Annotated in this window: 47 protein-coding genes, 1 tRNA gene and 1 pseudogene (1 of these 49 only partly in view); 28 read left to right on the forward strand and 21 right to left on the reverse strand. The window is 71.2% G+C overall.

Going from position 1 to position 56,904, the window contains the following annotated elements; translation table 11 throughout:
* Positions 1–199: pseudogene (locus ABGA98_RS20700) on the forward strand (transposase); the annotation flags it as partial.
* Between the two features lie 90 nt (positions 200–289).
* On the opposite strand, the gene ABGA98_RS20705 reads toward ABGA98_RS20700, so the two are convergent.
* Positions 290–466: a hypothetical protein gene (locus ABGA98_RS20705; protein ID WP_347619994.1), complete on the reverse strand. Its 177-nt coding sequence runs from the start codon at positions 464–466 to the stop codon at positions 290–292.
* A 14-nt stretch (positions 467–480) separates the two neighbouring features.
* On the opposite strand from ABGA98_RS20705, the gene ABGA98_RS20710 reads away from it, so the two are divergent.
* A complete protein-coding gene (locus ABGA98_RS20710; protein ID WP_347619995.1) occupies positions 481–1,500 on the forward strand; it encodes a hypothetical protein in 1,020 nt (339 codons plus the stop codon).
* Between the two features lie 384 nt (positions 1,501–1,884).
* Here the strand turns inward: ABGA98_RS20710 and ABGA98_RS20715 are convergent, their stop codons facing one another.
* Positions 1,885–2,628 carry a hypothetical protein gene (locus ABGA98_RS20715; protein WP_347619996.1) on the reverse strand — a complete coding sequence of 248 codons (744 nt, stop codon included), beginning with the start codon at positions 2,626–2,628 and terminating at the stop codon, positions 1,885–1,887.
* Between the two features lie 385 nt (positions 2,629–3,013).
* Here ABGA98_RS20715 and ABGA98_RS20720 point away from each other — a divergent pair, with 385 nt between their 5' ends.
* Both ABGA98_RS20720 and ABGA98_RS20725 read left to right on the forward strand, forming a co-directional pair.
* The gene (locus ABGA98_RS20720; RefSeq protein ID WP_347619997.1) at positions 3,014–4,156 is read left to right on the forward strand and encodes an NADAR family protein; all 1,143 of its coding nucleotides are present in this window, start codon (positions 3,014–3,016) and stop codon (positions 4,154–4,156) included.
* A gap of 77 nt (positions 4,157–4,233) precedes the next feature.
* Complete coding sequence (locus ABGA98_RS20725; RefSeq protein WP_347619998.1) at positions 4,234–4,980, forward strand: phosphotransferase; 747 nt, start codon at positions 4,234–4,236, stop codon at positions 4,978–4,980.
* A 119-nt stretch (positions 4,981–5,099) separates the two neighbouring features.
* Here ABGA98_RS20725 and asnB read toward each other — a convergent pair whose 3' ends face one another.
* On the reverse strand, positions 5,100–6,632 hold the full coding sequence (gene asnB, locus ABGA98_RS20730; RefSeq protein WP_347619999.1) for an asparagine synthase (glutamine-hydrolyzing): 1,533 nt from the start codon (positions 6,630–6,632) through the stop codon (positions 5,100–5,102).
* Between the two features lie 86 nt (positions 6,633–6,718).
* Here asnB and ABGA98_RS20735 point away from each other — a divergent pair, with 86 nt between their 5' ends.
* Positions 6,719–9,883 (forward strand): BTAD domain-containing putative transcriptional regulator, encoded by a 3,165-nt coding sequence (locus ABGA98_RS20735; protein WP_347620000.1) that lies wholly within the window; start codon positions 6,719–6,721, stop codon positions 9,881–9,883.
* Here the strand turns inward: ABGA98_RS20735 and ABGA98_RS20740 are convergent.
* The 3 genes from ABGA98_RS20740 to ABGA98_RS20750 all read right to left on the reverse strand — a co-directional run bounded on the left by ABGA98_RS20740 (position 9,865) and on the right by ABGA98_RS20750 (position 12,450).
* On the reverse strand, positions 9,865–10,701 hold the full coding sequence (locus tag ABGA98_RS20740; protein WP_347620001.1) for an ABC transporter permease: 837 nt from the start codon (positions 10,699–10,701) through the stop codon (positions 9,865–9,867). The genes ABGA98_RS20735 and ABGA98_RS20740 overlap by 19 nt on opposite strands.
* A complete protein-coding gene (locus tag ABGA98_RS20745; RefSeq protein WP_347620002.1) occupies positions 10,698–11,699 on the reverse strand; it encodes an ATP-binding cassette domain-containing protein in 1,002 nt (333 codons plus the stop codon). Before ABGA98_RS20745 ends, ABGA98_RS20740 begins: the two co-directional genes overlap by 4 nt.
* An 82-nt stretch (positions 11,700–11,781) precedes the next feature.
* On the reverse strand, positions 11,782–12,450 hold the full coding sequence (locus ABGA98_RS20750; RefSeq protein ID WP_347620003.1) for a nucleoside monophosphate kinase: 669 nt from the start codon (positions 12,448–12,450) through the stop codon (positions 11,782–11,784).
* A gap of 185 nt (positions 12,451–12,635) precedes the next feature.
* On the opposite strand from ABGA98_RS20750, the gene ABGA98_RS20755 reads away from it, so the two are divergent.
* From ABGA98_RS20755 to ABGA98_RS20785, 7 genes are all read left to right on the forward strand, one after another.
* Positions 12,636–13,895, forward strand: coding sequence for a C39 family peptidase (locus tag ABGA98_RS20755; protein WP_347620004.1), 1,260 nt, complete (start codon positions 12,636–12,638; stop codon positions 13,893–13,895).
* Between the two features lie 178 nt (positions 13,896–14,073).
* A complete protein-coding gene (locus ABGA98_RS20760) occupies positions 14,074–18,585 on the forward strand; it encodes a hypothetical protein (RefSeq protein ID WP_347620005.1) in 4,512 nt (1,503 codons plus the stop codon).
* Between the two features lie 83 nt (positions 18,586–18,668).
* Positions 18,669–19,544 (forward strand): helix-turn-helix transcriptional regulator, encoded by an 876-nt coding sequence (locus tag ABGA98_RS20765; RefSeq protein WP_347620006.1) that lies wholly within the window; start codon positions 18,669–18,671, stop codon positions 19,542–19,544.
* A gap of 229 nt (positions 19,545–19,773) precedes the next feature.
* Entirely contained in the window at positions 19,774–20,619 is an 846-nt protein-coding gene (locus ABGA98_RS20770; RefSeq protein ID WP_347620007.1) for an oxidoreductase, read from the forward strand.
* A gap of 51 nt (positions 20,620–20,670) precedes the next feature.
* Entirely contained in the window at positions 20,671–21,402 is a 732-nt protein-coding gene (locus tag ABGA98_RS20775; protein ID WP_347620008.1) for an SDR family oxidoreductase, read from the forward strand.
* 21 nt (positions 21,403–21,423) lie between these two features.
* A complete protein-coding gene (locus ABGA98_RS20780) occupies positions 21,424–21,579 on the forward strand; it encodes a hypothetical protein (RefSeq protein WP_347620009.1) in 156 nt (51 codons plus the stop codon).
* Positions 21,580–21,754: 175 nt separating this feature from the next.
* Positions 21,755–22,507: an intradiol ring-cleavage dioxygenase gene (locus ABGA98_RS20785; RefSeq protein WP_347620010.1), complete on the forward strand. Its 753-nt coding sequence runs from the start codon at positions 21,755–21,757 to the stop codon at positions 22,505–22,507.
* On the opposite strand, the gene ABGA98_RS20790 is transcribed toward ABGA98_RS20785, so the two are convergent.
* From ABGA98_RS20790 to ABGA98_RS20805, 4 genes are all read right to left on the reverse strand, one after another.
* Positions 22,504–24,492 carry a translation factor GTPase family protein gene (locus ABGA98_RS20790; protein WP_347620011.1) on the reverse strand — a complete coding sequence of 663 codons (1,989 nt, stop codon included), beginning with the start codon at positions 24,490–24,492 and terminating at the stop codon, positions 22,504–22,506. The genes ABGA98_RS20785 and ABGA98_RS20790 overlap by 4 nt on opposite strands.
* A gap of 181 nt (positions 24,493–24,673) precedes the next feature.
* Positions 24,674–27,205: a PEP/pyruvate-binding domain-containing protein gene (locus ABGA98_RS20795; protein WP_347620012.1), complete on the reverse strand. Its 2,532-nt coding sequence runs from the start codon at positions 27,203–27,205 to the stop codon at positions 24,674–24,676.
* Positions 27,202–27,930: a TetR/AcrR family transcriptional regulator gene (locus ABGA98_RS20800; RefSeq protein ID WP_347620013.1), complete on the reverse strand. Its 729-nt coding sequence runs from the start codon at positions 27,928–27,930 to the stop codon at positions 27,202–27,204. The genes ABGA98_RS20795 and ABGA98_RS20800 overlap by 4 nt, the downstream gene beginning before the upstream one ends.
* Positions 27,931–28,001: 71 nt before the next feature.
* Positions 28,002–32,939, reverse strand: coding sequence for a tetratricopeptide repeat protein (locus ABGA98_RS20805; protein WP_347620014.1), 4,938 nt, complete (start codon positions 32,937–32,939; stop codon positions 28,002–28,004).
* A gap of 119 nt (positions 32,940–33,058) precedes the next feature.
* Between ABGA98_RS20805 and ABGA98_RS20810 the strand changes: the two genes are divergently transcribed.
* From ABGA98_RS20810 to ABGA98_RS20820, 3 genes are all read left to right on the forward strand, one after another.
* Positions 33,059–33,604, forward strand: coding sequence for a hypothetical protein (locus tag ABGA98_RS20810; RefSeq protein ID WP_347620015.1), 546 nt, complete (start codon positions 33,059–33,061; stop codon positions 33,602–33,604).
* 54 nt (positions 33,605–33,658) lie between these two features.
* The gene (locus ABGA98_RS20815) at positions 33,659–34,042 is read left to right on the forward strand and encodes a hypothetical protein (protein ID WP_347620016.1); all 384 of its coding nucleotides are present in this window, start codon (positions 33,659–33,661) and stop codon (positions 34,040–34,042) included.
* Between the two features lie 79 nt (positions 34,043–34,121).
* A complete protein-coding gene (locus ABGA98_RS20820; RefSeq protein ID WP_347620017.1) occupies positions 34,122–34,793 on the forward strand; it encodes a DUF6766 family protein in 672 nt (223 codons plus the stop codon).
* On the opposite strand, the gene ABGA98_RS20825 is transcribed toward ABGA98_RS20820, so the two are convergent.
* The gene (locus ABGA98_RS20825) at positions 34,718–35,566 is read right to left on the reverse strand and encodes a pyridoxal-phosphate dependent enzyme (RefSeq protein WP_347620018.1); all 849 of its coding nucleotides are present in this window, start codon (positions 35,564–35,566) and stop codon (positions 34,718–34,720) included. The two genes, ABGA98_RS20820 and ABGA98_RS20825, sit on opposite strands and share 76 nt — an antisense overlap.
* A gap of 43 nt (positions 35,567–35,609) precedes the next feature.
* On the opposite strand from ABGA98_RS20825, the gene galK reads away from it, so the two are divergent.
* Positions 35,610–36,719: a galactokinase gene (gene galK, locus ABGA98_RS20830; RefSeq protein ID WP_347620019.1), complete on the forward strand. Its 1,110-nt coding sequence runs from the start codon at positions 35,610–35,612 to the stop codon at positions 36,717–36,719.
* Positions 36,720–36,807: 88 nt separating this feature from the next.
* Here the strand turns inward: galK and ABGA98_RS20835 are convergent, their stop codons facing one another.
* The 3 genes from ABGA98_RS20835 to ABGA98_RS20845 all read right to left on the reverse strand — a co-directional run bounded on the left by ABGA98_RS20835 (position 36,808) and on the right by ABGA98_RS20845 (position 40,307).
* On the reverse strand, positions 36,808–37,581 hold the full coding sequence (locus tag ABGA98_RS20835; protein WP_347620020.1) for an enoyl-CoA hydratase-related protein: 774 nt from the start codon (positions 37,579–37,581) through the stop codon (positions 36,808–36,810).
* 39 nt (positions 37,582–37,620) lie between these two features.
* Positions 37,621–38,760: a nitric oxide synthase oxygenase gene (locus ABGA98_RS20840; protein ID WP_347620021.1), complete on the reverse strand. Its 1,140-nt coding sequence runs from the start codon at positions 38,758–38,760 to the stop codon at positions 37,621–37,623.
* Positions 38,761–38,969: 209 nt separating this feature from the next.
* Complete coding sequence (locus ABGA98_RS20845) at positions 38,970–40,307, reverse strand: serine hydrolase domain-containing protein (protein WP_347620022.1); 1,338 nt, start codon at positions 40,305–40,307, stop codon at positions 38,970–38,972.
* Between the two features lie 112 nt (positions 40,308–40,419).
* On the opposite strand from ABGA98_RS20845, the gene ABGA98_RS20850 reads away from it, so the two are divergent.
* The 3 genes from ABGA98_RS20850 to ABGA98_RS20860 all read left to right on the forward strand — a co-directional run bounded on the left by ABGA98_RS20850 (position 40,420) and on the right by ABGA98_RS20860 (position 42,933).
* Positions 40,420–41,574 (forward strand): sensor histidine kinase, encoded by a 1,155-nt coding sequence (locus ABGA98_RS20850; protein WP_347620023.1) that lies wholly within the window; start codon positions 40,420–40,422, stop codon positions 41,572–41,574.
* Positions 41,562–42,206 (forward strand): response regulator transcription factor, encoded by a 645-nt coding sequence (locus ABGA98_RS20855; RefSeq protein WP_347620024.1) that lies wholly within the window; start codon positions 41,562–41,564, stop codon positions 42,204–42,206. Before ABGA98_RS20850 ends, ABGA98_RS20855 begins: the two co-directional genes overlap by 13 nt.
* Positions 42,207–42,717: 511 nt before the next feature.
* A complete protein-coding gene (locus ABGA98_RS20860) occupies positions 42,718–42,933 on the forward strand; it encodes a hypothetical protein (protein ID WP_347620025.1) in 216 nt (71 codons plus the stop codon).
* A gap of 130 nt (positions 42,934–43,063) precedes the next feature.
* On the opposite strand, the gene ABGA98_RS20865 is transcribed toward ABGA98_RS20860, so the two are convergent.
* Positions 43,064–43,678, reverse strand: a complete 615-nt coding sequence (locus ABGA98_RS20865) for a TetR/AcrR family transcriptional regulator (protein ID WP_347620026.1) — start codon at positions 43,676–43,678, stop codon at positions 43,064–43,066.
* Positions 43,679–43,735: 57 nt separating this feature from the next.
* On the opposite strand from ABGA98_RS20865, the gene ABGA98_RS20870 reads away from it, so the two are divergent.
* Positions 43,736–44,749 carry a hypothetical protein gene (locus ABGA98_RS20870; RefSeq protein ID WP_347620027.1) on the forward strand — a complete coding sequence of 338 codons (1,014 nt, stop codon included), beginning with the start codon at positions 43,736–43,738 and terminating at the stop codon, positions 44,747–44,749.
* Positions 44,750–45,471: 722 nt separating this feature from the next.
* On the opposite strand, the gene ABGA98_RS20875 is transcribed toward ABGA98_RS20870, so the two are convergent.
* Positions 45,472–45,543, reverse strand: a tRNA-Asn gene (locus tag ABGA98_RS20875).
* 126 nt (positions 45,544–45,669) lie between these two features.
* Between ABGA98_RS20875 and ABGA98_RS20880 the strand changes: the two genes are divergently transcribed.
* Positions 45,670–45,984, forward strand: coding sequence for a YtxH domain-containing protein (locus tag ABGA98_RS20880; protein ID WP_347620028.1), 315 nt, complete (start codon positions 45,670–45,672; stop codon positions 45,982–45,984).
* A gap of 28 nt (positions 45,985–46,012) precedes the next feature.
* On the opposite strand, the gene ABGA98_RS20885 is transcribed toward ABGA98_RS20880, so the two are convergent.
* The 3 genes from ABGA98_RS20885 to ABGA98_RS20895 are packed head-to-tail and all read right to left on the reverse strand — an operon-like array spanning position 46,013 to position 47,973.
* Positions 46,013–46,486: a hypothetical protein gene (locus ABGA98_RS20885; RefSeq protein ID WP_347620029.1), complete on the reverse strand. Its 474-nt coding sequence runs from the start codon at positions 46,484–46,486 to the stop codon at positions 46,013–46,015.
* A complete protein-coding gene (locus tag ABGA98_RS20890; RefSeq protein WP_347620030.1) occupies positions 46,483–47,757 on the reverse strand; it encodes a hypothetical protein in 1,275 nt (424 codons plus the stop codon). The genes ABGA98_RS20885 and ABGA98_RS20890 overlap by 4 nt, the downstream gene beginning before the upstream one ends.
* Positions 47,758–47,814: 57 nt before the next feature.
* Positions 47,815–47,973 (reverse strand): hypothetical protein, encoded by a 159-nt coding sequence (locus ABGA98_RS20895; RefSeq protein ID WP_347620031.1) that lies wholly within the window; start codon positions 47,971–47,973, stop codon positions 47,815–47,817.
* 180 nt (positions 47,974–48,153) lie between these two features.
* Here ABGA98_RS20895 and ABGA98_RS20900 point away from each other — a divergent pair, with 180 nt between their 5' ends.
* Positions 48,154–49,317 carry a hypothetical protein gene (locus ABGA98_RS20900; RefSeq protein WP_347620032.1) on the forward strand — a complete coding sequence of 388 codons (1,164 nt, stop codon included), beginning with the start codon at positions 48,154–48,156 and terminating at the stop codon, positions 49,315–49,317.
* Positions 49,318–49,363: 46 nt separating this feature from the next.
* On the opposite strand, the gene ABGA98_RS20905 is transcribed toward ABGA98_RS20900, so the two are convergent.
* Positions 49,364–49,558, reverse strand: a complete 195-nt coding sequence (locus ABGA98_RS20905) for a hypothetical protein (RefSeq protein ID WP_347620033.1) — start codon at positions 49,556–49,558, stop codon at positions 49,364–49,366.
* On the opposite strand from ABGA98_RS20905, the gene ABGA98_RS20910 reads away from it, so the two are divergent.
* The 6 genes from ABGA98_RS20910 to ABGA98_RS20935 are packed head-to-tail and all read left to right on the forward strand — an operon-like array spanning position 49,548 to position 56,429.
* Positions 49,548–51,488: a tetratricopeptide repeat protein gene (locus ABGA98_RS20910; protein WP_347620034.1), complete on the forward strand. Its 1,941-nt coding sequence runs from the start codon at positions 49,548–49,550 to the stop codon at positions 51,486–51,488. The genes ABGA98_RS20905 and ABGA98_RS20910 overlap by 11 nt on opposite strands.
* Entirely contained in the window at positions 51,485–52,342 is an 858-nt protein-coding gene (locus ABGA98_RS20915; RefSeq protein ID WP_347620035.1) for a protein phosphatase 2C domain-containing protein, read from the forward strand. Before ABGA98_RS20910 ends, ABGA98_RS20915 begins: the two co-directional genes overlap by 4 nt.
* The gene (locus tag ABGA98_RS20920; RefSeq protein WP_347620036.1) at positions 52,335–53,624 is read left to right on the forward strand and encodes a VWA domain-containing protein; all 1,290 of its coding nucleotides are present in this window, start codon (positions 52,335–52,337) and stop codon (positions 53,622–53,624) included. The genes ABGA98_RS20915 and ABGA98_RS20920 overlap by 8 nt, the downstream gene beginning before the upstream one ends.
* Entirely contained in the window at positions 53,624–54,268 is a 645-nt protein-coding gene (locus ABGA98_RS20925) for an FHA domain-containing protein (RefSeq protein ID WP_347620037.1), read from the forward strand. The genes ABGA98_RS20920 and ABGA98_RS20925 overlap by 1 nt, the downstream gene beginning before the upstream one ends.
* Entirely contained in the window at positions 54,265–55,626 is a 1,362-nt protein-coding gene (locus tag ABGA98_RS20930) for a hypothetical protein (RefSeq protein WP_347620038.1), read from the forward strand. Before ABGA98_RS20925 ends, ABGA98_RS20930 begins: the two co-directional genes overlap by 4 nt.
* On the forward strand, positions 55,623–56,429 hold the full coding sequence (locus tag ABGA98_RS20935) for a glutamate ABC transporter substrate-binding protein (protein ID WP_347620039.1): 807 nt from the start codon (positions 55,623–55,625) through the stop codon (positions 56,427–56,429). The genes ABGA98_RS20930 and ABGA98_RS20935 overlap by 4 nt, the downstream gene beginning before the upstream one ends.
* A 65-nt stretch (positions 56,430–56,494) precedes the next feature.
* Here ABGA98_RS20935 and rpoD read toward each other — a convergent pair whose 3' ends face one another.
* Positions 56,495–56,904 carry the final stretch of an RNA polymerase sigma factor RpoD gene (rpoD, locus tag ABGA98_RS20940; protein ID WP_347620040.1) on the reverse strand. It continues 727 nt past the right edge of the window, so only the last 410 of its 1,137 coding nucleotides appear in the window; its start codon lies off the right edge, out of view; it ends in the stop codon at positions 56,495–56,497.

Below are 56,904 nucleotides of genomic sequence, written 5' to 3' on the forward strand. Positions count from 1 at the left end.
CATCGAAACCAGCACAGCCCGGACCTGGCGGCACATCCGTGAGGAATGCGAGCAACTGACCATCGCCACCTTCACCGGACCAACCGGCACCTTCCGCCAGATAGCCGAACTCACCAAGCCGCAGCGGAACATCCTCACCAAACTCGACCTCCCCGCCCCAAAGAAGGTCATAGAGGCGATACCAACCACCCCCTCCTGACCAGCAGCGACACCCCGCCCTAGTAACACGCCGCGCACGCGCTCCAGCATGCGTTACCGCAGCTCAACACCTAGATTCGTGTGCTTTTCCTCAGACACATCTGCGGAACCCAAGGTCCAGGGCGGTGATGCGCACCTGCGCGCCGACCAGCTGATCCAGGTCACACCGCTCGGCCAGCCGCAGCGCCGGACCGAGCCCACCGTACGCGATCATGTGCTCGTCATCGAAGATCGCCTCGGACTTGGACGCGGCGTGGGAGAATCGCATTTCAGAGGTGCCCTTTGACTACGGAAGCTGGAAGCGTAGAGAACTCCCATCATCCCAGCTCGGAGGGCGCCTCACCCCTTTTCGCGGCCATCACACCGAATTCAAACCTGTGGATCCAGGCTGAGCAAGTTGATCTCGAATTTGATGGAGAGCTGCTCATACCCAAAGCGAACATGGCGGCATACAAACAAATTTATGCACTTGAAGGCTGGCTTCGTCGTATCTGTCTCACCTTATGGATGGGGGAGTTCGGAAATGCATGGATTGATAAGCTCAACCCAAATCTTCGACGGACACTCGAATCTCGCGTGAGGCGCAACCAGCAGAGACTCTATCTTGGTGCAGAATCGCACGATGATTTAATTTGGCAAGCCACTCATAGTGAATTGCTTTCCTTGCTGACAGCGGACGATGTTGCACCATCGATGCAGCCTTTGATAGGCATTGATAGTGATTTTTTAAAGAGGAAGCTTGATGAAGTAAGGGAGATTCGAAATCTTCTGGCCCATAACCGTGCCCTATCCAGTCGCACCCACGTGATCCTAAGTGGCCTGCTGGCTTCACTGGTGGAGGCTGTTGACGCATTCAAGCTCCATATCTTGTACGGATCCACTGATATCTTGGATCATAATCACTGGATAGGGGCGCGATTGGACCTGCTGATGGAGAGGAATGACTGGAGCAAATTCCAAGCCCTCGTCGCTCGAAAGGGAAAATTTATCGAGTACGTTTCTCTGCCTGTCGCTCCGTATGACAAATGGCCTGACGCCAGGCTCTTGCTGGAAGCTTTTCGGGAACATCTCGATGGAATCGTTGCTTTTTGTCTCAACAAATCCGGCAACGAATTTATCGTGCTGACTCCCGAGCGTCTTGCCGCAAAGTCCCAAGAGTCACTGTGTGATGCATTTGCTAGAAATCCTAGGGTATGGAGCAAGGTTCCCTTTGCAGCCCAGGAGCCTCGATTTATATGTAGTCCCAAGATCTGGTTCTACGAAAATCGGTCACCTCTCGATGTTTTGCCTCTAGGTATCTGAATGGTTCAAGTCGCACATATTACGAAGCCAGTCGCCAGATTCAAAGCGGGTTACGTGTGGCGGGCGCCGTGACGATCGCTCACTTCGCCTCTCACTGTCCGTGGCTGGGGCGATCGACGCCGAGGCCCTCCTTCGTCGGGCCCCGGCACCGGGTGACCTGGGCTGGGGTGACAGCAGCACTGACAGCAACGTCCCCACACGCCGACGCATCCGCGCCACCGTCCACACGCACCTGACCACGCTCTCGATCACTGGAGCAGCGTGATCGGTCCGCCTGAAAAGCGGAAGGTCAGGCTGAGGCGCTGCTCTCGGTGCTGAGACTGGTCGTATCCCAGGTCGAGCTTCGTGCCCTCAAGCGCGCAGGTAGCCGTCATCGGCGCGTCGCTATGTGGTCTGCTGGATGTTCTGAGAGGGGGTCGCGAGTTGCAGATCAGCGAGGCGACGGAGCATCCAGTTCGTCTGTTGCTCCATCAGCTTCGCCCGCTCCATGGTGAGGTCGTCGAAGTGGCCGTGCGCGGCTTCATTTCGGAGGCCGGCGAGCTGCTGTAGATCCTTGACATCCTGCTTGGTTAGCAGTTGCGCAGCATACAGAGCTTGGGTGTACCCGCTTAGCGTTGGCCGTGCATTACCCATCTGGACTGATCTGCCCTGTATGAGCGCGCGTAGCGCCATCTCGAGGGCCGCACCGCAAAGCACAATGGGAGCCGCAGGAGCTGCGTCTCTGTCGTCTATAAGCCGTCGCACTTGACTCATGACATCAGTGCTGGCGACTCCGAGCTCAGACCAGGCTCTAGAGCCGACGATCTCGACGATCTTCGTCTCGACCTGCTCGCACCAGGCCCGTAGAAGATCGCCAATTGCGTGAACTCCCGACTCGACGGACTGGTTCGTGCCGTGGTTGTCGTACAGCGAAGTGGCTTGACGGCACCAGAAGCTGTCGGGGCCTGCGTACTGCCGAAAGAATTCTTGGGCGGCCGCCGCACGTGCGATGAGCTGTGCCCTCATCTGGGGGACCTCCACCTTCCAGTAACCGCCGCTACTGGAATCCGCCCGCTGCCATTCCATGCCCGCCTGAAGATCATCAGCTTGCCTGCGGGCGTACTGGAGAATCGCCTTCTCTGAGGGCATATGGTCTCCCTGTCCCGTGCGGTGTTCCGTCGACCACCGAGTTCCGCGACCAGAGTATGGAACCTAGGCTGGGATCGCGATCAAGTTTACGGTGACGCTGGCCGCGAGTGATCATCTGAGCAGGGTGTTCCGTTGCTGTTCCGTGGGAGCACCAGAATCAGCGAGAAGTGATGCGAGACGCCCGCAAGCGTAGGTGCTGCTCAACGGCATGATCGAGCTGTCTCCCCAGGTGGCTCGATCGTAGGTCGGAGATCATGCAAATCTTCGAGGGCAGGAACCAGATCCAGCGCATGGTGATCAGCAGGCACTTGGTCAAGTAGCCATGACCGTGTGACGGGAACCGGGCGGTCAGCCCTGTTCGGGCGCAGGGCCTACGCTGGCTCGGATGGTGGGAAAACGGACCTATCGCATCGTCGACGGGGAGCGGATCGAGGGAGTCCTCCGGCCGATCTTCATTCGGAACGGCGGCAACTACTACTTGACCGATCTGCAGGTCTTCGCGGACGGCGCGATCTTCTACTGGGAGTGGGGCGACCTCGACGGGCTCCGCGCGAAGCTCGAGGCCGGTTGGGTGGCGACGGCTCTTGAGGAGGGTGCCTGGGCGAGCGCGCATGATCTGGCACGCTGGCGGTTCGGCGAGGTCGTCTGCTGGACCACGGCCGAGGAACTGCTCGGGGAGGTCGTCGACGCGATCGACCGCCTGAACGGGCGTCCGGATTCCACGGACCGGTGCGTCGCGGCGGCGCTGCGCTACGTCGACTCGCGCTCGGAGACCGACCGGATCGTGCTGCGCGATGCCTACCTGGCGATCCCTGCGCATCACCGGATCTACGCGCTCGGCGACATGGACGCCCGCGACATCCCGCTGCGCCTGCTCATCTCGGAGGCGGGCGAGACCTGGGACGAGTACGTGTTCTTCGAGTTCGAGGACGGCAGTGAGGCGTTGGGCGAGGACGGCGTCGTCACCGAGGACGGCCGGCGCGGGGCCTTCCGGTACTTCGCGGACTGGCGGGCGCCGCATCCTGCCACAGAGGCGCTGCGGGAGGCCGACGGGCCCGCCGAGGCCCGATCGCCGACCGTGCACCTCAACTACGGCCGTCCCATGCATCCGCGTGCGCATGGGCTGCGGAACGAGTTCCCGGCCCCGATCAAGGTCGCCGATGCTCTCTATCCGACGGTCGAGCACGCCTACTGGGCCCTGTCCACCGGCGACGAATCCCTGCGCGAGCGCATCCGTACGGCACCGAGTTCCCAGGCGGCGCGTGACATCGCGGTCGGGGCCGAGCGGCGGCCGCGTTGGGCGGACGTGCGTCTCACGGTCATGGCCGATCTGCTGCGCGCGAAGTTCGTCCAGCATCCGGACCTGGGCGAGGTGCTCCTGGCCACAGGCGACGGGCGCATCCATTACGGCTCCGCCAATTCGCAATTCTGGGACATCCGGGACTCCGCCGGGCGTAACTGGATGGGCCGGCTTCTGGAACTGGTTCGTGCCGAGCTCGTGGCCGGGCGGATCGGCTTCCGGCTCTGACACCTCCCCTCAGCAGTACAGGTGGCCGCGGTAGCGCGGGATAAAGGTGTGGCGACGCCGGTGATCACCCCGTGATAATGACCGGCGTGGAAGAGGTCGAGGTCGTCGTCGCCCACAACGAGTGCGCGACCCTGCGCGTCGGCGACGTGTTCTTGAAGATCGACGGCGATCAGACGCGCAGCGACGTCGAGGTCGAGGCGATGGCCAGGGCGCCGATCCCGACTCCGGAGGTCCTGTGGCGCAGGCCGCCCGTGCTCGCGCTCGCCGCCCTCCGGGGGACGGCGCTCGGCCGGCTCGGCGAGCCGTCGACCGCGTCGCCGGCGGCGTGGCGTGCGGCGGGCGCCGCCGCACGGATGTTGCACGACGCGCCGCTGCCGCCGTGGCCCGGCCGGAGCCTCGACGAGATCGCCGCGCGCCTCGACGGCGAGTGCGAGTGGCTCGTCGCGAACGGTGTCCTTCCCACCGACCTGGTCACGCGCAACCGCCAGGTCGCCGGGTCCGCGCTCCGGCCGTGGACACCGGTGTTCACGCACGGCGACCTGCAGATCACCCACGTGTTCGTGGACGGTGACGAGGTCACCGGCGTGATCGACTGGACCGAGGCGGCCCGGGGAGACGCACTGTACGACCTCGCCGTCCTGACGCTCGGGCACGAGGAGCGCCTTGGCGACGTCATCGCCGGCTACGGCGCCCCCGTCGACGTCGACGTGATCCGTGCGTGGTGGTCGTTGCGAAGCCTGCTGGCGATCCGCTGGCTGTTCGAGCACGGCTTCGACCCGGCCGCACCCGGCTGCGAGGTCGACGTGCTGAGAGCCCGGATGTGAGGCCGCGCGCCCGGCGGCGGGAGCCGATCAGGGCAGATGGATCGGTGCGCCCTACGGCAGCCAGGTGGAGATCGACGCGGTGGCGAAGGCGCCCTGACCGCGCTCACGCCATGGCCGGTTCAGGCGGTGGCGAAGCGGGTGAGCACCGCCTCGGGACGGACGAGGGGCAGCGCCCGCCGGAACACCTGGTAGTAGGCCAGTTCCTCCTTGGTACGCAGCTCGATGCCGGACTCCTGGACCGCCGCGGCCAGCTCGCCATCGCCCACGCGCGCCTCGAAGTGCGGCGTCAGCAGGTCCTGGGCGCCGCTGCCGGTGCCGAACTGCACCTTGCGCCGCCACAGCAGCCGTTCGGGCAGCCAGCCGGTGAACGCGCGGCGCAGGTGTCCCTTCTCCATGCCGCCGGGCTCCAGCGACTTGAGCTCGGGCGGCAGGGACATGGCGTGCGCGATGACGTCCGCGTCGAGGAAGGGGACGCGGGCCTCCAGGCCGTGCGCCATCGTGACGCGGTCGCAGCGCTGGAGGTTGAGCCCGTGTAGCTGGCCGAGGGTGCGCTGCAGCTCGACCTCCAGCCGGCCGGGCGCCGCGTGGCCGCGGTGGTAGTAGTCGTAGCCGGCGAACAGCTCGTCGGCCCCTTCCCCGGTCAGCACCGCCTTGACGTGCCGGGAGGCCAGCTCGGACAGGAACCAGTTGGGTACGGCGCTGCGGATCAGGCTGGCGTCGAACGACTCCACCGAGGTCACCACCTGGTCCACGACGGAGATGGCCCGGTCGGCGTCGAGAAGGGTCTCGTGGTGTTCTGTGCCGAGGAACTCCGCCACCTCGCGGGCCGCCAGCAGGTCGGGCGAGTCAGCGGTGCCGACGGCGAACGTCTTCAGCCGCTCGCCCTTCGAGCCGTACTCGGCGGCGGCGACGGCCGCGACGATGCTGGAGTCGAGGCCGCCTGAGAGGAACACGCCGACGTCCACGTCCGCCATCAGGTGCCGGACGACCGAGTCGGCCAGCACCTCGCGGGTGGCCGACTCGGCGTCGGCGGCGGGGACGCCGGCCCACCGGCGCGTGCGGCCCCGTGGCACGGCCCCGGCGAAGCGCACGAGGCCGGTCTCCGGCGTCCAGTAACACCCGGGCGGGAACGCCTCGGTGGCGGCCTGCGCCTCGGGCGGGAAGGCCCGCAGCTCGGAGGCGAAGCGCACGCCGTCCGCGGTGCGTGCCCAGTAGAGAGGCTTGATGCCGAGCGGGTCACGGGCGGCGACGAACCGGCCGTCGGGCGCGGCGGCGCACAGCGCCCACATCCCCTGGAGCCGGTCCAGCGCGTCCGGCCCGCACGTCCGCAGCAGCACGAGCGCCGGCTCGCTGTCGGAGGCGGTGGCGAACCACTCCTGCCCGAGGCTCTTGCGGAGGTCGACGTGATTGTAGATCTCCCCGTTGCAGACCAGCGACCAGCCGTCGGGCGCGGCCATCGGCTGCCTTCCCCCTTCGAGGTCGACGATGGACAGCCGGGTGTGCCCGAGCCACGCGCGCTCGCCGACGAGCCGGTGGTCGCTGTCGTCCGGGCCGCGGTGCGTGATGTGGGAGAGCATCCACTCGCCCGCGGCGCGGGTATGGAGGGGGTCGGTTCCGTTCTGTTCGTCGTAGAGAGCCGCGATGCCGCACATGACATTCGAACGTAGTCCCGGCCGGCCGTCATCGACAAACCCTCGCGCGCGAAGCTCCCCCGGCCCGGCTTCCGTAAGCTGAGGGTGTGTCCCCCGCACTGATTCTGCTCGACGGCGTCCGCTGGCGGGGTGCCCGCGTGGTCGGTGATCGCGCGCGCACCCTGCTGGCCGTGCTCGCCCTGCACGGGCGGGCAGGGGCCGGTGACGAGCGCCTGATCGAAGAGTTGTGGCCCGACGAGGCGCCGGCCAACCCGACGAAGGCGCTGCAGGTGGTCGTCTCGCGGACCAGGGCGGCGACCCGCGCCGACGTCGTGGTGCGGGTCCAGCGCGGTTACCGGCTCGGGCTGGCCGCCGACCAGGTGGACGCGCTGCTGCTCGGCACGCTCGTGGAGCAGGCACGGGCCGCGCTGGCCCAGGACGACATGGCGCTCGCGGTCCGCCGCGCGGAGGAGGCCATGAGCCTGGCGGCCGGCGGCATGAACGGCGCCACGGGCGCGCTCGCCGAGCTGAAGGACGCCGCGGCGGCGCAGGCGGCCGAGGCGCGGCGGGTGGCGGCGATCGCGCGGGGCAGGAGCGGCGCTCACGGGAGCGCGCTGCCGCTGCTGGAAGAGGCCGCGGCCGACCGTCCGCACGACGAGGAACTGCTCGCCTGCCTCCTGCGCAGCGAGACCTCCGTACGCGGCGCCGGCGCCGCTCTGGAGCGCTACGAGCGCTATCGCGCGCGCCTGGCCGCCCGGCTCGGCACCGGGCCGGGGCCCGAGCTCACCCGCGTGCACGCCGAGCTCCTCGCCGCGGACCGGCCGGTGCGCACGGGCATCCAGTTCGACGGTTCCTCGCTGCTCGGCCGTGACGGCGACATCAGCGCGGTGCACGCCCTGGTGCAGGCCCATCGGGTGGTTTCCATCGTCGGCCCCGGCGGGCTGGGCAAGACGCGGCTCGCCCACGTCGTGGGCAGGAACGCCGCGCAGCCCGTCGCTCACTTCGTCGAGCTCGTCGGCGTCTCCTCGCCGGAGGGCGTGGTGGGCGAGGTGGGCTCGGCGCTCGGGGTCCGCGACTCGGTCAGCGGCCGGCGTGCCCTGACCGCCGAACAACGCTCCGACGTACGCGCCCGGATCGCCCAGCAGCTCGACCAGGCTCCCGCGCTGCTCATCCTGGACAACTGCGAACACGTGATCGGGGCCGTCGCCGACCTGGTGGCATTCCTGGCCGTGACGACCCGAGACCTGCGGGTGCTCGTCACCTCGCGGGCCCCCTTGTCGATCCCCGCCGAACACGTCTACCTCCTCGGCGAGCTGGCCACGGGCGACGCGGTCGCGATGTTCCGCCAGCGCGCCACGGCCGCACGCCCGGGCGTGCGGATCGAGCAGAGCGTGGTCGAGAAGGTCGTCGCCCGCCTCGACGGGCTGCCGCTCGCGATCGAGCTGGCCGCGGCCAAGGTGCGGGTGATGTCGGTGGAGGAGATCGAGCGCCGCCTGGCGGACCGGTTCGCCCTGCTGCGCGACGGGAACCGTACGGCCCCCGACCGGCACCGGACGCTGCTCGCGGTCATCGACTGGTCTTGGAATTTGCTGGACGAACCGGAACGGCGGGCGCTGCGGTGGTTGTCGCTGTTCGGCGACGGCTTCACGCTGGCCGCGGCCGAGCACGTCCTCGGCCCGGACGCCCTGGGCGCCGTGGACGCGCTGACCCAGCAGTCGATGCTGAGCGTCCGCGAGACGGCGTACGGCCTGCGCTACCGGATGCTGGAGACCGTCAGGGAGTTCGGGCGGGTGCGGCTGGCGGAGGCCGGTGAGGAGGCGCCCGCCCGGGCCGCGCAGCGGGCCTGGGCGACGGCGTACGCCGGGGAACACGCCTCCGCCCTGTTCGGCCCGGCGCAGTTCGCGGCGGCGGACGCGTTGCGGGCCGAGGAGAGCAACCTCGCCGATCTGCTCAGGCAGGCTCTCGGCGAGCCCGATCCCGCCACGGCGGTTCAGTTGCTGGTCGGCGTCGGCGCGCTGTGGTCGATCCGCGGCGATCACGTCAGGATCCTCGTGCACCTGGACGCGATCATCGACGTGGTCGGCGGCTGGGCGCCGCCGCCCTCCCTCGTCGAGGCGACCAGGGTCGCCACTCTGATCACGCTCATGAACACCATGATCGTCACCGGCCGCCGCAGCGACCCGCTGCGCGACCTCCTGCGTACGCTGCCCACCAGTGACGCCACCGATCCCCGCGTGGCGGCGATGGCCGCGGTGGTGCTGGCGAGCGTCGACGGCGACGGCGCACGCCCCCGGCTGGAGGAGCTGCGCGTTAGCGGCGACCGTGACGTGGCCCTGGCGGCGGCGCAGGCGAGCGTTCACGTCCTGGAGAACGCGGGGGACCTGACCGGGGCGGCCGAGGCCGCGGAGCAGACCCTGGCGATACTCCACGACGACGAAGGACCATGGATCGCCGCGACCATGCATGCCGTGCTCGCTCACCTGGCCACGCACCTCGGCGACCATCGGCGGGCGGTCGGGCACGCGCGCACCGCCATCCCGGCGCTGAGCCGGCTGGGCGCCGTCGACGACGAGACCCAGCTCCGCGCGGTGCTGCTGACCTCCGCGCTGGCCGACGGCGAGGTCGGCGCCGCTGAAGCGGAGCTCGCCAGGATCGTCCGGCTCAACGACAACGAGGCGGTGCTGGGCGGGGCGGCACTCGTCTCCTTGTGCACGGCCGAGCTCGCCCTCGCCCGCGGCGAGACGGCCGCTGCGCTAACGGAATATCGCCGGGCCGTCCAGCTGGCGCGCGACCTGCGGCTGCCCGGAGTGCCGCGCACGGACACCATGCCGTGGACGATCATCGCGGAATCGGTCGCCCTGACGGCCTACGCGCACCACGCCCGGCCGGAGGACGTCCACTACGGCGAGGAACTGTTCTCCGCCGTGCGGGGCCACGACCTGCTGACCCGGTCCGTCCCCGTGCTCGACGTCCCGCTGTGCGGCTCGATGCTCTTCGCGCTCGGCGCCTGGGGGCTGTTGCGGGAGGCGACGGCCCCCCGTGACGCGATCAGGTTTCTCGTGCTGGCCGAGCGGTTCTCGTTCAACAGCAGCATGCCGACCATGGCCTTCGAGCGGATAGAGCCGCACGCGGAGCGGGCCGCGCCCGGCGTGATCGCCGCCGTGCGGGCACAATACGGCGGCCGACGTGGCTCCGACCTGCTCGATGAGGCCCGCAAGCATGTCGAGCAGGTCTCCGGCCGCGACGGCGGCGTTCACATGTGCCGCTTGTAGCTCCGCACCGACAACGGCGCGAAGATCGCGATGACGATCAGGCAGGCCAGGAGCGTCCAGGCCACCTCTCCGCTGGCCAGGGCATTGTTGGCGAGGTCGCGGGCGGCCGTGACCAGGTGGGAAACCGGGTTGACCCGGACGAACGCGGCCAGCCAGCCGGGCAGGGTCTCGACGGGGACGAAAGCGTTCGACAGGAACGTCAGCGGGAACAAGATCATCATGGAGATGCCCTGCACGGCCTGGGCGCTCCTCGCGATCGTGCCGATCCACGTGAACACCCAAGCCAGCGACCAGCCCGTGACGATCGCGAGCAGGATCGCGGCGAGCACGCCGCCCGCCCCGCCGCCCGGGCGGTAGCCCATCACCAGGCCCATGCCGAAGGTCAGCGTGGCCGCGATCGTGTAGCGCAGGAGGTCGGCCACCATCGGCCCGGCGAGCGGCGCGATCCGGGCGATGGGCAGCGACTTGAACCGGTCGAAGACGCCCTTCTCCATGTCCTCGCGCAGTTGCGTGCCGGTGGCCATGCACGTCGTCAGCACGGTCTGGGCGAGGATGCCGGGGATCATGAACGGGAGGTAGCTCTCCACGTCGCCGGAGATGGCGCCGCCGAAGATGTAGGCGAACATCGCGGTGAACAGGATGGGATGCAGCGCCACGTCGAAGAACTGCTCCGGGTTGCGCAACATCTTCTTGAGCGCCCGCCACGCCATCGTCATGGTCTGGCCGATCGTCTCCCCCATGGTGACGCGCTGCCGGGCGGCGGCCACGCGGTCGGCGGCGCGGACCGTGTCGTGGGCGGGAGCCAGCGTGGTGGTCATCGGGTCTCCTCCGTTCCGTGGCCGGTGAGGGCGAGGAACACCTCGTCCAGGCTGGGCTTGGCCACGCTCACCGAGGAGATCGACACTCCCGCGGTACGCAGCGCGATCAGCACGTCGCCGGCCAGGTCGGCCTGGCCGAGGGCGACGTTGAGGCGGCCCCGCTCCGGGCTGAGCACCGGCTCGGAGCCGAGGACGCGCCGCACCACCTCCACGGCGGCGGGCACCCCGTCCGGCTCGGCGAGCAGCAGCTGGACTACGGAATCGCCCACCGCGCTCTTCAACTCGTCGGGAATGCCCTCGGCGACCTTGCGGCCGTGGTCGATGACGGCGACGCGATCGGCCAGCTGGTCGGCCTCGTCCAGATACTGCGTGGTCAGCAGCACCGTGCACCCTTGGGCGACCAGGCCGCGGATGGTGTCCCACATCTGGCCGCGCGTACGCGGATCCAGACCCGTGGTCGGCTCGTCGAGGAAGATCAGCGGTGGCCTGGTGATCAGACTGGCCGCCAGGTCGAGGCGCCGGCGCATGCCGCCGGAGAACTGCGCGATCGCCTTGTCGGCGGCCTCCTCCAAGTCGAAGCGTTCCAGCAGTTCGGCGGCGACGCGCCGGGCGCGCGGCGCCGCGACGCCCTGCAGGCGGCTGAACAGCCAGAGATTCTCGCGGGCCGTCAGGTTCTCGTCGACCGACGCGTACTGTCCGGTGACGCCGATCAGCTGGCGGATCACGTGCGGGTTGCCGGCCAGGTCGACGCCGAAGATCTCGGCGCGGCCCGCGTCGATCGTCAGCAGGGTGGCCAGCATCCGGAGCATGGTGGTCTTGCCGGCGCCGTTCGGGCCGAGGACGCCGAAGATCTCACCGGCGCGTACGTGCAGGTCGATGCCGTCGACGGCGCGGTGCTCGCCAAACGTCTTGACCAGCCCTTCCGTGCGTACGGCCGGTTCCGTGCCCCCGCCGGGGGCCGGGCCGCCGCCGGTGCGGCCGAGTTCTGTGATGCTCATGGCCTCACTTTGGGCGGCGGCGGTTTCACGGTGCCCTCGATCGGGTTTCACCGGTTGCGGGAGGACCCGCCGGGAGGTGCGGTCAGGCGGTCCCGCCGGGGCGGGGCGGGGTGTGGGGCGGGAGGCCGAGGCTGGTGCGGATGGCCTGCTGGACCGTGGTCTTGTCGGCCCGGGCGTCGACCGTCATGACGTACTCCTTGCGCCGGAACAGCTCCAGCACCGGATCGATCTTGGTGTGGTAGTCGCGCAGCCGTCTGGCCAGGGCGCCGGGGGTGTCGTCCGTCCGGGTGACGAGTTCGCCGCCGCACACGTCGCAGCGCCCCTCGGTCGTGGGCCGGTGCGCGATCAGGTTGTAGTCCATGCCGCAGCGCGAGCACAGCCGCCGGGCGAGGACGCGCCGGCGTACCTCCTCGTCCGGCAGGTCGAGATGGATCACGCCGTCGATGTCGTAGCTCTCCAGGAAGAACTCCGCCTGGCGGCGGTTGCGCGGGAAGCCGTCGATGATGAACCCGTAGTTCCAGTCGTGCAGCTGGAGCCGGTCGCTGACGACGTCCTCCACCAGGTCGTCCCCCACCAGCTCCCCCGCCGCGACGAGGCGGCGCACCTGGGCGCCGAGCTTGGTGTGGTTCTTGACGTGCCAGCGGAAGATGTCGCCCACGCTGATGTGCACCAGATCGAGGTCGCCGGCGAGCAGGGCGCTCTGGGTGCCCTTGCCGCTCCCCTGCACGCCCATGATCACATATTTCCGCATGTCACACTTCCTGGGGGTCATTTCTTATCTCTTGCGCATCGTCACCATCTCATCAGCGTTCATGCGCGCCAGACCGGCAAATGCCGTCATGAAACCGGAAGTGCGATACGTAGATTTCCCGATGCTTTACAGGCCGGTTGCGCCTATTGTCAGCAAGATCGAGCGCCTTCGGAGAAGGTGGGTCCATGCGTACGCTGCCCGTGTTCCTGTCGTTGTTGTCAGGCCTGCTCATGACCACGACGTCCGCCGCTCCGGCGGGCGCGGCGGCGAGGCCCGCGAAGGTCGTCCCCGACGTCGTCTTCCAGCGGGCCGACTTCGCCACCGGCACGCCCGAGGGCACCGCGGCGGGCGACGGGCTGACGTTCGGCTCGGCCGCGGGCACCGTCTCCTACACCGACGCGCTCGGCACCAGGACCTGGGAGTACGCGCGCTGGACGGGCCCCGAGCGGGCCGTCGGGTTCCCCGCCACCGAACTGATCGCCTCCTGGACGGCGGACGTCCCGGCGGGCTCGTGGATGCAGGTCGAGACCCGCGCCAGGAACGCCGAAGGCCTCACGAAGTGGTATTCGCTGGGCAGGTGGGCGTACACGGAAGGCGACATCCGCCGCACGTCGGTGCCCGGGCAGGGCGACGGCGACGCGTCGGTGGCCGTGGACACCCTGGTCGCGGCCGCGGGCAAACCCATGACCGCCTACCAGCTCCGGTTGACCCTCTACCGCGCGCCCGGCTCCTCGGCGACGCCGCGGGTGCGCACGTCCGGCGTCATGGCCTCCAACGTGCCCGACCGCGCGACGGTGCCGGTCAGCCCCGGCGGCGGCGCGTGGGGCACCGAGCTGGACGTGCCGCGCCGCTCCCAGAACGTGCACCAGGGCCACTACCCGGAGTGGGACGGCGGCGGCAAGGCATGGTGCAGCCCGACCTCGACCACCATGGTCCTCGGCTACTGGGACAGATGGCCGAGCGCCCAGGACACGTCCTGGGTCGACCCCTCCGACCCCGACCCTGAGGTCGACTACGCCGCCCGCCACACCTACGACCACGCGTACGAGGGCGCCGGCAACTGGCCGTTCAACACCGCCTACGCGGGACGGTACGGGATGGACGGGTTCGTCACCCGGCTGCGCTCGCTGACCGAGCTGGAACTCCTGATCAAGGCGGGCATCCCGGTCGTCACCTCGCAGTCGTTCAAGGCGAGCGAGCTGCCCGGAGCCGGCTACGGCACCAACGGTCACCTCATGGCGATCGTCGGTTTCACCTCCGGCGGCGACGTGATCGCCAACGATCCGGCCTCCTCCTCCAACTCCGCCGTACGCCGCGTCTATCCGCGCGCGAACTTCGAGAACGTGTGGCTCCGCAGTTCGAGCAGCGGCGGAGTGGCGTACGTCATCCACCCGCCCGGCCACACCCTGCCCGCCACGACTCCCGGGCTGCCCGCCAACTGGTGACGACCGACTCGACGACGGGCGGAGACCTGCGTACCCTGTCACCCGAGGAAGGCGGGCCAGCCCGCCTGATTCCCTGCGTACAACGCCGATCGGGGGGTCGTCCGGTGAGCTGATGTCGCTGCGCACGGCGCCCTCGACGCCCGTGCCCGACCCATCTCCCCATGCCGTGGAGCGCCGGATGACCGAGGACGATGCTGCGACGCTCGAGAAGACCCGGCTGGTGTGGCCTCCACGGCGAAGCGGTCCTTCCCTCCTGCTGTCGGACGGAGGCGCCCGCGTGCTGGTCGCGGGCACGGGCGCGCACCGCGCGCCGTCGCGGCTGCCGCAGGTGCCCGCCGTGCCGCCGACCGTCAGCGACGTCTCCCAGTGCCTGGTGGAGCGGGCGGGACTGGCCGCGTCCGGCCTGAACGTGCTGCTCGACCCGGCGACCCCGGCCGTCCTGGGCGAGGCGCTCGAGCGGGCGGCGCGCGAGGCCACGTCCGTGCTGATGTTCCACTACATCGGCCACGCCGTGTTCGGGCCTGACGACGAGCCGCACCTGGCGACGCAGGCCACCGTCGACCTCGGCGACGGGGTGCCCGGCTACCAGGCGCTCCCCTGGTCCGCGGTGCGCGACATCCTGGCGTCCTCACGGGCCGAGCTCACCGTCGTGGTCCTCGACTGCTGCTTCACCGGCCCCGGCCGGCCCGTACCGGCCAAGGCGATGGAGAAGGTGACCGAAGCGCCCTGGCCGGGCGCTTACGTGCTCGCGTCGTCCGCGAAGGACGAGAACTCGTGGGCGCTGCCCGGCGTCCGCCACACGGCGCTCAGCGGGGCGCTGCTGCGGCTGCTGAACGAAGGCGACCCCGCGGGGCCCCACGACTTAACCCTCGACCACGTCCATCACCACCTGACCCGCGCGCTCCCCGAAGGCGGGTTCCCCCGCCCGCGCCGCCAGGCCGCCGGCCGTCCGGGCTCCCTGGCCGAACACCCGCCGCTCGCGCCCAACCCCGCCCAGACGGCCCGCCGCCCCCATGCGGGCCCGCCGATCGCCTCGCCCGGCGACCTGTCCAGCCCCTACCGCGGCCTGGTCCCCTACACGGCCGAGCAGGCCGAGCTGTTCTTCGGCCGGGAGAGCGCGACGAGGTCCCTGGCCACCAGGGTGCGGCAGGCCCTGCGGGAGGACCCTCCGCCCGTCGTCGTCGGCTCGCAGGCGTTCGAGGCCGGCGGGCCGCTCATCGTCACCGGCGCCTCCGGCTGCGGGAAGTCGTCGCTGCTGCGGGCCGGGCTGGTTCCCGCCATGCGGCGCGACCTCGGTGACGAGCTGTCGTGCCTCGTGCTGACCCCCGGCGCGCAGCCGACGGCGGCGCTGGCGCGCGAGCTGGCGGCGCTGGGCGGCAGCGCGCCCGACCGGCTGCGCGCGGCCATCGACTCCGATCCCGGCGCGGCGCGGCGGGCGCTCACGGGCGTCAAGGGACGCACTCTGCTGGTGGTCGACCAGTTCGAGGAGCTGTTCATCGCCTGCACCGACGAGCGGGCCCGGCGCCGCTTCGTCGAGGCGCTCTGCGGATTGTCCAGGAACGTGGCCGTCGTGCTCGCCGTGCGGGCCGACTTCTTCGGGCGCTGCGCGGCCTACCCCGGCCTGCTGGAGGCCATGAAGCGGCCCGAGATCGTCTCGCCCATGACCGGGGCCGAGCTGCGCACGGTGATCGAGCAGCCCGCCCTGCGCTCCGGCCTCTCGCTCGAGCCCGGGCTCACCGACCTGCTGCTGGAGGATCTCCAGGCGAACGCCGACGCGCTCGAACGGTCGGGCGGCCCGCTGCCGCTGCTCTCCCACGCCCTGCTGGCCACCTGGCAGCGGCGTTCCGGCGGCATGCTCACCATGGCCGGCTACCGGTCGGCCGGCGGCGTCACCGGGGCGCTGGCGTCGAGCGCCGAGGACACCCTGCGAGGGCTCGGCGCGGAGTTCGAGCCGATGGCGCGCGACCTGCTGATCCGGCTGGTCCAGGTGGACGACCAGATCGGCGGTACGAAACGCCGGGTCGCGCTCGCCGAACTGCTGCCGGGCAACCCGTCGGTGGCCGGGCAGGTGCTGGCCGAGTTCGTCCGCACCCGGCTCGTCACCGTGCGGAACGACGAGGCGGAGATCACCCACGAGGCGCTCATCCGAGCCTGGCCCAGGCTCGGCGGCTGGATCGACGCCGGCCGCGCCGGGCTGCTCGTCCAGCGCCGCCTGACCGAGGACGCCCGGCTCTGGCAGCAGCAGGAGCAGGATCCCGCCTACCTGTACGACGCGGGCCGCCTCGCGGCCGCGCTCGCGGTGGTGGGCGGCCGACCCGCCTCCCACGGCGACATGCCAGGTCCCGCGGGCACGGACGGCGCCGCGCGCCCCGGCCCGGCGCCGGTCGAGGACGTGATCTCCCGGACGGAGCGGGAGTTCCTCGACGCGTCGGAGCAGCGGCAGAACCGCCGCGTGCAGATCGCCCGCGGAGTGATCGCCGCCCTCTCGGTGCTCCTGCTCGTGGCCGTGAGCGGCGCCGTGGTGGCGCTGGTGCAGCGAGGCCGGGCGAGCAGCCAGGCCACGACGGCGGCCACGCAGCGCGACCAGGCCCTGTCGCGCCAGGTCGCCGCCACCGCCGGCCACATGCCCGACACGTCGCTCGCGGCGCAGCTCGCGCTCAGCGCCTTCCAGGTCTCGCCCACGGCGGAGGCCCGCGGGGCGCTGCTCGGCACGCTCTCGCGCCCGATCGGCGCGCGGCTCGTCGGGCACACCGCGCCCGTCGAGCGGGTGGTCTACCGCCCCGACGGCCGGGTGGCCGCGACCGCGTCCAGCGACCTCACCGCCCGGCTGTGGAACGTCGCCGACCCCCTCCGCCCGAAGGCTCTGGGCGTCATGAAGGGCCACACGGGCGGCGTGGAAGCGGTGGCGTTCAGCACGAACGGGCGGATCCTCGCCACCGGGTCCGCCGACAGGACCGCCCGGCTGTGGGACGTCTCCGACACCGCCGAGCCCGCGGCCATGGCCACGCTCGAGGGGCACAAAGAGCGCGTGCTCTCCGTGGCGTTCAGCCCCAAGGGCAGCATCATGGCCACCACGTCCGCCGACCGGACCGTCCTGCTGTGGGATCTCGCCGACCCGCGCAAGCCCAAGCGGGTCGCCGTGCTGCAGCAGAGCTCCGACATCTCCGAGGTGGCCTTCAGCCCTGACGGCAGCCTGATCGCCGTGACGTCGTCCACCGGCGGCGTCGCGCTGCTCGACGTGCGCACCCCCGCCAAGCCGACCAGCCTGGCGACGCTGCCCGCGCAGGACGGCGCGGTCAGGAGCGTGGCGTTCTCCTCCGACGGCGTCTACCTCGCCACCGGCTCCGGCACCGGCAAGGTGCACGTGTGGAACGTCACCGCCACCAAGCTCGTCGGCACGGCGAGCGGGCACGGCTCGACGGTCGGTGACGTGGCGTTCAGCCCCGACGGCAAGATCCTGGCCAGCTCCTCCACCGACGGCACCGCCCGCGTGTGGGATCTGTCCAGCCCGAGCTCGCCGCAGGGCGTCGCCACGCTGGCGGGCGCCGGCGGCACGGTCACCGGCGTGGCGTTCAGCCCGAACGGCCAGAACCTCGCCACCTCCGGCGTGGACGGCACGACCCGCCTGTGGAACGTCGCCAACGCCGCCCGCGTCTCGCCGCGCGCCAGGCTCGCCGGCCACACCTCCACGGTCGGCGGGCTGGCCATGTCGAAGGACGGCGACACCCTCGCCACCGTCTCGGACGACGAGAGCGTGAAGTTGTGGGACGTCTCCGACCCCGCGGTGTCCACGCCGCTGTCGACGCTGTCGGGGCACACCGCCGCCGTCGTCGCGGCGTCGTTCGCCCCTGACGGCACGCACCTGGTCACGGCCTCGCTCGACAGGACCGCCCGGCTGTGGGACGTCTCCGAGCCCGCCACGCCCAAGCTCGTGGCCACGCTCAAGGGGCACACGGACGGCGTGCGGTCGGCGGCGTACAGCCCTGACGGCAAGAAGGTCGTGACGGCGGGCAAGGACGGCAGGCTCTACCTGTGGGACGTGTCCACGCCCGCCGCCCCCAAGCGGGTGGCGGCGCCGGGCGTGGCCGACGAGATGCTCGACACGGTGGCGTTCCGGCCGGACAGCCGCGTCATCGCGACCGGCTCGCGCTCCTCCCACCTGCGGCTGTGGGACGTGTCCACGCCCGCCGAGCCGCGCCGGCTGGCCGACGTCCCCGCCCACACCGGCGGCGTGCTCGACGTGCGGTTCAGCCCGGACGGCAGGACGCTCGCCACGACGGCCACCGACGGCACGACCCGCCTCTGGGACGTCGCCCGGCCTGAGCGGCCGCGACGGTTGTCGATCCTGCCCGGGCACTCCGCCGACGTGACCGCCGCCGCGTTCAACGCGAACGGCAGGACGCTCGCCACGGCGTCACGGGACGACACCATCCGGGTGTGGAACATCGCCGACCGCGCCCGGCCGGTGTTGTGGGCGGTGCTCACGGGGTCGGGCTCGGTCAACGACGTCGAGTTCGGCCCCGAGGGCACGGTTCTGGCGGGCACCTCCGGCGTCGCGGCCCAGCTGTGGGGGCTGGACGTGGAGCAGGCGCGGGCGAACGTCTGCGAGACCTCGGGGATGACGATCACCAAGGCCGAGTGGGCCCACTACCTTCCCGGCATCCCGTACAAAGCGCCCTGCGCGGCCTGACCCCGTTGCCGCCCGGAGCGTGGGAGTAGCCCACCCACCCTCCGCGCTCCTGCTCGGGCGGCTCCTGTCCTAGCCTCGAAGGTATGAACAGGGACAACCCGCTCGGCCAGTTCCTGCGAGCCCGCCGCGAGCTGCTCCGGCCGGAGGATCTGGGCCTGCCCCCGGGCGCGCGCCGCCGGGTGGCGGGGCTGCGCCGCGAAGAGGTGGCCCAGCTGGCGGGCGTGAGCACCGACTATTACGTACGGCTGGAGCAGGGCCGCGAGCGCCACCCGTCCGCGCAGGTGGTCGACGCGCTGGCCCGCGCCCTCGCCCTGGGGGAGGACGCGGCCGCCCACCTGCACCGGCTGGCCGGTGTGTCCGCCGGGCGGCGGCGGCCGGCTCCCGGACGCGAGCAGGTCAGCCCGCACCTGCTGCGCATGATGCGGGCCTGGCCGCACACGCCGGCGGTGGTGCTGGGCCGCTGCCTGACCGTGCTGGCGGGCAACGCCCTGGGCAAGGCCCTGTTCGCCGGACACGCCCACAGCGACGACCTGGTGCGGCTGGTGTTCCTCGACGTGGACGCGCGGGAGTTCTATCCCGACTGGGACCGGGTGGCGGTCAACACCGTCGCCGGGCTGCGCGCGGCGGCCGGCGCCGACCCCGATGACCCGCGGCTGATCGAGGTGGTGGGCGAGCTGTCGGTCAAGAGCGAAACCTTCCGCACGTTGTGGGCCCGCCACGACATCCGCCAGAAGACCCGCGAGACCAAGCGGTTCCGCCACCCGCTGGTGGGCGAGCTGACGCTCCACTACGAGTCGCTGACCGTGAACGGCGCCCCCGGCCAGCAGCTGGTCGTCTACCAGGCCGACCCGGACAGCCCTTCGGAGGAGGCGCTGTCCCTGCTGGGCAGCCTGACGGCCGAGCAGGAGGTACGGCGCCCGGCGCACGCCACCGAACGACCGCCTGTCACCGAAGACTGATCCCCCACACCAGCCACGCGCCCGCCCCGATGGCCGGCGCGCCGATCAGTCATGCCAGAAAACGCCCGGCAACACCCACACCGACCACGCCCGCACACGACCGGCAACCACCGGCTACCGGCCAACGGCCACGACCACGCCCACTGACACGCCCGCTCACACGCACGACGACCACGCATGACGACCACCACGTGATCACGTGGAACACCACTCTGGAGTGACACCTCGTATGACCACCAATGACACGCCCGTCTGGTTCATCACCGGCTGCTCCACCGGTCTCGGCCGGGCTTTGGCCGACGCCGTCCTGGCGGGCGGCGGGCGCGCGGCAGTCACCGCCCGCGACCCGGCGCAGGTCGCGGACCTGGCCGCGCGCCACGGAGACCGGGCCCTGGCCCTGCCGCTCGACGTCACCGACCAGGACCAGATCAAGGAGGCTGTCACCCGGGCGGAGTCCGTCTTCGGCCGCATCGACGTCCTGGTCAACAACGCCGGGTACGGCTATCTGGCCGCCGTCGAGGAGGGCGAGGACCGCGAGGTCCGCGCGCTGTTCGACACGAACGTCTTCGGCCTGCTCGACGTCACCAAGGCCGTGCTCCCCGGCATGCGCGCCCGCCGCGCCGGCCATGTCGTGAACGTCTCCTCGCTCGGCGGTCTGGCGGCCTTCGGCGCGACCGGCTACTACCACGCCACCAAGTTCGCCGTGGAGGGAGTGTCGGAGTCGCTGGCAGCGGAGGTGGCTCCGCTGGGCATCAAGGTCACGATCGTGGAGCCCGGCGCCTTCCGTACCAACTGGTCCGGCCCTTCCATGCGCCAGTCCCCCGTGCGGATCGACGACTACGCGCAGACGGCGGGCGCGCGCCGCGCCGCCACGCTGGCGACCTACGGCAACCAGCCCGGCGACCCTGAGCGGGCGGCCCAGGCGATCATCGCCGCGGTCGGAGCCGATGCGCCGCCGCTCCGCCTGTTGCTGGGCAGGGCGGCGTACGACGTCGCCTCGGCCCGGCTGGACACCCTCAGAACCGGCTTCGACGCCTGGCGTGACCTCACGCTCAGCGCCGACTTCCCGGCATAGGGCGGCAGCCCGAAGCCAGCCGACGTACCGAAAAGACAAGGATCGACCGACATGACCACCACTGAGAAGATCGTCCTGATCACCGGTGCCAGCAGCGGCATCGGCCAGGCCACCGCGCTGCGGCTGGCAGGCGACGGCAACCACGTCGTCATCGGCGCCCGCCGCACGGACCGTCTCGACGACCTCGCCACCCGGATCAAGGAGGCCGGCGGCACGGTCGACGTGCGGCGCCTCGACGTGACCGACCGCGAGGACGTCGCCGCGTTCGCCGACGCCGCCGCCGAACGGCACGGCCGGATCGACGTGATCGTGAACAACGCGGGCGTGATGCCACTGTCCCGGCTCGACTCCCTGCTGGTGGAGGAGTGGAACCGGATGATCGACGTGAACGTGCGCGGCCTGCTGCACGGCATCGCCGCCGCGCTCCCGCACTTCCAGCGCCAGGGCGGCGGCCATTTCGTCACCGTCGCCTCCATCGGCGCCCACCAGGTGGTGCCGACGGGCGCGGTCTACTGCGCCACGAAGTACGCCGCCTGGGCGATCACCGAGGGCCTGCGCCTGGAGCTCGACCCGAGCATCCGCGTCACCACCGTCTCGCCGGGCGTGGTGGAGTCCGAGCTCGCGGACACCATCACCGAGGCCGGCGCCCGGGAGGCGATGCGCACCTACCGGGCGGACTCCATCCCGCCCTCCGCGATCGCCGACGCCATCGCGTACGCGGTCGGCCAGCCGCCGGAGGTGGACGTGACCGAGCTGATCATCCGTCCGGCACGGCAGCGCTGACCGCCGGAGTGGCGCGACCGGGTGGACCTGGTCGACACCGGCGACACGACCATCGCCGCCGATCAGGACGGCTACCGTTACCTCGCGGTCGACAACACGGCGATGACGCCCGAGCAGACGGTGGCGGTGATCAAGCGGACGATCCCGGAGATCTACGGCCCGGCACCGGGGCCCTGATCCATCAGAGCGGCCGGGCCGCCGTTGTGCGGTCGGAGAACGTACGCGGTGCCTCGCCGTAAAGGATCGGTCGGCGTGCAGGCGAGAACGCCTGGTCACCGCCGCGCCTTCGGGGGATTTCCGTCGTTCCGTGAGACGTTCGTGCGAGGGGACGGAACGCCCAGAAGGAACTCAAATGCGACACGATCATGAGGGCCGGCGGGTCAGCCGGCGGCGGCTGATCGCCGGTGTCGGCTCGCTCGGGCTCGGCGGCCTGCTGTCGGCCTCCGGCGCCCGGGCCGGCACGGTCAACACGGATCTCTCCTCGCTGCTCGCCGGCGCCGGCACGTGCACGCTGACGCCCAGCGCCACGCAGGGGCCCTTCTACTTCGACGCCGGCAAGATCCGCAGCGACATCCGCGAGGGCAAGCCGGGCGTGCGGCTGCGGCTGGGCATCAGGGTCCAGGACAGCGCGACGTGCCGGCCGGTGCGCGACGCCGTGGTGGAGATCTGGCACTGCGACGCCGCCGGTCTGTACTCGGGGGCCGAGCAGGAGTCGAAGAGCGGCAGCGTCGGCATGCCGCTCATGACCGATATGACGCCCTCGGACGACAAGCGCTACCTGCGGGGCGCCCAGGTCACCAACCCCGACGGCATCGTGCAGTTCACCACGATCTGGCCGGGCTGGTACCCCGGCCGCACCGTGCACATCCACGTCATGGTCCACGTCAGCGACCGGCGCGTGTTGTGCACGCAACTGATGTTCGACGAGTCGCTCAACGCCGCGGTCCTGGCGAGGCCCCCGTACTCCGCGAACCCGGGGCGCGACACGGTCAACGAGAAGGACGAGGACTACCGCGACGGCATGCTCGTGACGGTCGTGGAGGACGGCGACGGCTACCTGGGCGCGATCGTCCTGTCGGCCGACCCCGACCGGGACGGCCGCTAGACCCGCCGGACGACGCGCAGCAGGTATTCCTTCCTGTTGAGCGGGTTGTGATCGGTGCGCGGACGCTCGGGAACCGGCCCGCGTACGGGCTGGTAGCGGTCGAAGTCGCACTCCAGCACGCCCTCGCCCCGCGTCAGCCCCGGCAGCTGCTGCTCCAGGGCGTGCACCCCGGCCACCGGGATGTCGCCCGCCAGCATGCCGGGGAACTGGGCGCGCGGCACGGCGCCCAGCCGGGCCAGCACGGGCAGCACCTGACCGGCGGTGTCCGCGGGCAGGTCGATGCGGAAGCTCTGCATCGGCTCCTCCACCATGGTGCCGGCCTGCGCCAGCGCGCTCATCAGGACCAGCGGCGTCAGGTTGCGGAAGTCTCCCGCGGTGCTCGACATGCTCTTGTCGAACCCTCCTCCCATGTGGCTCTGCCTGGCCCAGTAGCCGGTGTGGGTCAGCGTGACCACGCAGTCGACGACCTGCCAGCCGTGCAGGCCCTCCCGGAGCGTCTCGTGCACGGTCTCCTCGATCGTCTTCATGAACGCGTACGGCAGCGAGCCCAGCTCCACCTCCAGCCGGAACTCCACCCCGCCGCCGCGCGGGCCCCGCTCGACGCGCAGCCCGACGGTGGCGAGGAACGGGTTGGGGTCCTTGCCGATCAGCTCGACCGCGGCTCCCGTGCCGACCGGCCGCTCGACGCAGATCGTGGTCGTCTCGCGGAAGGTGACGTCGATGCCGTAGTCGTCGCGCAGCGTGGCCTCGATGACTTCCTTCTGCACCTCGCCGTAGAGGGAGACCGACACCTCCTGGCGCACGTCGTCCTGGCGCAGGGAGATCAGCGGGTCCTGCTCGGCGAGCTGGGCGAGGGCCACGTGGAGCGCGCCCCGGTCGCCGGGCCGCACCGGCGTCACCACCGACTCCAGCGCCGGCGGCGGGAAATGGCCCTGCGCCTCGGCCTTGCGCGGCAGGCCGATCGTGTCGCCGATGCGGACGTCGGCCAGGCCCCACAACCGGGCGATGCGGCCCGCGCCCACCTCAGGGCCCGGCGCCGCGCCGCCCCGGTCGAAGACGCTGATCGCGGTGACCTTCCCCTCGCGGGGTGCGCCGGACTCCCCCTCGCGGGCGAAGGTCAGCCGGTCGCGGATGCGGATCGTGCCGGAGAACATGCGCACGTAGGCGATCTTCTCTCCCGCCGGGCCGCGTTCGACCTTGAAGACCGTGCCGGACAGCGGGCCCTCAGGATCGTCCTCGGCGGCGGGGAGCAGCTCCTCGATGCCGGCGATCAGCGCGTCGACGCCGGCGCCGGTGATCGCCGAGCCCGAGAACACCGGGTGCGCCAGCGCCTCCCCCGTCTGGGCGGCGAGCTCGGCGCGGAGCCCGGCGTACGAGACGGAGCTTTCGTCGTGCACGTACGCGGCCAGCAGCGCCTCGCTCTGGTCCGCGAGCACGTCGAGCAGGCGGCCGGCGAAGGCGGGCTCGTCGCCGGACGGCGTGAAGGACGCGCCGGCCGTGCCGTGACCGGCGGCCGAACCCATGGAGACGACGGCCGGGCAGAGCTTCTCGGCGAGCTCGCCCAGCACGCGGCCGGGGTCGGCGCCCCGGCGATCGATCTTGTTGATGAAGATCAGCGTGGGGATGCCGAGCCGGCGCAGCGTGCGCATGAGCACGCGGGTCTGCGGCTGCACGCCCTCCACGGCCGAGACGACCAGGACCGCGCCGTCGAGCACGCTCAGCACGCGCTCCACCTCGGCGATGAAGTCGGGGTGGCCGGGCGTGTCGATGAGGTTGACCGTGGTGTCTCCGACGACGAAGGAGACCACCGCGGACTTGATCGTGATGCCGCGCTGCCGCTCCAGGGCCAGGGAGTCGGTCTGGGTGTTTCCGTCATCGACGCGGCCGGGCTCGTCGATGACGCCGGCGGCGTGCAGCAGCCGCTCGGTCAGGCTGGTCTTACCGGCGTCTACATGCGCGAGGATCCCGAGATTGAGGATAGGCACCGAACGTCATGTCCTTCATTGAGATGGGGCTTCCTTCCTGGGTGGACATGACAGGTGCTCGCATGGTGGTGCTCCTTCTGATCGTTCGGCTGAGGTCAGCACACCAGAGCGGCGACCGGCGGGGCAACCGAATTTCCCCTGTCGTCTGGGTTCGGTTGGTCGATCATGTCGAACGAGGTGATCACACCTCGCCCGCGGGCGCGACCGCCTTGGCGGAGTGTTGTGACTCCAGCGACTCGACCGTGCCCCGCTCGCCGTCGACCCTGATGCGGTCGCCGTCGCGCAGCCGCATGGTGGCGTTGCCGGTGCCGACCACGGCCGGGATGCCGAGCTCGCGGGCGACGATCGAGGCGTGCGACAGCGGCGCCCCCAGGTCGGTCACCACGGCGGCGGCCCGCGGGAACATGGGCGTCCAGCCGACGTTCGTCAGCGTCGTGACCAGGATCTCGCCCGGCTTGAGCCGCTCGCCCTCCTCGGGACCTGAGAGCACGCGGGCGACGCCCTCGACCACGCCGGGCGCGCCGGGGAAGCCGGTCACGGTGTCGCTCACCGTGACGGAGGCTCCGCGCGCGTCGTGGAGGTCGGACCGGCGGCCGGGGTCGGCGGCCCAGCGCACCGGGTCGAAGTGGCCGACGATCAGCGCCGGGTAGGGCGGCAGCGCGGCGTACCGCTCGTAGGTGTCCCGCCGCACGGGCACCCGCTCCAGCGCCGCCGGGTCGCCGCGCAACAGGGCGAGCAGCTCCTCCAGGTACAGGAAGAACACGTCGTCGCCGCGGCCGGTCAGCTCCCCCGCGCGTACGGCGAAGGCCCGCAGCACCCAGAAGGCCCTGATGTTCTCGGAACGGGTCGCCTCGCGGTCGCGCACCACGGCGCTCCACCGCTGGACCCGGGCGCGCATCCTGGCCTCCTTGCGGGGATAACGCTCGGCGAAGCGCGCCCACGCCTCCTCCCTGGCCCTGGCCTGCCGGGTGAGCAGCGCCTCCGTGTCGTCCCGCAGGTCACCCAGCCCCGCGAGCTGGGCGTCGATCCAGCCGGGGTCCTCGCCGGGGCGGGGAATCGACACCTCGAACTCGTGGGCGCCGCGGTGCCCGTACGTGCGGGCGAACTCGGCTCTGGTGATCTCTCCCCTGGCCAGTCTGGACAACCCCATCACCGGGCCCAGGCTGGCCAGTTCGCCGTCGCTGTTGACCCCGGTCAGCATGGCTTCCGCGTCGAGCTCGCCCATCAGCCGGCGCAGGCGGTCGCGGGTGAAGACCAGGGTCGTGCCGCCCTGGCGGCCGGCCGCCTCCAGCATGCTGCAGGCGGTGACCGTGTGCTCGCGGATCTCCGTGTCCCACAGGGCGGCCAGTTCTGCGGCGGAGCCGGTGGCGGCGATCCTTTCCCGCAGGTCCTCGCAGCGCTGCTGGGAGGTGGCCAGGAACGCGTGCATGCCCTTGAGGTTCGTCCGCACGCGGCGGCGGATGCGCACGGCCATGGGCAGCACGCGCTTGAGGATCTCCCACCGGGAGACCTTCAGCAGCGGCACGTCGAGGCCGGGCGGGACCTTGCCGAAGACCTGCTCGACCGCGCTGAGCCGGCTCTTCATGCCGAGGGCCGTGGCGATGGAGTGGACGACGCTCAGGTTCATGTAGAAGCGGCCGCCGATGTTGCCGACCAGGTCGAAGCCGGGCAGGGTCGAGGCGGACATCGCCTCGGCGATGAACAGCCGCACGAACGACCACGTCAGCGGCGTCATCACGTCGGGGATGGCCTCGCCCAGGTTGCCGCCGGTCCACAGGTAGTCGCCCTTGAGGCTGTCGTTCCACTCCTCGACCTCGGGGGCGATGCCGGTGATCGGGCGGGCCTGCACGATGGCGAACGCGCCGTCGCGCGAGGCCCACTCGACGTCCATCGGCGTGCCGTAGAGCGTCTGGATCCGCGCGCCGATCCCGGCCAGCTCCACGGCCCGCGCGTCGTCGAGCACGGCCGTGCCGCGCAGGTCGCCGGGCACGGGCCGCTCTTCGGTGCCCGTGGTGGTGCGGACGGTCATCACCGTCTTGTCGGCGGTGCGCGACTGGACGACCGCTCCGCCGGACACCACCACCGTGTCGGGGGTGACCTGCCCGCCGACGACCGCCTCGCCCAGCCCCCACGAGGCGTTGATGACGGTCTCGTCGCGGGCGCCGGTGACCGGGTTGGCGGTGAACATGACGCCGGCCGCGTCCGCGTCGACCAGCTTCTGCACCACCACGGCCAGTGCCACGTCGTCGTGGGGGACGCCGTTCTGGTCGCGGTAGGCGATGGCTCGCGGGTTCCACAGCGAGGCCCAGCAGCGCCTGACCGCGTCGAGCAGGGCGTCGCCCCTGATGTTGAGGTAGGTGTCCTGCTGCCCGGCGAACGACATGCCGGGCAGGTCCTCGGCCGTGGCGGAGGACCGGACGGCGACGGGCACGTCGCCGCCGAGCGCCGCGTACGCGTGGCGGATCTCCTCGGCGATCTCGGCGGGCATGTCGTGCTCGGCGAACATGCGGGCGATCGCGGCGGGGTCGGCCGAGGACGCCCTGATGATCTCGTCACGGAAGTCGGCCACGAACGCGCGGTAGGCGTCGGTCGTGACGTGGAACCCGCCGGGGACGGGCAGCCCGGCCCTGGCCAGCCGGGCCAGCGAGGCGCCCTTGCCGCCCGCGGTCGCGAGGTCGGCGGCGGCGTCGTCGAGAGGGATCACGGCCTTCATCGCGCGCTCCCCTCGGTGCTGCCGTTCATCGAGGCCGCCAGCTTCGCCTGCGCGATCTCCGTGACGGCGCCGAGGTAGTCGAGCGTGGCCCGGGCCACGGCGTCCGCGTCGTCGCCGGAGAGCGGGCGGCCGGTGCTCATCGTGCGCTCGATGGTGTCGGCCACGAGGTCGGCGACCTGGTCGTCGGAGGGCCGGGTGACCCCCTGCATGCCTTCGGGCATGAAGAGGAACCCGTAAAGGATCGCGCCGACCACCGTGGCGTGGTCTCCCGGCTCCTCGCGCACGGCGCCGCGCTTGATCAGCTCGGCCAGGTAGGAGTCGAGGGCCGGGAACAGCTCCGGAGCGCTCGTCCCGCGCAGCTTCCGGCGGGTCAGCTTGCCGAGCACCTCGGAGTCGTCGCCCAGCATCGCGTGGAGCAGGGGCCGGCGCAGCAGCTCGCGGGCGAACGCGCCGTAGAGCGCGCTGAGCGTGGCGGGCTCGCCGCGGCGCACGCCGTCCAGCATGAGGACCCGCTCGCGGCGCAGGAGCGCCGTGAACAGCTCGTCGCGGGTCTTCCAGTGCAGGTAGATGGTGCCCTTGGCGACGCCGGCGCGCTTGGCCACGTCGTCGATCGTGGTTTTGTCGTAGCCCCACCGCAGCACCAGCTCGGTTGCGGCGTCGAGGATCCGGTGCGCCCGCTCGCGCTGGCGCGCCGGATCCTGTGGCGGTCGTCCTGGCTTGGCCATGCATCTCACCCCGTTTGTTTGACTAGATGAGATTAAACGGTCATTAAATTATGCGCAAGCTCGTGCCGCGATCAGCCGATCTTCGCGAGCAGCGCCTCCGCCTCGGAGGCGAACGACGCGTCGCCGGTGTCCACCGCCCTGCGCAACATCCGCCTGGCCTGCTCCAGGTCGCCCCGCTCGTACCGGATCTCACCCAGCCGGCAGGCCGCCTCGGCCACCAGGTCCGGCTGCTCGGTCAGGCCCAGGGTCTGCTCGTAGTACCGCAGCGCCCCGTCGCGGTCCCCCAGCCAGTAGCAGAGCTCGCCGAGGTGCGCGGCGGCCAGCCCCGACTCGGAGTCGCCCGCGTCGATGACCCGCTGGTACCAGGTGAGCGCCTCGCCGAAGTCCCGCTCGCGCTTGGCCAGCGCGCCCAGGAACATGGCCGCCAGCGCGCCGTTGTGCCCGTCCCCTTCGTCGACGGCCCTGAGGTACCACTCGCGCGCCCGCGCCTCGTCCTCGTCGTGGTAGGTTTGCCCGATCCCGATCATGGCTCGCACGGCCCGGTCGGCGTCGCCGGCGTAGAGCACCCGGCGGTAGACCTCGCGGCCCTCGTCGACCTCGCCCGCCTCTACCAGCGCCTGGGCGAACAAGGTGAGCGCGGTCGGGTCGCCGCCCTCCGCCGCGTCCCGCAGCGTGCGCAACGACTGCTCGGTGTCGCCCTGGTCGCTCTGCAGCATGCCGAGCAGGCTGGCGAACACGCCTCTCGCGGGACTGTCGGCATCGCCCGCCTGGCGCTCGGTCAGGTCGTAGAGGGCCTCAGAGTCGCCCTCCGGGTCGAGCAGCTCGAGCAGCCTGCCATCGGCCACGAAGCGCACGTCGGGGTCGTCGTGCTCGTGCAACCGCTCGTAGATCGCGCGGGCCTCGTCCGTACGCCCGAGCTCGGCCAGCCGCCCGGCCACCCGCAGGTCGGTGAAGGGCCCGGCTCCGCCCAGCTCGTAGTACCCGCGTACGGCCTCCGGGTCCTCGCAGAGGTCGCCCAGCCCGCGGGCCGCCTCGGCGGCGCTCTCCCCCATGAGCGCGAGCACCTGCACGGCCAGCGCGTGATCGCCCCGCCCGCAGGCCCGGTGGGCGAGGGTTCCGAGGTTGTTCATGGCGGTCCCGGCCAGGTCGGTGCCGGTGCCCGCGGCCACCTCGAACGCCCGCGCGGCGCCGAGATCGTCGCCCTCCTCGTGCAGCCAGACGCCGAGCTGCACGCCGCCCCTGGCCATCGCGTCGGGGTCGCCGGACTCGATGGCCAGCCGTGCCTCGCGGGCCGCCCCTTCCGTGTCGCCCAGCTCGCGCAACGCCCTGGCCAAATCCACCCGCATGCTCGACGTGGTACCGGGAAAACCGACGTCGACGCCCATGCCGTACGCGCGCGCCGCGGCCTCCATGTCGCCCCTGGCCTTGCAGGCGTCGCCCCGCGTCCAGTAGGCCATGGCGACGGTCTCCGGGTCGCCGGTGGCCACGGCCTGCTCGGCCTCCCGCGCCAGGGCGTCGTAATCCTGCTCCTGGAGCAGATGGACGAGCAGGTGGCGGCGGCATTCGAGGTCGCCCGCCGCCGCGCCCTCGGCCAGCGCCACGCGCACGCCGCCGGTGTCGCCGCGCTCGCCCAGCAGGTCGGCCAGGACCAGGGCGGTGGCGGGCAGCGCGGCCCTGGCCGCCTCCACGGCCCCGTCGAGGTCGCCGCGGCGCCGGCGTACGACCGCGATGTTGCGCCAGGCCATCTCGGCCGTCTCCGCCCGCTCGGTGGCCGGCAGGAAGCTCAGCTCGGCCCGGCAGTGGTGGCCCTGGTTCGTCAGCACGACGCCGAGCTCGATCCCGGCCTCCGCCGCGAGCGCGGGCTCGCCCAGCTCGGCGACCAGCTCGAAGAACGGTCCTGCCACGCCGTGGTCCATGTCCCGCGCACTGGACAGAACCTCCCGCAGGGCCTCCTCCCGATCGGCCGGAGCGGCACCGGCCAGCAGGTCGCGGACGCCGGGCAGGTCCTCGGCGTCGAGCGCGAGCAGCAGTCCGGCCATCAGCTCGGAGCCGGTCTGCTCCGTCAGAGCCGCCAGGGCGCCCTGCCGGTCGCCCTCGGCCGCCAGCACCCAGGGCAGCTCCTCGGAGGTGGCCCGGCCGAGGAGGTGGCGGGAGACGGCGGCGGCGTACGCGTCGTCCTCCTGCGCGGCGGCCCGCTCCAGGGCGAAGTGCGCGGACTCACTGTCACCGGCCGCCATGAGGCAGCGGCCGGCCTCCAGCATGGTCCGCGGCTCCGAGGCGGGGTCGATGGCCGCCGCCCGCTCGAACGCCGCCCGCGCGGGCTCCAGGTCGCCGGTCCTGGCCAGCAGGGTGCCGCGCAGCCGTTCCGACTCCCCCGTCACCTCGGGCGGCGCGGCCGTCATGGCCGCGAGCGCGCCCTCGGCGTCGCTGTGGCCGAGCAGGAACCGGGCGAGGTGCAGCGACGCGTCCTCGCCCAGCGCCGCGGCCAGCCGCTCGCCGGCCTCGTCCACGCGGCCGCAGGCCACCAGCGCCTCGCCGAGCCCCAGGGCCACCGGGACCCGCAGGCTCTCGTCCCCCGCCTCCGGCACCCCGGCGAACGCCTCGGCGGCCTCGGCGTGCTCACCGAGCTCCATCAGCGCCCGTCCCGCCGAGCGCAGCGCCACCGCGGTCAGGCGTTCGTCGCCGCCGGTGGCGGCCTGCCGCCACGCGTCGACGGCGCCGCGCCGGTCACCGGCGTCGTCGCGCAGGGCGCCCAGGTAGCAGCCGGCCCGCTGGCGCAGGTCCGGATCCCCCGCCGCGACCAGCAGGGAGAGCACCCGGTCGGCGGCGCCGGCCTGGCGGGTGCGCTGCCAGGCGTGCGCGCACTCCAGCGCGAGCGCGCCGGCCATCCCCTGCGCGTCCCCCTCGGGGAACGCCGCCGCGGCGGCCTCGAAGTCCTGGCCGAGCAGCGCGTGCCCGAACCTGCTGACCTCGTCGGAGCCCAGCGCGAAGGCCGCGCGGGCGGCGTCGAGGTCGTCGAGCCTGACCCTGGTGTACCCCAGCAGCAGCGCGCTGCGCTCCCCCTCCCCCTGGGCGATCAGCCGCTCGTGCAGGCGGCAGGCGGCCAGCAGGTCGCCCTGCTGCTCGTACAGGCCCGCGAGGTCGGCGGCGGCCTCCACGCGCAGGCCCCGGTGCCCGGCCGCCGTCGCCCGCTCGTACGCGGCCCGCGCCAGGAGCGGGTCGTCCTCGGCGACGAGCCCGCCCAGCGCGTACGCCACCCAGGCCGCCAGCGCGGGATGTCCGTCCGTCCAGGCGCGGCGCAGCAGCGCGGCCGCCTCGTCCGGGTCCTGCGGCACGTCCTTGCGGATCAGGGCGGCGTACGACAGCGCCAGCGGATCGCCGGAGCCCGCCGCCCGGTCGAACAGCTCGGCCGCGTCGGAAAGGTCGAACCCGATGGAGACCAGCATCTGGGCGAACACGACGGTCCCGATCGCGGCCACGGCGGGATCGGGGTGGTCCATGGTCGCGCGGTAGCGGGCCAGGCCCTCCTCCCTGCCCAGCCGCTGGTGGTCGAGCATCGCCGCGAGCACGGGGTGGGGCTGGTCGCCCGGCTCGCCCAGCAGGTGCAGCAGGAACGTCGCGCTGAACCCCTGGACCAGGTCGTCGCTCTCAGCCACGTACGTCAGCAGCTCGTCGGCCTGCTCCCGGTCGCCCTCGCCCAGTTCCAGCTCGGCCAGCGCCACCATGGCCCGCAGCGACTGCGCCGGCGCCTGCGAGTCGGCGGCCCTGCGCAGCAGCCGTCTGGCCTCGGCCAGGTCGCCGTCGCGCAGCCGGGCGAGACCGTTGTCGGTGTCTTGGAGCGCCTGCTCCTCGACGGGGTCGGGCAGCGGCTGCTGCATGGCGTCGTGGTCGAGCAGCAGCCCGGCCTTGTACGCGGCGTCGGCGTCGGCGTGCCCGGCCGCGAACTCCGTCAGCTCGATGATCTCGTCGTGGGCGTCAGGGTGCTGTTCGAGCAGGATGCCGAGCAGGGTGACGCTGACCGAGGCCCACTCGCTCTCGCCGGCCTCCAGCACCGCCCGCAGCGCGGCCAGCGCCTCGGGCACCTCGCCTGCCTCGGTGTGCATCTGGGCCAGGCACGCCTGGGCCTCGACGGCGTGCTCGCGCTGCCCGCTGGCGATCACCCTGCGGAAGATGGCCTTGGTCTCGTCCTCGTCGCCGAGCTGCGCGGTCACCTTGGCCAGCTCGATCAGCGACGGCAACCGGATGTCGGGCCTGGGGTCCTCGGCGGCCACCCGGTAGGCGGCCGCGGAGTCGGCGTACTCGCCGAGGTCCACCAGGACGGCTCCGAGCAGCTTGTGCGCCATGGCCAGGTGGTCGGGGTGGCCGACGGCGATGGCGTGCTCGCACACCTCGCGGGCCGCGTCGAACTCCTCCGCCTCGGCGTACAGCTGGTAGAGCCGGAACGCCGACAGCGACACGACCTCGGGGTCGCCGCAGGTCAGCAGCGCCTGGTAGTCGTCCTCGCCGTCGGCCGCCTCGTACAGGTCGTGGGCCGAGGCGGGATCCTGCTCGAACTCCGGCAGTTCGAGCCGCGCGGCCAGCTCGGCCACGGCGGGGCTGTCACACCGGCGGGCACGTTCGAGCGCCTCCTGGGCGCCCTGCGCGTCGCCCAGCTGGGTGCACACCAGGACCATGGCCGTCTCGGCGAGCGCGGCCACCTCGAAGTCGGCGCCGTCGGAGGCGATCGTCAGCACCCGGTGGGCCGCCGGCCACTCCTTGGCGTTGACCAGCATCATGCCCATGGCCATGGCCGAGCGCTGCCCGAACACCGGATCCCCCGACTGGATCACCGAGCGGTGCGCCGCCTCGGCGCCGTCCAGGTCTCCCTGCTCCTGCAGCACCCCCGCCAGCAGGTGGGACGCCTCCGGATCACCCGTGGCCGCGATCTGCCTGAACAGCGCGGCGGCCTCGTCGAGATCTCCCGCCTCCCAGTGCTTCATGGCCGCGTCGAGCTGTTCTGACGCCATCATCTCTCCAAGGTCATCCAATAATGGGAAAAAGCTACACATACGCCACGCTTGGCCACAGCCATTCCGGGATCTCGGAGTCGACGCACCGGGAAGCGGGGCCGCGCCGTAGCGTGGTGTCCATGGGCAAGGCGTTCTGGATCGACCAGGAGTTCGACAGGGACCGTGACGGGCGCTATGCCGTACACGTGCGCAAGAACCTCGACGCGTTCGAGTGGGGTGACATCGCGCCCGTCAGGTTCGCGTGCGCGGCCTGGCGGCTGGCCACGCCGCCGTCGCTCACCCCCGGCTACGTACGGTGGGACCGCCGCGTCCTCGAGGCGACCTGCCACCGCAACACCTGGGACGGCACCCTCTACGCGCGCGTCAAGGTCGTCTCGCCGCTGCCGGAGGAGCTGACCCGGTCGCGGGCCTGGTGGCGCGACCGGGGATGGCTGGGCTGGCAGGAGACCTTCGGCCAGTACGTCGAGCCGACCCAGCAGGATCTCGCCAGGATCCCGTTCCTGCGGGCCACGCTGCTGGTCGAGGCGCCGGTGCCGCTCGACGACCTGCCGCCGGAGCCCGAGGGCCCGCACGACGAGGTCGAGCAGAGCGCCCACCAGGCGGTGGTGGTGCTGGCCCGCGAGCTCAACGCCCTGGTGTCGCCGGTGCTCGACCAGCTGGGCTGACGGGCGGCCGGCCGCTGCGGCATGCCCGGCGTACGGCCGGGTAGCGGGAGGCGCATGAGGTTCCCGTTCGCCGTGCCGGCGCTGGCCGTCCTCGCCGTCGCCGGCTGCTCCGTGGACACCGCGTCCCCCGCGCGGGCCGCGGAGCGTTTCCACGCCGCGATCGCCGGGCGGCAGGAGGCGAGCGCGTGCTCCATGCTCGCCCGCAGGACGGCCGACAAGCTGCCCGGCCCCGGCCAGACGTGCGCCGACGCGCTGCGCGAGATGCGGTTGGGCCCCGGCGGCCGGCCCACCGCGGTCAGCGTGTGGGGTGAGGAGGCCCAGGTGCGCCTGACCGGCGACACGGTCTTCCTGCACCGGTTCAGCGACGGCTGGCGGGTGAGGGCCGCGGGCTGCCGGCCGGTTCCCGACCTTCCCTACGAGTGCGAGGTGGAGGACTGATGCGGGTGATGTTCACGCTCACCACGCTCGTCATCGTCGTGGGGCTGGCGTGGTTCTTCGCGATCGGATGGTCGCGGCTGTGAGGTGGCTCAAGGACAACGCCCTCTCCCTGATGTTCCTCGTCCTGTTCGTGCTGGCGGTGTGCGGGCAGGCCGTGGCGGGGCTGCTCGACTACAACGACCGGCAGATGGCCGCGGGCGCGGAGCCGGTCTCCCTGCCGGACTACGTGGCCTCGTCGTCCTTCGCGGTCGACGTGGCCGAGAACTGGCAGTCGGAGTACCTGCAGTTCTTCCTGTTCATCACGGTGACCGTCTGGTTCGTCCAGCGCGGCTCGCCCGAGTCGAAGGAACCGGGCGAGGAGGGGGCGGAGTCCGACGAGCAGCAGCGGATCGGCCGGTACGCCGAGGCCGGTTCGCCCGCCTGGGCGCGGGCCAGGGGGCTGCGGTTGTGGTTGTTCAGCAATTCGCTGGGGCTGGTGATGGGCGCCGTCTTCCTGCTGTCGTGGCTGGCCCAGTCGGTGGCCGGGCGGGCGGCCTACAACGCCGACCGGCTGACAGACCTGCGCGATCCGGTCTCGTGGAGCGCGTACGTCACCTCGCCGGAGTTCTGGAACCGGAGCCTGCAGAACTGGCAGTCGGAGCTGCTCGCCGTGTTGTCGATGGTGGTGCTCTCGATCTATCTGCGGCAGCGCGGCTCGCCCGAGTCGAAGCCGGTCGGGGCGCCGCACGCCTCGACGGGGGTGGAGGGCTGACCGGTGACCACGGCGACGACGCGGGTGCCGGGGTCGAAGGCGCCCTGCCGGGCCAGGTCGAGGATGCCGTAGAGCATTTTCGCCACGTAGATCCGTTCGACACGATATTTCGCGATGAATCGCTCCAGGACTGGCGTCGACTTGGCATATCCGCCGAAGTGGTAGTCCAGGTTGATCTCCCAGTTCGGCCACGTACGGCCGTACGCCTCCCGCTGCAACCTGGCCACCTCTCCGGCGAGGAACCCCGCCCCCTTCAGCACCGCGAACCCGATCGCCCGCCTCCCCTCGGGCAGCCCCGCCGAGATCCCGGCCAGCGTGCCGCCGGTGCCGACCGGGCAGCAGAGGACGTCGTAGTCCCCGGCGATCTCCCCCGGCAGCTCCGCGCACCCGCGCACGGCCGCGGCGTTGCTCCCGCCCTCCGGCAGGATCACCACGTCGTCGCCCCACCGCTCCCGCAGCCGGGCCCGCACCTCGTCGGTGTGCTTGAGCCGGTAGGAGGCCCGGTCGAGGTAGGTGAGCGTCATGCCGCAGGCGGCGGCGTACGCGAGTGCCGGGTTGAGCGGCCGGTGCTCCTCGCCCCTGATGACGCCGATCGTCTCGATCCCGTGCCGCCGGCCGGCCTCGGCGACGGCCCTGATGTGGTTGGAGTAGGCGCCGCCGAACGTCAGCAGCCGGGAATGCCCCAGGTTGTACTTCAGCTTGCGCGGTTTGTTGTCGTCGTGCGCCAGGAACACCCGGACCTGACCGAGCCCTGGGTCCAGGAGTTCCTCCATGCCGCTAGTCTACGGTCGGGCCTATGTTGAGGAGTGTTCGATAATGCGCGTTGTTGAAGCTTTTCGTGCCGCCTACGGCGCGTCCCCCGAAACCGTCTGGCACGCCCCCGGGCGGGTCAACCTGATCGGCGAGCACACCGACTACAACGACGGCTTCGTCCTGCCCTTCGCGGTGCCGTGGGGCGTCACCGCGGCGATCACCCCGCGGCCCGACGGGATCATCCGCCTGCTGTCCCTCCAGGCCGACGGCGGCCCCATCACCCTGGCGAGCCGCGACGAGTCGACGGGCTGGACCCGCTACGTCGTGGGCGTCCTGGCCATGCTCGGCGACCGCGTCTCCGGCGCGGACATCGCGATCGACGGCGACGTCCCCCAGGGCGCGGGCCTCAGCTCCAGCGCCGCACTCGAGGTGGCCGTCGCCTCCGCGCTCAACGACCTGCACGACCTCGGCCTGACCCTCATGGAGATCGCCCTGCTCGGGCAGAAGGCCGAGAACGACTTCGTCGGCATGCCCTGCGGCATCATGGACCAGGCGGCCTCGGCCCTGAGCGAGGAGGGGCACGCGCTGTTCCTCGACTGCCGCTCCCTCGCCTCCAGGACCATCCCGCTCGACCTGGCCTCCCACGGCCTCGCCATGCTCATCATCGACACCCGCGTGCACCACGAGCACGCGGGCGGCGAATACGCCAAGCGCCGCGCCGAGTGCGAGTCGGCGGCGCGCAAGCTCGGCGTCCCCGCGCTGCGCGACGTCACCGACCTGCCCGCGGCGCTCGAACTCCTCCAGGGCGACGAGCGCAGGCGCACGATGCACGTCGTCACGGAGAACCACCGCGTGGAGGCCCTGGTCGGGCTGCTGCGCGCGGGCGCGGTCACGGAGATCGGCGCGCTGCTGAACGCCTCGCACCTCTCGCTCAGGGATCAGTACGAAGTGTCGTCACCCGAACTGGACGTCGCCGTGGAGGCGGCGGTCAAGGGCGGGGCCAGGGGCGCGCGCATGACGGGCGGGGGCTTCGGCGGCTCGGCCATCGCCCTGGTGCCGGTCGACCGGCTCGACCGCGTCCAGGAGTCGGTGGCCGCCGCGTACGCCGAGCGCGGCTTCCAGGCCCCCCGGTTCCTGCCCGCCACCCCGGCCCGCGGCGCCCACCGCGTCTGAAGGGCCCACTCACCCGCGCGTGCCGTTCCGCCCGCTGGACCTGCCCCTGCGTTCCGCCCGCTGACCTGCCCGTGCCGGGTGGCGGTGGTCAGAGGGCGGGGAAGTCCGGCGGGCGGCGTTCGAGGAAACTGGCGACTCCCTCCGCGAAGTCCGGCCGCTCGAAGGAGGCGAGCATCTCCCGGACGGCCGTTTGCGCGGACTCCTCCAGCGTCGTCTCCCAGTCGTGCCAGACCTGCCGTTTGATCACCGCCATCGACGCGGGCGAGCTGTGCGTCGCCAGTTCGAGCGCGTACGCCCGCGCCTGCGCCACCAGGTGCTCCCCCGGCACCGCCCGGTTGACCAGCCCCAGCTCGTACGCCTCCCGCCCCGTGAACACCCGGCCCGACAGCAGCAGGTCCATGGCCCGCTGCTGCCCGATGAGGCGCGGCAGCACCCAGGAGAGCCCGTACTCGGCGATGAGCCCGCGCCGCGCGAAGGCCGTCGTCCACTTGGCCTCCTCGGCCGTCATGACGACGTCGCAGACGAGCGCGTGCACCATGCCCAGCCCCGCGCACGCCCCGTTGACCGCGGCGATGACCGGCTTGCCGATGGTCGTGGGGAAGGTGTGGGGCCGGGGGTCGGGCCGCTCGTCGTAGGTGCCGGTCCGGAGTGCGTCGAGCGTCTTGAAGTCGGCGCCCGAGCAGAACCCCTTGCCCGCGCCGGTGACGACGACGGCCCGGACCTCGGGGTCCTTCTCCGCCTCCGCCAGCAGGTCGAAGTAGCGCCGCCCCATGGCGTCCGTCCACGCGTTGAGGGTGTCGGGACGGTTGAAGGTCAGCGTGAGCACGCCCTGGTCGACCGTTGAGAGCACGAGTTCCGCCATGACCCCAACCGAACCATGTTCTAGCCCTGGGTGGCAAGGCTATCGGTGGTGGACGAAGGCCGGGGTGAGGACGCGGGTGTCGTAGTAGCGGTGGAAGACGGGGGTGGCGGCGCCCGAGAGCGGTGGCACGATCCACGACCAGTCGGCCGGGCAGGCTCGCCCGGCCCTCTCCTCCTTCGACAGGTGCGTCAGGAAGCGGCGCGACTCCGTGTGGTGGTCGGTCATCGTGACTCCGGCCCGCTCGAACGAGTGCAGCACCGCCACGTTCAGCTCCACCAGGGCGTGGTCGCGCCACAGCGACCGCTCGGTGGAGGTGTCCAGGCCGAGCCGCTCGGCGGTCACCCCGAGCAGGTCGTACCTGTCCTCGTCGGCCAGGTTGCGGGCGCCGATCTCGGTGCCCATGTACCAGCCGTTGAAGGGCGCGCACGGGTAGCAGATGCCGCCGATCTCCAGGCACATATCCGAAATAGCCGGAACGGCGTGCCAGCGCAGGTCGAGGTCCGCGAACCACGGATATTCGGGGTGCGTCAGCGGCACCTCCAGAACGGCGTCCCCGGGCAGGTGGCACAGCAGCGCCTCGCCCAGGCCCGGCTGGACGATCAGCGGGAGCACGTCGAACCGGCCGGAGCCGCCGCGCCACCCCATGCTCTGGGCCAGCTCCGTCAGCCCTACGTTGCGCGGGTCGCCGACGACGCCGCCGGGCGTGCGGTAGCCGGCGTACCGGATGAGCTGGTCGTTGAGCACGCGCGGCCCGCGCATGGCCGGGGTGTCGGGGGGCAGCACGGTGATCGTGGGCCTGATCTTGCCGTTGCCGGTCGCCTCGCGCAGGTGGGCGACGCATTCGAGGGCCACCCCCTCGGCCGTGGCCACCCGCCTGCGGTCGCGTACGCGCAGGGACCGCCAGTAGAGCCGGCCGATGCACCGGTTGTTGTTGCGCCAGGCCACCCGGGCGCCGAACTCGAGTTCCTCGTACGTGTGCGTGTAGGTCCCGGTGCGGGCCACCTCCCTGGTGACGTCCCGCAGCCGTGCGCCGAGTCCGCCCGCGGCGGGGTTCTCGGCGTGGAAGAGCCTGAGGAAACGCTCCGCCTCGCGCAGGTCGGCGGTTCGCGCGAGCACGGCGTTGATGGCCTGCACGGCGGGCGTGTCGAAGGGGCGCAATGACTTGATCCAGATGGGCACGCGGCAACCCGTTCCTCCGTCGTCGGATCGCCCCGCCGATTCCGGGTCGGCGGTTCGTCCTGGTGGCGGCGCCCTCTCCTCGCCCCCGACATGATGTCCCGCGGCTCCGGTCCACCGGACCGGTCGCCCCATCTTTCCGCGACGAGCGGCGCTTTGTCCGGCCAACTTGAAAATACGTGTTGATCCCGCTACAAAGCGTGAAACGGTCTCTATGCGCGGCGAGCGGCTCCTACTAGTGGATCTTGGCTAGTACAGTGTCTTCCCGATTCGGGAGGTGATGAGTGACTCCCCGGGACGAACCGGACGACCCGCGAGGCGTGAGCGCGCCGCCGCTGACGACCGATGTCCGGGGTCGTGCACAGGGCGTTGTCGATCAACGTGCTTTGGGCCTGTACCACGCGCAGGACGTCGTCCGCGGAATCGGCGAGAACGCCCGACAACGAGACCGTGACGCTGCGCCGGCCGTCGGCGGAGACACCGACGGTGCTGATCCAGCCGGAGTCGCCGCCCTCGTGACCCCAGTACGTCCCACCACAGGACAACGGGCGTGAGAAGAGCCCCAGCCCATCGCGGCCCCCGGGCATGAGCTGCTCGAACTCCTTGCCGACCGGGATGGTCTGTTTCATCTGTGCCAGCTGCGCCGGCGGCAGGAGCCGGCCGCCGAGCAAGGCGCGGAAGAACCGGTTGAGATCGGCGGTAGTGGAGACGAGTCCGGCCTCTCCATTGGTGCCCGAACCGACCTGCTCGGTGACGTCTACGAGCGGTTCGCCGGGCTTGAACCTCTGGTAGGTCTTGGCGTGTGGCCGGGGCAGCGTGGGCGAGGTGCCCGGCCAGAAGGTGTGATGGAGGCCGAGCGGCCGGACGATCCGATTCCGTACCTCCTCATGCCAGGGGTTCCCGGTGACCCTTTTGATGATCATGCCGAGCAGGACGTAGCCGGTGTTGGAGTACTTCCACTCCTTACCGGGCTGGAAGTCCGGCCGGTGGCGCATCGCCCGGGCGACGATCTGCTCGGGGGTGTAGGTGTCGTATCGGTTCCGGTAGAAGTCCTTCGCTGAGGTGTAGTCCGGATAATCGTCGTGGATGCCGCTGGTGTGCTGGAGCAATTGGCGGATCGTGATCGTGCGGCCGTCGTTGCCCTTGCCGGCCACCGCTCCGGGCAACCACCGCTCGACCGTGTCATCCAGCGAAAGCTTGCCGTCGCCGGCCAGTTGCAGGATCACGGTGGCCACGAACGTCTTGGTGACGCTGGCGATCCGGAAGTAGCCGTTCCGCGGGACCGGTCGCCGGCCCTTCAGGTCGGCGACACCGCTGATGGCCGTGAGGTTCCGGCCGTCACGGGTGGTCACACGGGCCTGGACGCCCGTCACGCCGAGCGCGGTGATCGCGGCGGCGTCACGTCGAAGCTGGACCTGGTCGTCGTGCCGGCCGGCGGCGCTCGCGCCGGGCACGCTGGTGAAGAGGGTGCCGGCCACGACGGTGGCCAGAGCCAGGTTTCGCCGGATGAATCGGCCGCGCCGCGGTGACAGAATCGGGGATCTGGTCATGGGCAAGACGCTAGGCCTGGCGGGGGGAAGCGGACGATACAGCTCACCAGTGAGAAAGAACGGTAGGTGGCTGTAGTGCCAGGCTCGGCTGCCACGGTCCAGACTGGTGCGGATGAACCACCATGGGACAAGTCGGCTTGCGGCGATGTGGCGCGGTCTGGGCTACCTGCTGGGAAGCCTGTTCTTCGCCGCGGTCGCCCTGTTCGCGCTGCCCGTACTCATACTCCCGATGATGGCTCGTGCCTGGGCGTCCTGGCATCGTCCCCGCGCCGACCGGTTGCTGTTATCTCCGCGTTCTGGCCCCGTCCGTGTCGGTACGTGGCGTGTTCTCGGATGGCTGTTCACGTCCATCGTGACGGGTCTGGCGTTCGGGCTCGTCGTGGTGGTGTGCGCAGGCAACGCGTTGGCCACTGCGGTCACGGTGCCTTTGTGGTGGGCCCTGCCCGTCGGTACCCGCGCGGGTGGCTTCGCCCTCGGTGTTCCACTGACCGGGTGGGGCACGGCGTTGACCCTGGGAACCGTACAGATCGTCATCTTCGCCGCCCTGACCTACTGGCTGGTTCCCTTGCTGGCGCGGCTGCACGCCCGGATCTGTGTTGCGTTGCTGACCCCCTCGGCTGCGGAGCGGCTGACGCAGCGTGTGGAGACGCTGACCGAGACGCGGGCCGGCGCCATGGACGCGCATGGCGCGGAACTCCGCCGGATCGAACGTGACCTGCACGACGGCACCCAGGCTCGGCTGGTGGCCATCGCCATGCGGCTGGGCGCGGCCCGTGAGTCGCTGAGCGAGGACCCCCAGACGGCGGCCAGCCTCCTACAGGCAGCGCATGAGGGTACCGAAGAGGCTATGGCGGAGCTTCGAGGCGTGATCCGCACGATTTACCCACCGATCCTCGCCGATCGCGGCCTCGCCGGGGCGCTGACCGCCCTGGGGACCCGATCGGCGATCAACACCACCCTCGACATCGGCGACCTCGGCACGATCCCCGCCGCGGTCGAGGCCGTGGCCTACTTCACGATCGCCGAGTCGCTCACCAACGCTGCAAAGCACAGCCAGGCCACCCGGACCACCGTCCGTGTCGCACGCGTCGGTGACCAGCTGACCATCGAGGTCACCGACGACGGGATCGGCGGCGCCGACGAGACGCTGGGCACCGGCATCGCCGGAATCCGCCACCGCGTCCTGGCACTCGACGGCACCGTCCACGTACACAGCCCTGTCGGCGGCCCGACCACGATCACCGTGAACCTGCCATGCGGGTCGTGATCGCCGAGGACAACGTCCTGCTGTCCAGCGGGCTGGAACTCTTGTTGACCGCCAAGAACTTCGACGTCGCCGCGATCACTCAGGACGCCCCCGGCTTCATCGCCGCCGTCACCGAACACCGGCCCGACGTCACCATCGTCGACGTACGGCTACCGCCGACCTTCCGCGACGAGGGTATCCACGCCGCCCTCCACGCTCGCCGCCGGTATCCCGGCCTGCCGGTGCTTGTCCTCTCCCAGTACGTCGAGCAGCAGTACGCCGGCGAGCTGATCTCCGACGGAAGCGGCGGCGTCGGCTACCTCCTCAAGGACCGGGTGAGCCGGGTGAGCGAGTTCGTCGACGCCCTGCGGCGTGTTGCCGCCGGCGGCACCGTCATGGACCCCGAGGTGATCGCGCAACTCCTCACCCGTCACGCGCACGATCCGATCGCCGGCCTCACACCACGCGAACGCCAGGTGCTCGCCCTGATGGCCGAGGGGAAGGACAATGCCACAATCGCGGCCCGCCTCGTCATCACCGAGAACGCCGTGCACAAGCACATCGGCAACATCTTCGCCAAGCTCGGCCTCTCACCGGACGACAGCGGCCACCGCCGCGTCCTCGCCGTCCTCACCTACCTCAGCAGCCAGTGAGAGGAAGCTCGCGGTGACCGATCCGGCCCAGGTTCGGCCCGCTTCCTGGCTGGGGTCGAAGGGTCATGCTCGACCTCGAGCTCAGCCGTCAGGCAGGCTACTCCGATGCCGGTGCTCCGCGTCCATACGCTCCCTCCTGGAGGTGGGAGCCCCCCGGGTCCCTCCGCCACTGGGTTCTGAGACGCCTCCGCATGCGACGGAAACCCGGTAGTACCGACCGCTTGACCGGCCGCCCAAGAGGAGGACACCATGACCAATGCCTTCACCGCCGTAGGGCGCCGGGCAACGACACACAACGGGTCCACTGGTACCGAAAGAGATCATCGCGCTCGGCTACCGCGGCAGCTACGGCGCGCTCAGCGCCTACTTACGCCCCCTGCGCGCGGATCGACGGCACCCTGATCCGCACCGAACGCCGCAGCGGGAAAGACAACCGCACGCACTGCTCGGGCAAGCATAAAACCCACGGCCTGCTCTTCCTGGCCCTCACCGACACCGCCGGGAATCTGCTGTGGATCTCCGCCGCCCAGCTGGGCGCGCCGCCGAGATCACCACCGCCCAGAAACAGGCCAACCAGCTCATCAACAGAGAACGCGCCCCCGTCGAACACGCCTTCGCCGACCCGAAGAACTGGCGCATCCTCACCAAGCTGCGCATGGACGCCGCTCACGCCACCATGCTGCTGCGCGCCCTGCTGGTGCTGCCCCACAGCGAAATCACCCGGTGACAGACGATCACCCACCATGATCAGTAGCGGCGACCTGCCTGAACACCGCCAAACGAACTCAGGCAAGGGGCGTGAGCGTTGTACACAGTCGTCCGGAGTGACCCTGCATATTGGCCCATGGACAGACCTGTCATGGCGTCAGGTCAGGCGCTGGTGGGCCGTCGAGCAGCAGTTCGACCTGCTCGCGAAGCAGCGGGGCCTCCGCGCCGGCGTCGAAGTCGCCGCCCGCCACCCGGGAGGCGAAGCCGTCGATCAGCAGCATGATCCAGACGGTGATGCGGTCGGGCGTCATGTCGGCTCGGATCTGACGTTGGCGCTGGGCAGCCGTCACGACGTCGCGCACCCGGCTCCGGGTGGTGCCTTCGTCGGCCTGCAAGGCGGCCCTGATGTCCGCGTTCGAGGTGAGTCCGCCGACCATCGTGATGAAGCTGGCCGCCCGTGGGTCGGTGAGGTCAGCGACGGCGTGATCGACGTAACCGAGGAGGACCTCCCTCGGAGGGGTGGCCTGGTCTTGGGAAGCGAAGAAGTCACGGGTCTCCTCGGCGCTGAGCTCCAGGATCGCGACCAGGAGTGCATTTTTCGTGGGGAAGTGGTGGAAAAACGTGCCTGAGCCGACCCCGGCGATCCGGCAGATCTGCGCGGTGGTGGCGCCGGCGTAGCCGTGCCGGGCGAAAGCGGTCAGCCCGGCGTCGATGATCTGGAGCCGGCGGGCCCGGCGGAGCGTGGGATCGATGGGGCGAGGCATAGCCACTATCCTAGTTAATGGAGTAGCTACTCTACTAACTCTGCTACCGTGGCGGGCATGCAACCTTTACGTGTTCGGGTCGTCTCGGTACTCGGCATTGCGCTCGGGGCGCCTGTGACGGCGGAGTTCTTGCAGGCATATCTATCCTCGACCGGCGACGCGCTCGCCATCCTGGGCGGGTTGCTGTTCTTCGCACCCCTGTATGGTGGTGCGGCGCTGCTGATCAGAGAAGTCGCGGTCCGGACCAGACGTGGCTGGACCGGAATCCTGCTGCTGGCCGCGGCGTTCGGGGTGGCGATGCCCGGGGTGATCGATCTTGCCCTGTTCGGCACGCAGCGAGCCGACATCCCGTACTGGGCCGCGCTGCGCGAACCAACACTGATCGAGCCGCTGCAGATCAGCGCGTTCGCAACGCTGAGCTGGGTCATCGGCCACGTCATGATGAGCGTCGGCGCACCTCTGGCGGTGCATCAGGCGCTGGCATCGTCGACGCGGGGCCGTCCCATCCTCGGCAGGTGGGGCATCGGAATCCTGATCGTGCTGTGGGCGATCATTGCGCTGCTCGTCCACACCGACGGACGCCAGACCTACGGCTACGTCCCGTCCGGCTGGCAGGTGGCAGGAGTGCTGCTCGTTGTAGCCGGATTGGTGGCGCTGGCGATGTCACGAGTGGGTCGGCCGGTTGCGAGCCGCCCGGACGGAGGCCCGGTGCCGGTAGCAGCGATCCTGGCCGCGGGCGCCGTGGCGAAGGTGAGCTTCGACCTACTCCCACCTACGTGGACAGGCTTCGCCGTCGGAACGGCTCTGCTGCTCTGTGTCGGCGTCCTACTGCGCTGGCTTTCTGCGCGCTGTCGCTGGCATTCCCGTGAGATCGGCTTGCTCGGTGCGGCCGTCATCGTCGGTGGAGCCGTGATCGGATTCGCCAGCCCGGTGCCGGACGGTGTGCCGGTCCTGGCGAAGTTTGCGCAGAATGCCGTTATGCTCCTGCTCGCCTTCGCTCTGGCCGCAGCCGTCTACCGACGTTCGGCAAGACAAGCGCCGTTGACCAGCCAACAACCGGGCGATGTTTGAATCGCGCCAATGCTGATCCGAAAATCGGGTGGTCAATTGCCCCCACAACAGGTTCTCGGGAGAGGCGGCGTGCGCGTAGCCAATCATGGTGCGGTCGCCCATCCTAAGTTGGCGAGCGATGGCTCGCAGGCTGTGCCCGGCAGCCTTCAGCTCCTGGATTCGAGCGTGTTTGGCGCGGGTTCGCTCGGCGAACCGCGTCGAGCCCTGGCGGGCGGTGGTTTGCGCTGCTGATGCTCGTTCGAGTTGCTCGGGCCCATCGTCTGGAGGGTCTGATGAGCAGGGGCGATGATGGGTGACCGACCGTTCCACGGCCTGGACCAGGTTGTGCCACAGGTGCCAGCGATCAGCACACTGGGTGGCCTGCGGCGCGCCTTTGACGGCGCCCTCGGCATAGGTGCTGGCTCGGTCCCGGCAGATCACTTCCACGTCGGAGTGAGGTCGTAGCCGGTCGGCCAGGGTATCGGCCTGGCGATCGGGCAGCAGGTCGATGGGCCGGCGGGTGGTCATGTCGATCAGGACGGTGCCGTAGCTGCTGCCGCGACGCAGGGCGAAGTCGTCCACGCCCACCGCGGTGAGCCGGCCGATCTCGGGATCCGGGAGGGCATGGATCAGCCGGATCACGCGCGAGGCCATGGACACCCTCCACGGGAGGGCGACCAGCCTCCAGGAACGGCTCAGGCCCCCGGTCCTTGATCAAGGAGGGGGCCTGAGCCGATGTGAAGCTCCCGCGATTGGACTCGAACCAATAACCTGCCGGTTAACAGCCGGCTGCTCTGCCGTTGAGCTACGCGGGATCGGGCTTCTGCCCACGTCATCAAGGCTTTCGGGCCCCTCCGCCGTGCGCACGACTAGATTAGCGCACTCTGGGAGTGCGTGTCGCATCATAAGCAGGGTAGGCCCGGAGGCAGCGGAGGTGCGAAATGCGTTATCGGATGACATTCGCTGTTGGACTGGCGGTCGGCTACGTGCTGGGCAGCCGGGCAGGACGCGAGCGGTACGAGCAGATCAAGCGGACGGCGCAGCGTGTCGCGGACAACCCCAGGTTCCAGGAGGCGGCCGGGGTGGTCGGCGCGCAGGCGTCGAAGCTCGCCGGGATGGCCAGGACGAGAGTGGGTGACACGCTGCAGCAGCGGATCCCGTTCCTGCATGACGACCACAAGCCCGACACGGGCACCGGCTGGCCGGACGACGGCGTCGAGGGCAGGACCGCGAAGGAGAGCGGCATCCCCTACTGAGCGGCGCGTGGGCGTGGGGGCCCGCGGCTCACACGCCCATGCTGCGCCGCACCCCCTCCAGGGCCTGCTCGGCCTGCGCGCGCAGGCCGGGGTCCTCGGGGTCGAGGCCGTCGTCGAAGACGAAGGTCCAGCCCAGCACCTCACCTCCCGGCCGGCGCCGGGCCACGAGCCGCACGCCGCCCCTGCCCGGCAGGTTGACGTGCTTGTTCACCACGATCGTCGCGTTGACGCGCTCGCGCAGCGTCTCGGGCACCATGCGCGGCTCGGCGATCCGTCCGGCGTGCCACCTGCCGTCGGTGGTGAGCACCCGCACCCCTTCGTCGTCCCACGACGCCTTGTCGATCTCCTCGTACGGCAGGCGCGTGCCGTCGGCCAGGTGCAGGGCGAGGTTCGTGGCCACCACGTGGCCGTCCTCGGCAGAGGTGAAGGTCAGCACCCGCTCTCCCGGCTCCATCGTCAGGGACCTGCGCACGTCGGCGGGCAGCCGGCGGAAAATGCTCATTCCATAACGGTATCGGCGAGCAGATCCAGGGTGAGCGCCGCGCTCCAGGAGAAGTCCCGGCACCCGCGCCCGCTGCCGTCGAAGGGGTCGAAGCACTCGCGGAAGCCGGCCTGCCGCACCAGGCGCAGGGTGCCGTGGGTGAGCTGCCGGACGAGCGGGTCGAGCGAGTGCACGGCGGCGGCCCTGCGCAGCAGCCAGTTGGTGTTCACCCAGGAGGGTCCGCGCCAGTAGCGGGTGCGGTCGAACTGGGCGGCGCGGATCTCGCAGCTCGGCACCGGGTAGCCGGTGGCGCCCATGAACCTGGCCGACTCCAGCACCTCGACGGTGGCGCGCACGTGGTCGCCGGGCAGCCACGGGTCGAGCAGCGGCCCGAACCCGCCCACCGTGCACACCTTGATCAGCCGGTCGGTACGCAGGTCCCTGGCGTAGAAGCAGCCGTCCCAGAGGCGCTCGATCATGGCCCGCCGGATGCGCTCGGCCTGCTCGGCGTGGGGCGCGGAATCGGCGCGGGCCAGCGGCGCCAGCTCCGCCAGCGCCTGGCAGGAGGCCAGCCAGATCCCGTTGAACATCGGGTCCTCGATCGCGAACGGATGCTCGTCGCGCAGGTAGCCGGCGCTGTATGCGGCGTCGCGGTAGCGCATGGCCAGCCAGACGTAGCGGTCGTGGGCGCTGTCGGGGTGGCGCTCCTCCATGTCGACGTTGCGGTAGCCGTACCTGATCACGGGGAGGGCGGCGAGCGCGTCGTCCCAGGACGGGCTGTCGTCCATGCCCGACTCCCACGGGTGCACGATCGCGGCCAGCCCGGCCCCGCCCAGGTCGCGGGCCGAGGCGAGGTAGTCGTGCTGGGCGACCAGCGCGGGGAACGCCTTCCTGACGAAGGCGACGTCGCCGGTGTGCCGGTAGAGCCACCACAGGGCGAGCCCCTGCAGCGGCGGCGAGGTGAGCCCCGAGGTGAGCACGCGCGGCGCGGCGTCATGCTCCTGGGAGCGCCAGACGGAGGGTCCCGGAAAGTACGCCTCCCGCGTGTGGAAGACGATGTGCGGCACCATCCCGGTCGCCCACTGCCCGCGCAGCAGGCTGAGCAGCTCTTCGCGGGCCCGGTCGGGCCGGTGCCTGGCCAGGCCGATGACGACGAACGCGGAGTCCCAGCTCCATTGGTGCGGGTAGAGGCCCGGCGCGGGCACGGTGCCCGTGCCTGTCCAGTTCGCCTCGAGCACGGCCAGCGCCTCGCGCCCGAGCGCGGCGTCGTCGACCGCCGGCCGCGCCTCCATCACCCAACTATGCCTGGGGATGCCGCGGGAAGCTACTGCGTGGGAACCCGCCGCCCGTCAGGCCCTCTTCGCCCACTTCGCCAGGAACATGACGCCCAGCGCGACGCCGCCGATGATCAGGCCCCACTTGAGCAGCGTGAGGGCGAAGCTCACGAGGGGGCCGAGGAGCACGAGCGCGGCGACGACCGCCGCGATGATCAGAAGAATACGTCCCATGTTCGAAACGGTACGAGATCTTTTAAGTCGTTTGCAGGTGACACAGGGTTAAATCAGGGGCAAGTCAGGGGTTCCCCCCACCCCGGAACCAACCGGCATGACCTTCGCGTTGAGCCGGTAAGGAGCACCGGGGCATCGGGGGCCCGCTTCACGGGGAGCGTGATGAGCCTGGGACCGCCCATGAGCAGGGAAGCCGCGGAATACGCGCTGCGTGCCCGCGCGGACGAACGCGACCGGATCTCCGGCGACCTGCTCGATCTCGAATCCCACACCACCTACCAGGTGCTCAAAGGCGCCTCCTTACGTGGGACCACCGAACAACGATGGACGGCCACGCAGGAGTCCCTGACCACCCTGTGGCGGCTCAACGACGCCTACCGCGCCGTGCTGCGCCGCGCCGAGCAGATCAGGGCCTCGCGCGCCCGGCCCGGCGCCGAGCAGCTCACGGCGCTCACCGAGCTGCTCGCGGGCTCCTCCGTCGTGCTGCGGGCCGCCGCCAGGCCGGTCGAGCAGCGTTCCCTCATCCCCCAGGCGGACCTGCGGCTGACCCTCGACGAGGCCGTGATCCGGATGGACGCCGCCTTCCGCGAGGTCACCTCCGCGCTCAACGACATCGACGCCGTGTGGAACAGCGTGCTGCCGCGGCTCGACGGCGCCGACGCCGACCTGCGCAAGATCCACGACCTCGAGACCGAGCTGGGCGAGACGGCCGGCCTGACCGCCGAGGCGGGCGAGCTGGCGCGGTTGAGGACCGCGGTGCTGGAGGACCCGCTCGGCGCGACCGTCGAGCCGCACCTCGACCGGCTGACGCGCCTGCTCGCCTCCTCCCGCGCGGAGCTCGACCTGGCGATCACCGTGAAACGGGAGTTCGCCGCGCGGCGCGAGAACCTGGTGGCCGCCCTCGACCTGGTACGCGCGGCCGAGAGCGAGGCCCGGCTGGCCCACGGCGCCGTCGTCGTCAAGATCGCCCTGCCGCCGCAGGCCCAGCCGCGCAGCCGCGTCGGCGCGCTGGCCGGCGAGCTCGACGCGCTCGACGTCTCGGCCGACCCCTGGGTGGTGAGGGCCAGGCGCCTCACCCGTCTCGAAGACGCCATACGTGAGGCCGCCGAGCAGGCGCGCACCACGGCGAAGGCGCTCTACGGCCTGATCAGCAGGCGCGACGAGCTGCGCGGGCGTCTCGGCGCCTGCGAGGCGATGGCCGCCCGCAAGGGCCTGGCGGAGGACCAGGCGGTGTTCGAGTCGTTCGCGCGCGCCCACAGGCTGCTGTGGAACGCCCCCTGTGACCTGACGAGGGCGGCGGCGGCCGTCGAGAACTACCAGCGCGCGATCCACGGAGGTAAGTGATGACCCGCTGCGCGCAGCCCGGCTGCACGGGAACGATCGATGAGGGCTACTGCGACCTGTGCGGCACCGCCGAAGGCCCGCCGCGGGCCGCGCCGGCGCCGTCCTCATCGTCCCCTGCCGGGCCCGCGCCGGGGCCGGCTTCCGGGCCCGCGTCCGGTCCGGTGGCGACCCAGCCGGTGAGCAGGTCGATGAGCGGGCCGACGGGCAGCAGCGGCAGGTCGCGGGCCGGCGTGCTGGCCACCATCGCGGACCTGCCGTCGGTGCCCTACCGCGACCCGGCCACGGCGGTGATGGCCGACCCCGAGGTGCCGGAGAACAAGAGGCGCTGCGCCAACCCGGCGTGCGGGAAACCCGTGGGCCGCTCCAGGAACGGCCGGCCGGGCCTGACGGACGGGTTCTGCCCGCACTGCCGTACGGCGTTCTCGTTCACCCCCAAGCTGGGCAAGGGCGATCTGGTGGCCGGCCAGTACCGCGTGCTCGGCTGCCTGGCGCACGGCGGGCTCGGCTGGATCTACCTCGCCTCCGACGAGAACCTCGACGGCCGGTGGGTCGTGCTCAAGGGCCTGCTCAACACCAACGACGCCGAAGCGCTGGCGGCGGCCGAGGCCGAGCGGAAGTTCCTCACCACGGTCGACCACCCCAACATCGTCAAGATCTTCAACTTCCAGCGCTCGGCCGGCCTCGGCTACATCGTCATGGAGTACGTGGGCGGCCAGTCCCTGCACGAGCTGCGCCGCCAGGGCCCGCTGCCGCTGCGCGAGACCCTCATGTACGGCAGGGAGATCCTGCACGCGTTCGGCTACCTGCACGAGCACGGCCTGGCCTACTGCGATCTCAAGCCGGCCAACGTGATCAGGGTCGGCAAGCGGCTCAAGCTCATCGACCTGGGCGCGGTGCAGCCCATCGGCTCGCCGCCCGGCTCGTCGTGGGCCACGGTCGGCTACCACGCCCCCGAGCTGGAGACCCGGCCGACGTCGGTCGCCTCCGACCTCTACACCGTGGCCAGGACCATGGCCGTCCTGGCGATCCCGGGGTTCAGCCCGGCCAGGGACGACATGGAGGTCCCGCTGCCGGTGGACTGCGGGCATCCGTCGTTCACCCGGCTGCTGCGCAAGGCGACCGCCGCCGATCCCGCCGACCGGTTCCAGAGCGCGTGGGAGATGGAGGAGCAGCTCGTCGGGGTGCTGCGGGAGATCAGCGCCATGGAGGAGGGGGTGCCGTACCCGGCGCTCTCGACGTTGTTCGGGCCGGAGCGTGCGGCGGTGGGGACGGCGCTGTCGGACGCGTACGACGAGGTGTTCGAGCCGCTCGATCCCGCGGCGGTCGCGACGGCCTTACCCGTGCCGCTGGTCGATCCCGCGGACCCGGCCGCCGGAGCGCTGGCCGGGCTGCTCGGCCGCGACGGCGGGACGCTGATCGACCAGCTCGCCGCGATGCCGCAGACGCCCGAGACGAAGTTGATGCGCGCCAGGCTGCTGGCCGAGCGCGGGGCGGACGAGGCGCGCGGCGTGCTCGACGAGCTGGCCGCGGAGCTGCCGGGCGACTGGCGGCCCACCTGGTACCGCGGGGTGCTGGCGCTGGCCCTGCGCCAGGAGCAGGAGGCCGTGTCCATGTTCGACGCCTGCCTGTCGGCGCTGCCGGGAGAGCCGGCGCCGAAGCTGGCGCTGGCCTTCGCACGGGAACACGCGGGCAAGCCGGCCGCCACCTGGTACGAGAGCGTCTGGCGGACCGACCACTCCTACGTGAGCGCGGCGTTCGGGCTGGCCAGGACGGGCCGGATGAACGTGCTCGACGAGGTGCCCGCCACGTCGTTCTACCGCGTCCCGGCGCAGGTGGCGCTGGCCGCGTCGGTGGTGCGGCGGGCCGATCTGAGCGGGCTCACCGCCGCCGACCTGACGGGCGCGGTCGAGCGCGTGGCCGCCCAGGCCGCCCTCGATCCGCGCCGCCGCGACCTGCTCACCGCCGAGCTGCTCGGCGCGGCGCTGACCTGGCTGGAGACGAACAAGGCGCCGGCGAACGGGCAGCTCGCGGGCGCGCCGTTCGCCGGGCCGGGGTTGCGCAGGCGCATCGAGTCCATCTTCCGCAGGCTCGCCGGGGCCGCCGGCTCACGCCAGGAGCGCCACGCGCTCATCGACCAGGCCAACGCCGTACGACCGAGGACGTGGGTGTGACAGATCCCCAGGCCATCCAGCACGACACACCGGGCGCCGCCTGCCCGCTGTGCCAGGCCTCCGTACTCGAGGGCGACGTCTACTGCGAGGCGTGCGGCCACGCGCTCGGCTCCCCGGTGTGCGCGTTCTGCGACGCCGCGGCGGTCGGCTCCGACGGCTACTGCGAGCGGTGCGGCCTGCGCCAGCCCACCGAACGGGACCACGCCGAGATCGTGCTCGTCGGCGGCGCCGCGGGCGTCACCGACAGAGGGCTGCGCCGCAGCCGCAACGAGGACGCGATGGCCCTGCTGACCGCCGGCGGCTCGACCGTGACCGTGGTCTGCGACGGCGTGGGCAGCTCGCCCAGGGCCGACGAGGCGTCCGCGGTCGCCGTCGAGACCGCGGCGGCCGCGCTGGCCAGGGGGTTGTCGTCGGAGGAGGCGTTCGACCTGGCCGGGCGGGCGGTGAGCAAGCTCGCCACCTCCGTGCACGACGCCCCCGCCTGCACGTACGTCTCCGCCGTGGTCGAGCCGGGCCGCGTGACGCTCGGCTGGGCGGGCGACAGCCGCGCGTACTGGATCCCCGACGGGACCCCGCTGACCACGGACGACGCCGTGCCGACCGGCGAGATCACCGCCTGGCTGGGCGCCGACGCCGTCGGCGTCAGGCTCAACGTGCGAACGCTCACCCCGCGCGGGCCAGGACACCTGCTGGTCTGCAGCGACGGCCTCTGGCGCTATCTGGACGGCTACGCCTTCCCCCGCGCGGGCACCCCGCGTGACCTGGCACGCGAGATGTTGCGCCACGCGCTGGACTCCGGCGGCCAGGACAACGTGACCATTGTCGTGATCCCCTTTGGAGAAGCACATGAGTGATCAGGCCGCTTTCACGTTGACCATCGACCAGAACAAGTACCTTCCGCTTGACGGGCGCGAGGTGCACGCCATCCTCACGGTGGGCTCGACCGGCGGCCTCACCACGCAGGCCGTCCCCGCGGAGGCCGCCGAAGTGATCATCCTGGACACGTCGGGCTCGATGAGCGGCTCCAAGATCCGGGAGGCCAGGCAGGCCGCCGCCACGGCCGTGCAGACCCTGCGCGACGGCGTCTACTTCGCGGTGGTCTCCGGCACGGGGAGCGCCAAGGTCGTCTATCCGAGTGGCGGAACGCCGAGCCTGGTCCAGGCGAACCCGGCCACCAGGGCCGAGGCGGCCAAGGCCGTCGACAGGTTGCTCTCGTACGGCGGCACCGCCATGGGCGAGTGGCTGAAGCTGGCCGGGCACCTGCTGTCCACCCGCCCTCAGGCGATCAAACACGCGCTGCTCATGACCGACGGCCAGAACAACGAGCGCGCCGACGTGTTCGCCTCGGTGTTGTCGGCGTGGAGCGGCAAGTTCGTGTGTGACTGCCTCGGGATCGGCGCCGACTGGGCGCCCGCCGAGCTGCGCAAGGTGGCCGAGGCGATGCTCGGCACGTTCGACTACGTGCGCGATCAGGGGGACCTGCCGGAGTATTTCCGCCAGCTCACGCAGGCGTCGATGAGCAAGACCGTGGCCGACCTGTCGCTGCGCGTGTGGGTGCCGCAGGCCGCCCGGCTGATGTTCGTCAAGCAGGTCGACCCGGTGCTGCTCGACCTCACCGGCAAACGCGCCGACGTCAACCCGCTGACCGGCGACTACCCGACGGGTTCCTGGGGCGCTGAGGAGCGCAAGTACCACATATGCGTCGAGGTGCCCTCCGGGCAGATCGGGCAGGAGATCAGGGCGGGCTGGGTCAAGCTCGTGCACCCCGACACCCAGAACGTCCTGGCCAGCGGCAACGTGCTCGCCCAGTGGACCGACGACCTGGCCCTGTCCACCCAGATCAACGGCAACGTCGCCCACTACACCGGCCAGGCCGAGCTGCACGACCTCATCCAGGACGGGCTCAACGCCAGGGCGATGGGCGACGTCGAGACCGCGACGGCCCGTCTGGCCAAGGCGAGGGACCTGGCCGGCGCGTCCGGGCGCGAGGACACCGCCAAGCTGCTCGACCGGGTGGTCGAGGTCGATCCGGCCACCGGTACGGCCCGGCTGCGTAAGAACGTGCACAAGGAGGACACGATCGAGTTGGACACCGGCTCCGTGCGCACGAGCCGGCTGCGCAAGGAAGGAAGTTGATGGCGACCTGTCCGCAGGGGCACCCTTCGGGCGCCGACGACTACTGCGACGTGTGCGGCACGCAGATGGCTGCGGCCTCCCCGGCCGCGCCCCGGCCGTCCGCACAGCCGCCCACCCAGGAGAGCCCCGGCGCCGAGAGCTGCCCGATCTGCCAGACGCCGCGGGCCGGGCAGTTCTGCGAGGTGTGCGGCCACGACTACAGCGGCGCCTCCGGCGCCGTCCCGCTCCCCGTGACCGGGACCCGGTGGGAGGCCGTCACCGCCGCCGACCGCACCTACTACGAGAAGGTCATCGCCGAGGGCGGCCCCGACGCCGACGCGGTGGCGTTCCCGCCGTACTGTCCTGAACGCTCGTTCGGGCTGCACGGCGAGCAGGTCCGCATCGGGCGGCGCAGCAAGGCCAGGAACCTGGCGCCCGAGATCGACCTCACCGGCCCGCCGGAGGACCCGGGCGTCTCGCACCTGCACGCCGTGCTGCTGGCCCAGCCGGACGGATCGTGGATGCTGGTCGATCCGGGCTCGTCCAACGGCACCCAGGTGAACGGCAGGCCGCTCCAGGTCAACGTGCCGGTCAGGATCGGCCCGGGCGACCGCGTCCACCTGGGAGCCTGGACCGTGATCACCATCAGGGAGGGCACGCCGTGACCCTGGTGCGGACCCGGCCGGGCACCCCGTTACCCGTGGAGCGCGGCGTACCCGGACGCATCCGGGTCATCTCCGGCATCACCGTCGCCTCGCTGGCGCTGCTGTTCGTGGCGCTCGCCGTCGGCAGCTCGGCGGCCCGCGACGGGCTTCGGGTCATCGGCCGCGACGCCGGCCCGCAGGTCGTCGCCACCGCCGGGCTCTATCTGGCGCTGAGCGACATGGACGCGCAGGTGGCCAACGTCCTGGTGATGGGCGACGGCTATCCCCGGGAGCGCGAGGCCGCGGTCGCCCGCTACGAGCAGCAACGTTCCGTCGCCAACCAGGCGCTGCTGAAGGCGTTCGAGCTGTCCGGCGACAACCCGGCGGAGCGGCGGACCGTGCAGTCGGTGCTCGACGCGCTCGGCCGCTACGAGCGGCTCGCCGGGCAGGCGCTGCTGCTGGACGAGCGGTCCGGGCACGCGCCAGGACCGCCGCCGGGCGAGGTGGTGCGGGCCTACCGCGACGCCACCGACCTGATGCGCCAGGTCCTGCTGCCGCAGGCGTACAACCTGACCTTGGAGAACGGCACGATCGTCCGGCGCACCTACGACGAGAAGGCGTTCACGGTGCCTCTCGTGCGCGACGCGGTGGTGGTCGCGGGGGTGGTCGCGATCGGCTGCCTCATCTGGCTGCAGATCTTCCTGGCCCTGCGGTTCCGCCGGGTCTTCGGGCCCGCGCTGATGGCCGCCACGCTCATCACGGCTGTCGCGCTGGTGTCCGGGGTGAGCGTGCTCGGCCAGGACATGCAGGCGCTGCGCACCGCCAAGTCGGACGGCTTCGACTCGGTGCTGACCCTGGCCAAGGCGCGCGCGATCAGCAACAGCATGCAGGGTGACCAGAGCCGCTACCTGCTCGACAAGGAGCGGGCCGACACCTACGAGCACACCTACCTCGACAAGTCGATGTCGGTCGTCTACTTCGAGGCGGGCAACCTGGACGCCTACCACCGCAAGGTGACCGCCGGCGCGAAGGACTTCCTCGGGCTGCTCGGCCCCGAACTCGTCGGCAGGCAGGGCAATGACGCGCTGGAGGCCTACCGCGACTTCCAGGCCGCCGACGTGAAGTTCCGCCGGCTGGTGCTGGGCGGCCAGCCCAACGAGGCGGTCGCCGAACGGCTCGGGCCGGTCACCACCGCGTTCACCGCCTACGACGAGGCGCTGCTCGAACTCGCCGAGACGCACCAGGGCGTCTTCAAACGCGCGATCGACAGGGGCGAGGGCGCGCTGAACACCCTGTGGTTGCTGCTTCCCTTCGCCATCGGCGCGATCGGCCTGCTGGTGATCGCCGGAGTGTGGCCCCGACTCAAGGAGTACCGGTGAAACGGGCGCTGGCAGTGCTGCTCGCCGTGGCCGCGGTCCTCGTGACCGGCTGCGGCATGAGCGACCAGGAGTCGATCCTGGACAAGGACGAGATCGTCATCGGGGTACGCCCCGACCTGCCGCTGGTCGGGTTCCGCGGACCCGACGGCCGGTTCGAGGGCTTCGACGTCGACGTGGCCCGCTACGTCGCCGGCAAGCTGGACAAGGAGTTCACCTTCCTGCCCACGCTGGCGGCCGCCCGCGACGACGTGCTGGTCGACGGGCGGGCCGACATGGTGGTGGCGACGTACACGATCAGCCAGGACCGCAAGGCGAAGGTGTCGTTCGCCGGGCCGTACCACATCTCGTACCAGGACATCCTGACCCGGGCCGACGAGACGATCAAGAACGTGCGCGACCTGGAGGGCCGCCGGATCTGCGAGGTCACCGGCGCGAACGCGGCCCAGCGCGTCGTGGAGGAGCGGAAGGTGGCGGCGCGGGTCGTGCCGTTCCCCGACTACCGGCAGTGCCTGGCGGCGCTGAAGAGCAACCAGGTGGACGCGGTCACCACCAACGACGTCATCCTGGCGGGACTGGCCGCGCAGGACGGCTCGGGGCTGCGGCTGGCCAACGCGCAGTTCAACGAGCAGCGCTCGGGCATCGGCCTGCCCAAGGGCGACGTGCCCGCCTGCGAGGCGGTCAACCGGGCGATCACCGACATGTACCAGGACGGCACCGCCGCGAAGCTGCTGAAGAAGTGGTTCGGCACGTCGGGGCTGGACCTCGACACGATCGCCGTGCCGCAGTTCGAGGGCTGCTCCTGACGAGAGGGCTGCTCCTGGATGTGGGACGGGCCCGGGCACGCTCGCCCGGGCCCGTCCCCCTTGGGTCAGTCCAGGTAGTCACGCAACATCTGGGCCCGCGTCGGATGGCGGAGCTTGGCCAGGGTCTTCGACTCGATCTGCCGGATGCGCTCCCGCGTGACGCCGAACTCCCTGCCCACCTCCTCCAGCGTGCGCGGATGCCCGTCGGCCAGGCCGAACCGGAGCTGGATGATGCGCTGCTCGCGGTCGGACAACGTGGCCAGGATGTCGTCGAGCTGGTCCTGCAGCATGATGAAGGCCGCGGCCTCCATCGGCACGACCGCGTCGGCGTCCTCGATGAAGTCACCGAGGTCGGAGTCCTCCTCGCCGATCGGCGACTGCAGCGACACGGGCTCCTGGGCGATGCGCTGGATCTCCACCACACGATCGACAGGGAGGTCCATCTCCTTGGCGATCTCCTCGGGAATCGGCTCGC

This window comes from Nonomuraea sp. B1E8 (assembly GCF_039871515.1).
Taxonomy (GTDB): Bacteria; Actinomycetota; Actinomycetes; order Streptosporangiales; family Streptosporangiaceae; genus Nonomuraea.

What these genes read in the sequence shown, in the direction of transcription:
- ABGA98_RS20705 (WP_347619994.1), bottom strand. Translation starts at nt 466, where the DNA reads ATGCGATTCTCCCACGCCGCGTCCAAGTCCGAGGCGATCTTCGATGAC.
- ABGA98_RS20715 (WP_347619996.1), bottom strand. Translation starts at nt 2,628, where the DNA reads ATGCCCTCAGAGAAGGCGATTCTCCAGTACGCCCGCAGGCAAGCTGAT.
- ABGA98_RS20720 (WP_347619997.1), top strand. Translation starts at nt 3,014, where the DNA reads ATGGTGGGAAAACGGACCTATCGCATCGTCGACGGGGAGCGGATCGAG.
- ABGA98_RS20725 (WP_347619998.1), top strand. Translation starts at nt 4,234, where the DNA reads ATGACCGGCGTGGAAGAGGTCGAGGTCGTCGTCGCCCACAACGAGTGC.
- asnB (WP_347619999.1), bottom strand. Translation starts at nt 6,632, where the DNA reads ATGTGCGGCATCGCGGCTCTCTACGACGAACAGAACGGAACCGACCCC.
- ABGA98_RS20740 (WP_347620001.1), bottom strand. Translation starts at nt 10,701, where the DNA reads ATGACCACCACGCTGGCTCCCGCCCACGACACGGTCCGCGCCGCCGAC.
- ABGA98_RS20745 (WP_347620002.1), bottom strand. Translation starts at nt 11,699, where the DNA reads ATGAGCATCACAGAACTCGGCCGCACCGGCGGCGGCCCGGCCCCCGGC.
- ABGA98_RS20750 (WP_347620003.1), bottom strand. Translation starts at nt 12,450, where the DNA reads ATGCGGAAATATGTGATCATGGGCGTGCAGGGGAGCGGCAAGGGCACC.
- ABGA98_RS20755 (WP_347620004.1), top strand. Translation starts at nt 12,636, where the DNA reads ATGCGTACGCTGCCCGTGTTCCTGTCGTTGTTGTCAGGCCTGCTCATG.
- ABGA98_RS20760 (WP_347620005.1), top strand. Translation starts at nt 14,074, where the DNA reads ATGACCGAGGACGATGCTGCGACGCTCGAGAAGACCCGGCTGGTGTGG.
- ABGA98_RS20765 (WP_347620006.1), top strand. Translation starts at nt 18,669, where the DNA reads ATGAACAGGGACAACCCGCTCGGCCAGTTCCTGCGAGCCCGCCGCGAG.
- ABGA98_RS20770 (WP_347620007.1), top strand. Translation starts at nt 19,774, where the DNA reads ATGACCACCAATGACACGCCCGTCTGGTTCATCACCGGCTGCTCCACC.
- ABGA98_RS20775 (WP_347620008.1), top strand. Translation starts at nt 20,671, where the DNA reads ATGACCACCACTGAGAAGATCGTCCTGATCACCGGTGCCAGCAGCGGC.
- ABGA98_RS20785 (WP_347620010.1), top strand. Translation starts at nt 21,755, where the DNA reads ATGCGACACGATCATGAGGGCCGGCGGGTCAGCCGGCGGCGGCTGATC.
- ABGA98_RS20795 (WP_347620012.1), bottom strand. Translation starts at nt 27,205, where the DNA reads ATGAAGGCCGTGATCCCTCTCGACGACGCCGCCGCCGACCTCGCGACC.
- ABGA98_RS20800 (WP_347620013.1), bottom strand. Translation starts at nt 27,930, where the DNA reads ATGGCCAAGCCAGGACGACCGCCACAGGATCCGGCGCGCCAGCGCGAG.
- ABGA98_RS20805 (WP_347620014.1), bottom strand. Translation starts at nt 32,939, where the DNA reads ATGATGGCGTCAGAACAGCTCGACGCGGCCATGAAGCACTGGGAGGCG.
- ABGA98_RS20810 (WP_347620015.1), top strand. Translation starts at nt 33,059, where the DNA reads ATGGGCAAGGCGTTCTGGATCGACCAGGAGTTCGACAGGGACCGTGAC.
- ABGA98_RS20815 (WP_347620016.1), top strand. Translation starts at nt 33,659, where the DNA reads ATGAGGTTCCCGTTCGCCGTGCCGGCGCTGGCCGTCCTCGCCGTCGCC.
- ABGA98_RS20825 (WP_347620018.1), bottom strand. Translation starts at nt 35,566, where the DNA reads ATGGAGGAACTCCTGGACCCAGGGCTCGGTCAGGTCCGGGTGTTCCTG.
- galK (WP_347620019.1), top strand. Translation starts at nt 35,610, where the DNA reads ATGCGCGTTGTTGAAGCTTTTCGTGCCGCCTACGGCGCGTCCCCCGAA.
- ABGA98_RS20835 (WP_347620020.1), bottom strand. Translation starts at nt 37,581, where the DNA reads ATGGCGGAACTCGTGCTCTCAACGGTCGACCAGGGCGTGCTCACGCTG.
- ABGA98_RS20845 (WP_347620022.1), bottom strand. Translation starts at nt 40,307, where the DNA reads ATGACCAGATCCCCGATTCTGTCACCGCGGCGCGGCCGATTCATCCGG.
- ABGA98_RS20850 (WP_347620023.1), top strand. Translation starts at nt 40,420, where the DNA reads ATGAACCACCATGGGACAAGTCGGCTTGCGGCGATGTGGCGCGGTCTG.
- ABGA98_RS20855 (WP_347620024.1), top strand. Translation starts at nt 41,562, where the DNA reads ATGCGGGTCGTGATCGCCGAGGACAACGTCCTGCTGTCCAGCGGGCTG.
- ABGA98_RS20865 (WP_347620026.1), bottom strand. Translation starts at nt 43,678, where the DNA reads ATGCCTCGCCCCATCGATCCCACGCTCCGCCGGGCCCGCCGGCTCCAG.
- ABGA98_RS20870 (WP_347620027.1), top strand. Translation starts at nt 43,736, where the DNA reads ATGCAACCTTTACGTGTTCGGGTCGTCTCGGTACTCGGCATTGCGCTC.
- ABGA98_RS20880 (WP_347620028.1), top strand. Translation starts at nt 45,670, where the DNA reads ATGCGTTATCGGATGACATTCGCTGTTGGACTGGCGGTCGGCTACGTG.
- ABGA98_RS20885 (WP_347620029.1), bottom strand. Translation starts at nt 46,486, where the DNA reads ATGAGCATTTTCCGCCGGCTGCCCGCCGACGTGCGCAGGTCCCTGACG.
- ABGA98_RS20890 (WP_347620030.1), bottom strand. Translation starts at nt 47,757, where the DNA reads ATGGAGGCGCGGCCGGCGGTCGACGACGCCGCGCTCGGGCGCGAGGCG.
- ABGA98_RS20895 (WP_347620031.1), bottom strand. Translation starts at nt 47,973, where the DNA reads ATGGGACGTATTCTTCTGATCATCGCGGCGGTCGTCGCCGCGCTCGTG.
- ABGA98_RS20900 (WP_347620032.1), top strand. Translation starts at nt 48,154, where the DNA reads ATGAGCAGGGAAGCCGCGGAATACGCGCTGCGTGCCCGCGCGGACGAA.
- ABGA98_RS20920 (WP_347620036.1), top strand. Translation starts at nt 52,335, where the DNA reads ATGAGTGATCAGGCCGCTTTCACGTTGACCATCGACCAGAACAAGTAC.
- ABGA98_RS20925 (WP_347620037.1), top strand. Translation starts at nt 53,624, where the DNA reads ATGGCGACCTGTCCGCAGGGGCACCCTTCGGGCGCCGACGACTACTGC.